The sequence below is a fragment of the Micromonospora sp. C81 genome (assembly GCF_018070425.1).
Lineage (GTDB): Bacteria > Actinomycetota > Actinomycetes > Mycobacteriales > Micromonosporaceae > Micromonospora > Micromonospora zamorensis.
Window position 1 is genome coordinate 114,876 of the sequence record NZ_JAGPXS010000005.1, and the last position, 56,702, is coordinate 171,577.

The window sequence follows — 56,702 nt, forward strand, 5'->3', positions numbered from 1 at the left end:
CGACACACCGACCACCGCGCACCGCCCCTGCGCCACCTCGTCGGCCAGCACCGGCGACTGCCCGAGCAGCGTCTCGACGGTCTGTGCGATGTGGATGTCGACGATGCCGTCGATGTCCTGCACACCCTCGGTCTCGGCCCGGCGCAGGCTGGGCAGCACCGCGTCGACCACCGCCCGCAGGTGCCCCTGAGGTTGGGTGCCGGTCGTGGCGACCTCCCGGGCCGCCTGCACCGCACCGCACGAGTCGTGCCCGAGCACCACCACCAGCGGGGTGCCCAGCACTGTCACCGCGTACTCCACGCTGCCGAGCACCTCGGGGCCGGCGGTGTGGCCGGCCGTGCGGACCACGAACAGGTCGCCCAGCCCGCGGTCGAAGATGATCTCAGCGGCCAGGCGGGAGTCGGAGCAGCCGACGATCACCGCGAACGGGTGCTGCCCGTCGGCCACTGCGGCCCGATGCCCGGCGTCCTGGTTGGGGTGGCGGGGGGCGCCGCCGACGAAGCGCCGGTTGCCGGCGACCAACTCGGCGTACGCGCGGGCCGGCTCGCTCAGCGCCGGGGCGCGGTCGGTGGTCCGCTGCGGGCCCGGCTGTCCGCCGGGCGTTCCGGAATGACTCATCCCCGCACCTCGTCTCGACGCATCTGACCTGGTCAACCGGCTCTTGAGCCGGGCCGGCGGCGGGCGCTGGCTCGGCTTTTACGGTCACACGCACCGTAAGATGCGTCAAGGTATACGTGATATGGATTTCATACGTTGACCTCAGTTCGCCCCTGGGTAACGCACCTCGGGCAGGGCCGACGAGACTCCTCGAGGGCAGGGTCGGCATCCGGAGAGGCGGTCACACGATGACGAAGACGGCGGCGGGCGACACCGGTGGTGGGCGGAACTGGACGTTCCTCACCAACCACGGGCACGTTCTGCTGGCCATCGCCCGCGACCCCACCGCCCGGCTGCGGGATGTCGCCGCCGAGGTCGGCGTGACCGAACGTGCCGCGCAGGCGATCGTCGCCGACCTGGAGGCGGGCGGATACCTGCACCGCACCCGCGTCGGGCGGCGCAACGAGTACACCCTCAACCCGTCCGGTCGGTTCCGTCATCCCGCCGAGGCCGACCGCCAGGTCGGTGCCCTGCTCGCGCTGTTCGCCGATCCGTCCACCGCGGAGGTCGGCCCCCAGACCTGACCGTCGGTCGCCGGGCCGCTGCCCGACCGGACACAGCGGTAATCTCTGCGGGTGCGCGAATGCCCGCCGTTGAGCGCGACCACCCTGTCCCGTCGTCCCGTCACAGCGGTCCTCAGTGGAGCGCTGGCGGCTCTGCTCGGCGCCGGCCTGGTGGCACCCACCCCGGCAGCCGCGGCAGCGCCCTCCTGCGGCCCAGCCAGCGAGGAGAGCCTGACGGAGACGCCATGGGCGTTGCGCCGACTTGAGCCGTCCTCGGCGTGGCCACTGTCCCGGGGCGCCGGCGTCACGGTCGCGGTGATCGACTCCGGGGTCTCCGCGACCCATCCGCTGCTCAATGGTCAGGTGCTCGAAGGCCGCGACTTCAACGATCTGCCGGCCAACCAGGGCCAGTGCGACCTGGTCGGGCACGGCACGATGATCGCCGGCATCATCGCCGGCCGGGAGGGCACGGGCGTCCCGTTCAGCGGCATCGCCCCGGCTGCCCGCATCCTCCCCGTCCGGGTCCTGCCGGACCTCAAGGACACCAACGACCCCGACCTCCCCGGGCAGATCGCCGCGGCCATCGACTGGGCGGTCGAGCAGGGCGCCGACGTCATCAACCTGTCCCTGACCACCGTTCCCGGCCCCGAGCTGACAGCCGCCGTCGAGCGTGCCCTGGCCAAGCGGGTGGTGCTGGTCGCCGCCGCCGGCAACCGGCAGGAGGGCCAGCAGGACAGACCGGGTTACCCGGCCGCGTACCCCGGGGTGATCGCCGTCGGTGGGGTCGACGAGCAGGGCGGTCACGTGGGCAGCTCGATCAGCGGCGACTACGTCGACATCGCCGCACCGGGGTTGAACATCATCGGGCCGGCGCCGCAGGGAGCCGGCTACCGCGGCGAGCCGAACGGCGGCACCAGCTACGCCGCCGCGTACGTCTCGGGGGCGGCCGCGCTGGTCCGGGCCGCATACCCGGACCTCAGTCCACAACAGATCGCCGAACGGCTGGAACGCACGGCCGACAACCCACCGGAAGGCCACAACGCCGACATCGGCTACGGCATGGTGAATCCATACCGTGCGGTGTCGAGCCTGCTGGGCACCCGGACGAACCCGCCCGCCGGCGCCCTCCCGATGCCCCCGGCGCAGGACGACCCGCTGGGCTGGCAACGCCCCGCCGCGATCTGGGCGGCGGCGGTCGGCGGCCTGCTCACCGTGCTGCTGCTGATCGCGCGACCGATCGTCACCCGTGGTCGCCGACGGGGCTGGCGCCCGGGCCGGCGCACCGACTCAGCGGCTGCCGGCTGACCGGCGCCGCCGCACCGAGGCCAGACACAGTGCGGCTCCGGCCCAGATCAACCGGACCGGAGCCACCCCGCCGAATGCCTCAGCCCCACACCTTCGAGTTGCTCATCTCGGTGGTGAGGTAGTTTTCCCGGGCGATGCCGACGGCGCCGCCGATCTCGTTCAGGATGCGGTTGATGTCCTGGACCGCCGCGTCCCACTTGGCCTGGTGCTGCTCGTAGGCAACCCGGTCCTCGCCGTCCCAGTGGAGCTTGGTCAGCATCGACCGCAGCGTGTCGAGCTTCTCCTCGAGGGTCTTCGAGATGGCCTGCATCTGCTGGTTGCTGCTCTCGAGGACCGCATAGTCAACTTTGATCGTCACGATTTCCTCCTCTGCTGGCTGCGGATCACGGGTTGAGAGCAGAGTGGAACTTGTCCAGCATCTGCTGCTGCTCTTCGTCGTTGACCTGGTGCGTCGTACCCGACTTGTCGAGCAGATCGGCGATGTTGTCCATCGCCGTCAGCAGCTTGCTCGTGTCTTCGCTCCAGCGCGTCATCAGCGACTGGAAGCCCGTGGACGCCTGGCCCTTCCATGCCATCGCCAGGTCGTCGACCACGTTCCAGAGCTTCTTCAGCTCGCCGTCAACCTCGCTGCGCGTGGACCGCACGTCACTCGCGGCGGTATGCAGAGTCGCTGCTTCGACCTCGAACGCCATGCCTCACACCCTTCCGTCATGTTGTGGTGGCGGATTCGCCGCACCCCTCCCCCGCGGCAAGGCAGCAACACCCCACCGACGGACACTCCAGTGAAGACCGTAGCGGAAGCGGTCCAGCCCTCGCAGCCCTGACCGGCGACGTCCGATGGATGGTGGTGAATCGGACCTGAGCGGCCGATCACCTCGCACCGGACGGCGGACACCGGTCAGGACGGCTCCGCCCAGGCGGTCTGGATCAGTTGCTGACCATCACGCCGTCGGACGAGGGTGCCGCGACCAGGCGGCTGCGGGCTCGGCCGCAACGTTCCGAAGACCGCGCCCTCCTCCCGGTTGCCGGACATCAGCAGGCCCGGTGAGTCCAGTTCGCGCAACCGTTGCAGCACCGGCTCGTAGAGCGCCCGGGACACCCCGCCGACCCGACGTGTGATGACCAGGTGCAGACCGATGTCGCGTGCCTGCGGCAGCAGCTCCTGCAGGGCACTGAGCGGATTGCTGCCACCGGAGGCGACCAGGTCGTAGTCGTCCACCAGGATGTACAGGTCGGGGCCCTTCCACCAACTGCGGTCGCGCAGCTGGGCGGTGGTCACGTCCGGGCCGGGCAGCCGGTTGGACAACGCGCTGCGGATCGAGCCGAGGCCCTGCGCGAACGCCTGGTTCGACGGGGCGTAGTCCAGCAGATGATCACCCTCGACCGCACCCAGCAGACCACGCCGGTAGTCGGCGATCACCAGGCGGGCCTGCGCCGGCGTGTACCGCTCGGTGATGCCCCGGGCGATCAACCGCAGCAGGTTGGTCTTGCCGCACTCCGCGTCGCCGAAGACCGTCAGGTGCGGCTCGTTGACCAGGTCCAGGTAGACCGGCGCGAGTGCCGACTCGTTGACACCGATCGGCAGGCCGGGTGCCGACCGGTCGATGAGCCGGGCCAGCTCGGCCACCGGAAGCCTGCGCGGCAGCAGCCGCACCTTCGGCGCCGGACGCCCCGGCCAGTTGGCCGCCACGTGCCCCGCCAGGGACAGCGACGCCTCACTCAGGTCGTCGATGTCCCGACGACCGTCGATGCGCGAGATGGCAGTGAGGAAGTGCAGCTTGTCGCGCGTCAGACCGCGACCGGGCGACTTCTCCGGCACGTTCGTCGCCGCCCGACGATCGATCTCGGACTCCGACGCGTCACCGAGGCGCAGCTCCAACTTGGTGCCGAGCAGATCCCGCATGTTGATCCGGATCTCAGCCCAACGCACCGCCGTGAGCACCACGTGCACGCCGAAACCGAGCCCCCGGTTGGCCAGCGTGGTGATCGTCTGCTCCAGCTCCTCGTACTCCTGGCGCAGCGTGTTCCAGCCGTCCACCACCAGGAACACGTCGCCGAACGGGTCGTCCGCGAACTCACCGGCGGCCCGGCGACGACGGTAGCTGGCCACCGAGTCGATGCCGTGCTGGGCGAAACGCGTCTCCCGGTCGTCCAGGACGGCGACCACCTCGGCCACCGTCCGGCGGACCGCCTCGACGTCCCGACGACCGGCCACCCCCGCCATGTGCGGCAACCGGTCGAGACTGCGCAGCGCGCCCCCACCGAAGTCCAGGCAGAAGAACTGCACCTCACGCGGCGTGTGGGTGAGTGCCAACGAGGCGAGCAGCGTACGCAGCATGGTGCTCTTGCCACTCAGCGAGCGGCCGACGATGACCACGTTGCCGCCGGCGCCGGCCAGCTCGACCATCATCGGGTCACGGCGCTGCTCGTACGGGCGGTCCACCACCCCGACCGGTACGGTCAGCCGCCCCCGGCCGGGCCAGGACGCCGTGCACAGCCCGTAGGTCGGGTCGACAGCCAGCGCGCCGAGCAGCTCGCCGAGGCCCGGCGGATCGGCCAGCGGCGGCAGCCACACCTGGTGGGCGGGACGCCCTCGGCCCTTGAGCTGGTCGATCAGCACGTCGAGCATCGCCACGGCCTTGCCGTCGGCCGGTTGCTCCGGCTCGGGCGTGGTGGCCACCGGCACCTGCGGGACCTGGGCCGGAACGAAGTCGAGGCCGTACGGCACGATCCGTCGCTGCACCAACGCCTGCGATGCGGAGGCCTGCTGCCCCGGTGCCCGGTACGCCCCCGACACGTATGCGGCCCGGAACCGCAGCATCGTGCTGGTGTCGGTCTTCAGGTAACCGTGACCGGGCGCGTTCGGCAGCTCGTACGCGTCCGGGACACCGAGCACGATCCGGCTCTCCACAGCGGAGAAGGTACGCAGACCGATCCGGTACGACAGGTGCGTGTCCAGACCGCGGAGCTTGCCCTCTTCGAGTCGCTGGCTGGCCAGCAGCAGATGCACGCCGAGCGACCGGCCCAGTCGGCCGATCATCACGAACAGGTCGATGAAGTCGGGCTTGGCGGCGAGCAGCTCGCTGAACTCGTCACAGATGATCAACAGGCTGGGCATCGGGGCGAGCGGCTCGCCGGCCGCACGGGCCTTCTCGTACTCGAAGCGGGAGACGTAGTTGCCGGCCGCCCGCAGCAGCTCCTGCCGGCGCACCATCTCCCCGGCGAGCGCGTCGCGCATCCGGTCGACCAGCGGCAGCTCGTCGGCCAGGTTGGTGATGACCGCGCTGGTGTGCGGCAGCGCCTCCAACGAGGCGAACGTCGCGCCGCCCTTGAAGTCCACCAGGACGAAGTTCAGCTCCTCCGACGAGTGGGTCACCGCCAACGCGGCCACCACCGTCCGGAGCAGCTCGCTCTTGCCCGACCCGGTCGCACCGATCACCAGACCGTGCGGGCCCATGCCCTCGTGCGCCGACTCCTTGAAGTCCAGCTCGACCACGTTGCCGTCCGGGCCGACACCGAGCGGGATGCGCAGCCGGTCCCGGTGGCCCCGCGGTCGCCAGGTGTTCTGGACGTCGACCGTCGCGGCGTCACCCACACCGAGCAGGTCCGGCAGCTCCATGCTGCGGGCCAGCGGCTCGTCGCTGCTGGTCTGCTGCTGGGAGAGCCGGTACGGGGCGATCTGCCGGGCCAGCCCCTCGGCGGCCTCGGCGCTGAGCTGGTCAGGTCGACCCAGCGGCGACGACGAGCTGCCCCGGACCAGGTCGAGCGAGCTTCCGTCAGCCACGTCGAGGCAGAGCAGCCAGCGGCCCGCGTCGCGCGGCACCGTCCCGGAAAGGTCGATCACGGTGGTGCCGAGCAACCCTGGCCCCACCAGTTGGCAGGTCGGTGAGACCTCCCCACCGTCGATGACCACGACCAGGTGCGCGGCGGTGGTCAGCGGCTTGGCCTCGGGGGCGAACCGGGGTCGCCCCGCCAGCTCACCGGCGAGCGCGGCCTCGGCCTCGGCCAGGCTGGCGAAGACCAACCGGCGCGCGCCGGCGGCGTCCGTACGGGCGCTGTGGTGGGCGTGTGGCAGCCACTTGACCCAGCCCCAGGACGACTGTCGGTCCGGAGCGGCGACCACCGCGACCACCAGGTCGTCCGGTGCGTGGAAGGTGGCCAGCTGCCCGAGCGCCGCCCGGGTCAGGTTGAGCACGGGCTCGCGGTCGCCACGCAGCGCCACCCGGCTGAACGCGCGCACCGACAGGGCGGTCGGCAGCTCGGGCACTGTGGAGTGCGCGCGCACGAACCGGCGGAGCGCGATGGCGCTCATCGGCTCCAGGTCCTCCACCGGCTTCGTCTCCGGCGGGACGATCTCCACGGCCAGCCGCTGCGGGCCGAGGGCGATGCGGGTCTCGCCGAAGTCGTCCTCGGTGATCCGCCGCTCCCAGAGGCGGCGGGACGCCGCGATCGACCAGAGCGCGTCGGGCTCCGGGTGCCGCCAGGCCATCGCGGCCCGCTGCTGCTCAGCGGCCCGCCGGGTGCGCTTGCGCATCTGGGCCAGGTAACGCATGTAGTCGCGGCGGTCGGCGTTCAACTCGGCCTTGTCCTTGCCACCGCTGTTGGCGAGTGAACCGATCGCCATGCCGAGCATCGAGACGCCGAAGAGACCACCGGCGACGTACGTCATCATGCCGCCGCCCTTGCCGGCGTAGAGGAAGGCCATCGCACCGACCCCGCAGAACATCGGCAGGATCATGAGCAGCTGCCCCATGCCGCGGGGCGTCGGCTCCGGCAGCTCGGGAGGCGACTCCAGCAGCACCTCGCCGCGCGGTAGGGCGGGCCCCGGCTGACGCGGGAGCCTGCGGAACACGACAGTGCTCACGGCTGTCTCCTCCCCAGAAGCGGCCCTGATGACGTGCCGCCGCGGACCGGAGCCCGCGGGTGGGCATCGTACGTGCCCGCCATCGTAGGTAATCTGCCGTGGGCGCGGTGGACCCGGACGCAGCATCGCGGCCAGCCGATCACAGACGCACACCTGGAGGCCACTGTGGCGACGAACACGGCGACCGGTGGTCTGAGCCGGATCACCATCGTGGCTCCGCGTACCCGGATGGACCTGGCGCTGCCGTCAGACGTCCCGATGGCGGACCTGCTTCCCACCCTGCTGCGCTACGCGGGTGAGGACATGGCCGACGAGGGCGCGCGGCACGGTGGCTGGGCGCTGTCCAGACTGGGTGGTGCGCCGCTGGACGGTGGGCGTACGGCTGCGCAGCTCAGCGTCCGTGACGGTGAGGTGCTCTACTTCAATCCGCGGTCCGCGGCCGCTCCGGAGATCGTCTTCGACGACGTGGTGGATGCGGTCGCCACCGCGACCAACCAGCGCCCCGGTGCCTGGCAGGTCGGTGCGACCCGATCCTTCGCGGTGGTCTTCGCGGCGGCGGCGCTCGGCGCCGGTGCGTTGGCCGCGCTCTTCGCCGGCCCGCCGCACCTGCCCGGCGCGGTGGCCGCCCTGCTGGTCGCGGTGGCGTTGCTGGTGGGTGCGGCGGTGCTGTCCAGGGCCGTCGGCGACAGTCAGACCGGCGCGGTACTGGCCATCGTCGGCCTGGTGCACGCCGCCGCCGGCGGTCTGCTGCTGCTCGCCGGTGATCGGCCGCTGACCGAGCTGGCCAGCCCGCACGTGCTGCTGGCGTCGACCGCCGCGGTGGTCGCCGGGGCGGTGGCCGTGATGGCGGTCGGTGACCGGTACCCCCTCTTCTTCGCCGCGATCGGGGTGGGGGCCGCGACCGGCCTGGGCGCACTGCTCTGCCTGGTCTTCGGCCTGGACGCGCCGGCGGCCGCGGCGGTGGTGGCCGCTGTGGCGTTCGGCGTCGTGCCGGCGCTGCCGATGATGGCCTACCGGCTGGCGAGACTGCCGGTGCCGTCGATCCCGACCGGCCCGGAGGACCTGAAGACCGACACCGAGTCGGTGGACGGCCGGCAGGTGCTCCAGCGCAGCGAACGCGCCGACCAGTTCATGACCGGTCTGCTGTGGACGGTGTCGCTGCTGGTGCTGGGCGCTCAGTTCGTGCTCGCCCTAGACGGGCGCCTGCCGGCGGTGCTGCTGTGCCTGGTGCTGGCCCTGCTGTCGCTGCTGCGGGCCCGACCGCTCCTGGGCCGCGCGCAGCGCACCCCGGTGCTGCTGGCGGGCACCGTCGGGCTGGGTCTGGCCGCTGCGGCCACCTTCGCCGACGGATCGCTGTCGGTCCGGCTCGGTCTGATCCTCGGCGGGCTGGTGCTGGCCGCCGTGGTCAGCCTGATCTACGGTCTGAGCGTCGCCGGCAAGCGCATCTCGCCGGTCTGGGGCCGCCTCCTCGACATCGCCGAGATCCTGCTGATCATCGCGCTGGTCCCGCTCGCCTTCTGGGTGTGCGGCCTCTACGGCTGGATCGTCAACCTCCGGCCCTGACCGCCCGCGCCGGTCCCTACGCTTGCGGGCGGGTGGAGACGCCCAGCGCGGATGCGACCGGCGCGGTGGCGTAGACGCCCGGACCATGCTGACCGTCCAGGGGTCGGGCGGACATGCCCGTCCGATGGGCGACGTCACGTACCACCTTGACCAGCGCCTCGACGTGGTTGTCCATTGCGGCGACCCGCAGCAGCGGCGCCGCCACCCGGCCGTCCACCGACACGGTCGCGGCAACCGTGTGCGACGGTGCCGAGGTCGCGGTGATCGCGTCGACGAGCGGACCGAGTGGCGCGTCCGAACGACCCCGCAGGGTCATGCACCGGTGGGTCCAACCGCCGCCGCGCAGCCCTCGCCAGGTCTCCGTCGGCGCCTCCGGGCCCAGATCCAGACCGGCGGCCGAGACGACGGCCGCGCGCAGCTCCTCGCGACCCAGCGGCCGATGCGCCAGACCCGCGCTGGTCAACGCCTTGCCGAGCCGACCGATCCCGGCGGCCACGGTCCGGTGTACGCCGGGCAGACCGCCACCCCTGCTCACCGCCTCGACCCGCGCGTCGCTGACGGTGAGCCGCAGCGCCACCCAGACGGTCCGGTGAGCCGCTGGCGGCGCACCGGGCGCCGGGTACCAGACCAGGGTGTGTGCGACGACCTGGGCCCGGGAGACCGGGGCGCTGAAGTCCGTGAGCACGCCCAAAGCCTGATCCACTGTGGAGGCGTGCGCCGAGCCGACCGTCGTACCGCTGGCGGACTGCAACGCGACAGCGGCGAACCACCCCTGAGCGTCCTGCCCGATGCCGAGCCGGGTGCCCCGGTCGGTCAACTCGATGAAACTCAACTCGGGGGCGAGCGCGACCAACCGCGGGTCGGTGGCCGTGCCGCCGGCCAGCGCCGCCGACGCGCGCTCACCGCGACGTCGCATCCGCCGGCGCAGGAGCAGATCCTCGAACCACCAGCGGCCACCCCTGCGGGCGAAGGCCGCCAGGACGACCAGCACCGCCGCGCCGCCCGCCACGGGAAGCACCCAACCGGGCCCGGCCGACGCGGCCCAGACGCCGACCACGCACAACTCCAACAACACGAGCTGCCCGACCAGCACCGGGCCGACCCGTCCACGGCCGGGCCGGTCGGTCGGCGGCGTCGACCGCGCCGCAACGGTGGACGGGTCCGTGGCCGCTCGGGCGGGTCGTGCCTGAACCTGCGTCATCGCTGACTGTCCCTCCTGCACGTACGACTCTGCGCCGGGTCGGTCCGGTGCCGGCCACGAACGGTGGTCCCAAGGAACCCCGGTCGGCCCCTTATCGTAGGGAAGCCCGCGACGGCACCCCGACCTGATCGTCGCGGATCCACCCCGCCGGAGGTAAGTCATGCGGACCCGCCGCGATCAGGTGCAGGCGTACCGCTTCGTCACCCGCCGGATCGTCTCCGCGTTGCTGTCGGGCGATCCGGAGACCACCAACCTGCCGATGCGGCGGCTCGGCATGGCCGTCTTCGGCAGTGTCATCACCGCGGCCGTCGTGCTCGGTGGCGTCGGCGCCTACGGCCAGCTGACCGGGAACACCGCGCCGCTGAACGACCAGACCCTGGTCATCGAACGGGAGACCGGCGCGACGTACGTCTTCATGAGCGGGCAGCTGCATCCGACGCTGAACTACGCGTCGGCCCGCCTGATCCTCGACAAGCCCGACGCCGAGGTGCGGACGATGTCCCAGGCGGCACTGCGGGATCGTTCACGGGGGTTGACCCTTGGCATCGTCGGGGCGCCGGACGCTCTGCCGGACCGCAAGTCGCTGACCGGTCTGCCCTGGTCGGTCTGCGACGTGCCCGATCCGGTCGACCCGCAGCGCTCCCGCACGCGGGTGGTGATCGACCGGGCGCTGCCCGGCGGTGTGCCGCTGGGCGACCGGGCGGTGCTGGTCGTGGTGGACGATCAGAAGTACCTGGTCACCAACAACATCCGACTCCAGGTGCTCGGCGGTGACCGGACGATCACGGCGTTGAAGTTGCCCGGCGCCGCGCAGTTGCGGGTCGGGCAGCAACTGCTCAACGCCGTACCGGCCGGGCCACCGCTGCGCAAGCCGTCGCTGGCCGGCGAGGGCGAGTCCAGCACCCGGACGGTGGCCGGCCGACCGGCCAAGATCGGTCAGGTGTTCAGCGCGGCCGGGCGGCACTACGTGCTCACCCGGGAGGGCCTCGCGTCGATCAGTGAGATCACCGCCCTGCTGATGGTCGGCGGCGGCGGTCAGATCACCGACATCACCCCCAATCAGGCGGGCGAGCTGTATGTCGAGCAGCGGGTCGAGGAGGAGGGGCTGCCGGAGACGATGCCCGCCTTCCACCCGGCCACGTCGGGTCGGACCGCCCTCTGCGCGACGTACCGGGCGAGCAGTTCCGGCGGCCCTCCCACCACGACCCTGGAGGTCTTCGACCGGGTGCCGAACGAGCTGACCGCGACCGATCCGGGCGCGGTGCCGGTGCCACAGACCAGGCGGGACGCCGTACGCACCGCCGAGGCGGTCCTGCTGCCCGGCGGCAAGGGCGTCATCGCGCAGGCCTCGCCGGGTGCCGGGACCAGCGGTTCCGGTGCCGCCGGTTCGACGATCTACCTGATCAGCCCGCAGGGCATCCGCTACCCGCTCGGCTCGGCGGCGACGCTGGGGGTGCTCGGTTACGGCGGAGTCACTCCGCTCGCGGTGCCCGGTTCGCTGCTCGCACTGATCCCGACCGGGCCCACCCTGAAGCGTGAGGACGCGCTCTCGGTCTTCTCGCCCGACGGGTCGGCGGCGGCCGCATCCCCGACGGGACCGGCGCCGTCTCCTCCGACAAAGAGCACTGCGTCGCCGACCGGTGGGGCGGTCGGCGCGACGCCGACGGCCTCGGGATCGACGGGAGCCGACGGCTGAGCAGCCGTGACGGGTCGCCCCGTGTCGCAGTGGTGGACTAACCTGAGTGTCGCTGACGGTTGTCAACCAGAACGACGGGGATGTTTGCCATGACCGGGCGTACGGAAGTCGACCTGCTGTCCCTTGAGGACTTCCACCTGCATCTGGCATCGCGGTTGAGCCAGGTGGAGTCGGTGCTGCGCAAGCTCAACACTGAGATGCAGTGCCGCCCACCCGCGTTGGGTTCGTTCTTCGACGCCACCGACAAGGCGCGCCGCTACAGCGAGGTCCACCAGTCCTATGTCGATCAGGCTGAGCGCGTGCGGCGGGCGGTGCTGGCGGCACAGCAGGCGACGAGCACGATCCTGAGCAACTACCGCACCGCCGAGGCACGAAACGCGGCCAACGCCACCGATGTCACCGCCGCGCTGACCGGGGTCGACCAGGCGTTGCAGCCGAAGGAGGACGGGCGTGTCTGACTCCACCCACCGCTACGAGGGCAGCAGCCACCAGGAGCTCTACGACGGCGTGATGGCCGGCCAGCCGGAGCAGATCGAGGGTGTGGCCGCCCAGTGGGCCGAGCTCAAGGGAATCCTGGACGGTCTCAGCCGGGAGCTGAGCGGCGACCTGGAGAAGCTCGGCAACACCTGGACGGGCTCGGCCGGTCGTGAGTTCCACCGGCGACTCAGCCTGATCGTCGCCCACTCCGACGCGCTGAGCGACGGGATGTCCGGCGTCAAGCAGGGGCTGACCATGATGGCCGACCATCTGCGCACGGCCCGCAAGCAGGCCGAGAGCCCGGAGGAGACCGACGACAACGACAAGGCGTTGTCCGGTGCGGCCAAGGGTGCCATCACCTTCGGTCTGCCGGGCGCCGTGGTCATGGGCCTCGCGGGTCACCAGCAGGACAAGGAAGAGCAGGAGAAGGCCCACCAGCGGATGGTGAAACTGGTGGCCAAACTGGCCGACGGTTACGAGATCTCCGCCTACGACCGCGTGGTCGACCCGCCCCTGCCGGGACCGGACACTCCCGACACGGTCAGCAAGGACCCGACGTCCCCTCGCAGCGTTCCGAGCATCGCCACGGCGACCGCCGGTCCCAGCAGCACCAACGTCACCGCGCACACCGGCAGCGCGACCATCGCGAGGCCCGACCGCGTCGCCGCGCCGCCGGTCACCGGCGGTGGCTCGTTCGCCGAGCAGAGTGTCCCCGGCGCCGGTGGGGCGCCGACCGTCGGCAGCGGCACGATCGGCGTCGGCAGCGATGTCGATGTCCGCGGCACCTCACTCGCCGGGGCGGACCCGCTGGTCGGCGGCGCGTTGGTCGCTGGTGGTGCCGCCGGGCTGGCTGGTCTGTCCGGGCCGACCACCGTGACCGCTGGCGCCGGCACCGGCCCAGGTCTGCTCTACGGCGCGCAGGGTGGGGCACCGGCCGGTGGGGTCCTCCGCACCGCCACGCTCGCCAGTTCGGGCAGCACGTCCACCACGTCGGCCCGTCCGACCGGTGCGGCCGCCCCGGCTGACAGTCGCTCCGCCAGCGGGATCGGGCGCAGCATCGACGGCCAGCGTGGCGGTCGTGCAGGCGCGACCGGCAGCGGCCGCGGAGCGGGCGGCAGCGGTTCCGGCGTGCTCGGAGGACGAGGTCGGCCTCAGGAGGACGACTCCGATGAGCGGCTGACCTGGTTGACGGAGGACGAGATGGTGTGGCGCGACGGCGACAACGCAGCGCCGCCCGTGCTCGGCGCCAGCGACTGACCGTTATCCGCCACGGGCGAGCAGGCGCCCCCGGCGCTGCCGGACGAACGACACAGGGTGCCCCCGACCGGACCAGCTCCGGCCGGGGGCGCCGCCTTTCCCGGGTCTCGATATTCGGCGTCCACAGTGCGCATGGTGGTGGCGGTCACGGCAGAACCGGCGGTCGCCGTGCTGCGGCGCGCCGGGTCGGGCGATAGGTTGGTCGGGTGTCGTCCGCAGCCTGTGTCCGCCCAGCCCGGTGGGCCGTGCTGCGGTCACTGCGCGAGATGACCCGACTGGCGATCACCGCACTGGTGCTCGCGGTCGGCCTCGGTGGCGCTCTCGCTGCGACCTCACCGCCCGCCCCGACGTCTGCGCGACCGAGTGCCGTGAGCAGTCGGGTGGCCACCGTCCGCCCCGATGCCGTGCCGGCCGCCGAGCGCGCGGGCCAGCCTGCCGCCCCGCCCGCCGGCGCGGTCGACACCATCGCCGCACCCGGTCCGGTCACTGCGGTCCCGGGGCACGCGCCGGCCATCGATCCCGGCCGTGGCACCGCGGCGCGGCGCGGCCCGCCCACCCGCTGATCCAGGCCCGGCTGTCCCCGGGGCCCGGTTGCGGGTCATCCGTCGCGGCACCTGAGTTGCCGCTGACGGCACGATCCCACCTCCCGGCCTACCGGCCCCGTCGGGCTCCTCCTGACACCCGTCGATACCCGCCTTCGAGCGCGAGGTGCTGATCATGCAAACCGTCCTCTCCGCCGTCCTGCCCGACCTGTCCCGAGCCGCCGTCATCTGGCTGAGCCTGCTCGGGGTGGTCGCTGTCGCTGTCGCCGCTCTCCTGCTGCGGCCCGGTCGACTTCGCCTCGACCCGGTCGCCCGGATCCGTCGCGCGGCCATGCCGAGCCAACTCGAACACGCGCAGGAGGAACGGGAGCAGAGCCGCTACGCGCAGGAGGTCGCGGTGGCCGCGGAGCGGGCCACCACCACCGCGCAGCGCCGCCGGGCGGAGTGGGTGGCCGCGCAGGAGGCGGTGGAGGCAGCCTGGCAGACGTACGAGGCGGCCGAGGCGGCCGTGCGACGGCTCGCTGCCGCGGCCGCGATGCCGCTGCCGCACACCGCCCGGACCCCGGCGGAGTACGTGGACCGTGAGCGCTACCTGCACCGTGCCGCCCTCGATGCGTACTGGCGGCGGGAGTTGTCGGTGGAGCAGCTCAGTGAGGTCTTCGCGCACCGGGACGGCTGGGACCCGCGGTTGCACCCGGTCGAGCAGGAGCTGGTGCTGCAACGGGCGATCCGCGACAACCTGGCGGCCCGGCACACCGCCGCCCGTGAGCAGGAGCAGGTTGCCTGGCGGGCGGCCGAGTTGGCAGTGGCGGCGGCCCGCAGTCTGCGCGAGGAGGCCCACGCCGCGACCGGACGGCGGGTCGCGGAGTCGGCGTCGGTGTTGCCGCTCAGCGAGGTCGCCCGGCCGGCGGTCGACCAGACCCGGGAGAACAAGGTGATCGCTCGCGGTCGGGCGACGGTGCCCGCGTTCTGAGCCGTACGGCGTCGGGTGGGTTAGCGTGACGGAATGTCCCGACAGGCGTGGGTGCTCGTGGTGGTCGCCGGCATCCTGGCGATCGCCACTCTGGTCGGTGCCGTGGTGCTCGCGGTGCGGGTGGTGCGTACGCGACGAATGTTGACCGGGCTCGGTGCGGGCGGCAAGTTCGCCTTCTACGGGGCGCTGATCTACACGATCTTCCCGGTCGACGTGCTCCCGGACCCGATCTACCTGGATGACATGGGTGTCCTGGCCGCCGCGCTGATCTACCTCACCCGGCTGGTGCACCAACGACGGGCGGCCGGTCGACAACTGCCCGGTCAGCCGGACGCCCTGCCGGATCGGGACCACGCCCACCGTCGCGTGCCATGATCGGGGTCAGTTCGGCGGACAGGGGACGGGCATGGCGGGCGATCATCGACTGGATGTGCGCGATGAGCGCGTTGTCGCCTTCTGCGCGGAACGGCACCTCGCGACGCTGACCACCCTGCGCGCCGACGGCACCCCGCACGTCGTACCGGTAGGGGTCACCCTCGACCCGGCGGCCGGGCTGGCCCGGGTGATCACCTCCGGCGCGTCCCGCAAGGCCCGTCAGGTGGCCGCTGCGGGCCCGGCGGGCGCGGCGGTGGCCGTGTGCCACGTGGAGGGCCGCCGCTGGCTGACCATCGAGGGCCGCGCGGTCCTGCGGTCGGATCCCGCCTCCGTGGCGGAGGCTGAGCGTCGCTATGCCGAGCGGTACCGGACCCCCCGTCCGAATCCGGAGCGGGTCGTCATCGAGATCACCGTGACCCGGCTCCTGGGGAGCCTCTGACCCGACCGTGTGACGGGTCGTCCGGACGGGTCACGGTCAGCGCAGCCCGATTCGCCGGAATCCCTCCCGGCCGGCAGCCGTTGCACCTGATCGCGACGCCCGCAGCCGCCGCCGGCGGAATGCCGGCCGGAGCAGGGCTGTTACGTCCCCGGTACGCCAGTGGCCCAGACCGCCGCTGGTCGTCGCCCCGTGATGAGCCGAGCGCATTCCCGGTGCTGCGCCCTCCGCCTGTCGGAGGCGTCAACCCCCGAACGGAGACTCGACCATGAACCCGATCGTCCAGAAGAGCGGTCTGTCCGTCGTCGGCCTGCTCGTCGCCGGCGGTTGCGCCCTCGGCCCCGCGGTAGCCGCCCAGGCCGCCCCGGCGCCTTCCGCGTCGACCTCGTCGAGCCAGACGCAGCGCTCCGCCGAGCGGGTCCTCGGCATCGACTACCAGGCCCAGCCCAACTTCTACTACTGCGGCCCGGCCGCGACCCGGATCGCGTTGTCCGCCCAGGGCAAGGCGCTCTCCCAGGACGAGGTGGCCAAGCTGCTCGGCACCACCGAGGCCGGCACCCCCTCGGCCCTGGACACCACCCGGGTGCTGAACGAACTGACCGGTGGCAAGTACCGGACCACCGAGATTCGTGACTCCGTGGCCCGGCCCGACCAGGTCGAGCAGTTGCGCCGGGACGTACTGGCCGCGGTGGACGCCGGCCGGCCGGTGGTGGCCAACATCAAGGGCACGACCGTCGACACCGACGGCAACCCGCACTCGTACGAGGGTGGCCACTACCTGACGCTCGTCGGCTACCGCGACGGCGGGGACAGCATCCGGGTCGCCGACCCGGCCGACCCGACGCTGGGCGAGTACTGGATGAGCCTGCCGAAGGTCGCCAACTGGATCGCCGAGCGCGGTTACTCCTCCTGATCTGACGGTGTCACCGGGCCGGTCTCCCCTGCGGGGAGGCCGGCCCGTTCGCCATCCGCAACCGGGCGGCCAGGTGCGCGCGCCGACGAGCTCGCAGGGCCCGCGTCGGCCGGACGCGGTGCAGTTGTCGCCGGACCAGCGGGTGCACTGCCGCCTCACCGGCGCCGGCGGCCCGCCGCACGATCCGGTTGGCGTCGTCGGGTTCACAACCGCACGCCCGGAGCAGGTCGCTGGCCGCGGTACGCAGCCCGGTGACCAGTGACTCGCCGAACGATTTGACCCCACTCGCAGCAGCCCGCCCGGCCAACTCGGCACACTCCTCGATCAACCGGAGAGTGCGTCGTGGGTCGTCGCCGACCCGGCACTCCGTACGCATCTCCGCCACCGCCTGACCCAACCGGGTCATCGCGTCCGGCAGCTGCGGCGGGATCGGCTCGTCGTACTGGAGGGCGGTCGACGACCAGCGGGCCAGGGCGCGGGTGTCCAGCAGCAGCCGTTCGAGGTGATCCGCGCTGCGGGCGTACCGGTGGTACTGCTCGCGGCGGTGCCAGCGGACCGGGGCGAGCGTCACCACCTCCTCCGCCCCGCTCAACGCGTCGTGCAGCCTGCTGACGTCGTCCTCGGTGCCCCGCAGCCGATCGAGGACGCGCAGCGTCCGGTCCCCGTCGCGGTCCCGCAACCCCTGCGCCAGCTCGGCGAGCTGCTCGCAGAGAACCGCGAAGATCGGCGCTGCGGCGCGGTCCAGGACCCGCATCGGGTTCACCGGCAGCAACAGCGCGACCACCACCAGACCGACCGCCCCGCCGACGAGCGCGTCGAAGATCCGGGGTAGCTCCAGGCCACGTTCCATCGGGGCCAGCGTGGCGATCAGCACGGCGGTACCGCCGGCCTGACCCACCAGCGGGCCGCCCCTCCCGGCCACCAGCAACGCGACGGCGATGGCCAGGGCGACCACCACACCGGTCTGCCACGGACCGTTGCCGAGCAGGAAACGCAGCGTGTCGCCGATGATGATGCCCAGGGCCACGCCACCCAGCAGCTCGAACGTGCGTCGGGCCCGCTGGCCGATGGCGGTGGCGATCGTACCGACGGCGGCTGCGGGCGCGAAGACGTGCGATCCCTGCCCGAGCAGCTTCTGGGCGAGCAGGGCGGCGATCGCTGCGGCCAGCCCCGCCTGGATGGAGATCACCAGGGTGACCTCCCACTGGCGGGCGCGGATCCGGCCGGCCTGCCCGCCCCGGTGTCGTGCCCGCTGGACGGCCTGACCGCTCCGCTCGGCAGCCTCGTCGAACCGCGACCGGGCGCGGGCGACGGGTGGGCGGTCGTCGGTCATGGCGGCGCTTACCCCGGCCACGGCGGGGCAGTCGTGCCGATCCGGCGTCACCGCCACCACAGGCCCCACCCGGATCATGCAACGCATCGTCGTCCATGGGTTTGTGCAGCCCCGTGGGGGTACCTGGGCCTCACACCTCCCACCGATCCGCAACCGGTAAGGGGCCGTGACATGAGCAACCCGCAGAACGACGACGACCATGACGTCGTCGACATCCTGGTCGCCGACCATCGTGAGGTCGAGGCCCTCTTCGTCGAGTTGGAGACCGGACAGGGCACCCTCGAACACCGCCGCCAACTCGTCGACGTCGTGATCGCCGAACTCGTCCGCCACTCGGTCGCCGAGGAGGCGTACGTCTATCCGATCGCCCGCAAGGCGCTGCCCGACGGCAATGAGATCGCCGATCGCGAGATCGCGGAGCACACCGACGCCGAACGAACCATGAAGGAGCTGGAGTCCGTCGACCCGTCCGACCCGCGCTTCGACGAGTTGCTCGCCCACCTGGTGAGCACGATCCGCGAGCACGTACGCGAGGAGGAGAACGAACTCTTTCCCCGGCTGCGCGCGGCGACCGCCCGGGAAGAGCTGATCGAGGTCGCCGACAAGGTGACGGCGGTCAAGGAGATCGGCCCGACCCGCCCGCACCCGGGAAAACCGCACCACCCGCCGGCGAACAAGCTGCTCGCACCGGGCATCGGTCTGGTGGACCGGCTGCGCGACGCGTTGAGCGGCCGGCCCACCTCGACGGACGAGTTACGCGAGGAGCAGCAGCGCTGACCGGTGCGTCCACACAGAACGCTCCCGGGTCGCCGACGGCGCGGCGACCCGGGAGGCGTCTGGCGAATCAACGGACCTGGTCACCCTCACCGGTGCGCGCCTGGGCCTGGTCGACACCCTTGTCGATCTTGTCGTCGTACTTGCCGCCGGTGCGCTTGTCGGCCATGTCGCCGGCCTTCTCCATGCCCTGGTCGACCTGCTTGTCGTGCTTGTCCGCGAAGTCCTTGGCCTTGTCCATGAAATCACCCACGGTGCTCCTCCTCAGGTCCGGTTGCTCCTGATTGCGTTCCCTTGGGCGGACAGCGCAAACGCCGTCGTCCCGGACGCGGTTGGCGAACATCCACCCGGGGCACACCGAGCGGCGTACGATCCGCGCGGGCAGCGGCCAGCGTGCAGTTGGAGCGATACGGGTGTCGGCGCAGGACCGGCTGGGTACCGACTCGCCGAGATCGAGGAGGCCGACATGGCGGCAGAGGATCCCGGAGCGACATCGGATCCCGGAGCGACAACGAGCGGCGCCGGCCCGCGCCAGTCGTGGGCGGCGCTGCCCTGGCTGGTCCGAACCGCGGTGTTGTGGAGCGCCTGCCTGGTGGTGATCGTCGCCGGGCTCTACCTGCTGGGCAAGATTGCCGTCCTGCTGGCGCCGCTGGCCATCGCGCTGGCCGCCACCATCTTCCTCACCGCGTTGCTCGACCCGGTGCTGCTCCTGCTGCGTCGGCTGCATCTGCCGTCGGCACTGGCCGCGCTGTGCACCGTACTTCTGCTGCTCGGCATCCTGGTCGGCGTCGGCGCGTTGGTGTGGAACCTGACCGCCAGTCAGTTCGACCAGCTCAGTCAGGAGTTGACGCAGGGCGTCGAGCGCAGTCGGGACTTCGTGACGTCGACGCTGCCGGTGACCGAGGCGCAGCTGGACCGGCTGGTGGACCAGGCCCGGCAGGGGTTGAGCGGCAGCTCGCCGGACCCGGTGGCGGGCGCCCGGACGGCCACCGAGGTGTTCGGTTCCGCACTGCTCGCCCTGGTGCTGCTCTTCTTCCTGCTCAAGGATGGCCGGTCGATGTGGCACTGGCTGGTGTCCCGGATGTCCGGCGCGACCCAGCCCGTGATGGCCGAGGCCGGCCGGGCCGGGTGGCAGACCCTTGGTGCGTACAGCCGGGGCACCATGTTGATCGCCGCGATCGACGCGCTCGGCATCGGGCTGGCTCTGGTGGTGCTGCGGGTGCCGTTGGCCCTGCCACTGGCGCTGATCACCTTCCTCGGCGGGTTCGTGCCGATCATCGGGGCGACGGTGGCCGGTGCGGTGGCGGTGCTGGTGGCGTTGGCCGCGAACGGCCCCACCACCGCTCTGCTCACCCTCGCGGCGGTGATCGCGGTGCAGCAGATCGAGGGCAACCTGCTGGAGCCGCTGGTGATGAAACGGCAGGTACGGCTGCACCCGGCAGTGATCCTGGTGGCGGTCACGGCCGGCACGCTGATCGCCGGGATCGCGGGCGCCTTCGTCAGTGTCCCGATCACCGCCGTCCTCTGGCGCGTCATCGACACCGTCCAACAGCGCCGCGCTACCTCGGCTCTCGTGCCGGCGGAGTGATCACCGGCTGAGATGTGTGGTGAACCAGGTGCCAGCCTGCTCGGCGACCTGCTCCAGGGTGCCGGGCTCCTCGAAGAGGTGGGTGGCACCGGGGATCACCCGCAGCTCGCCGACCTCCCCCAACTCGGCCAGCGCCCGCTCGTTGAGCGTGATCACTTCCTCGTCCAGGCCGCCGACCAGGAGCAACGTGGGCGTACGCACCTGCGCCAGCGCTTCCTCGGCCAGATCCGGTCGGCCGCCCCGGCTGACCACGGCACCCACCCGATCCGCCCGGGACGACGCCGCGACGAGTGCGGCGGCGGCCCCGGTGCTTGCGCCGAACAGCCCGATGGGCACGTCACCGGCGGGGCGTTGAACCGCCAGCCAATCGACGATCCCGGCCAGTCGACTGGCCAGCAGCCCGATGTCGAACCGGAGTTCGGCGGTGCGCGCGTCCACCTCGTCCTCGGTCGGCGTGAGCAGGTCCACCAGCACCGTGCCGAGCCCCCGACCGTTCAGCGCACGGGCCACCGCCACGTTGCGCGGGCTGTGCCGGGAGCTGCCGCTGCCATGTGCGAACAGCACGACACCGACCGGCTGAGCGGGCAGCATCAGATCAGCGGGGAGTTGGGCGTCGCCAACCGGAATGGCCACCGTGCTGCGTTGCTCGTCCATGCCCCACCTCCGTGAGTTCGCCTACGGGCCGGGTACCCCGCCGGCCGCGCCGCACGCACGCCGACGGCCGCGCCGGCGGGCCGCGTTTGCCCAAAGGGGCGCCGGGTACGCGACGAGTGACCGCAGACCGTGTCGGCGCAGCCGCGCCCCGACGGATCGCGAGGATCGCCATGGCCAAGCAGCAGATTTCCGAACAGCAGCAGATGACCGAGCGGGCCCAGCGCGAACAGGACGCCGAGCGCAACCAGGACTTCGGGGACCAGGCCGCTTCGGCCCGGCTGCCCGACGATCCCAAGGCGGCTGCGCCCCGGGACGCGATCGGACGCCCGTCAACCGGCGAGCCGGTGTGACGTAGGTGCTGACCGGCGAGCCGGTCTGACGACTGGTGCGAGGCGGTCGGGGCGGGAGCGAATCCCGCCCCGACCGTCACTGCTCGCGCTCGGGCAGCCGCAGCAGCGGTGACCGGCCCGGTGGCTGCTCAGGCCCGGGGCCGGACGGCTCCGCCGGGGGCACCGGCACCGTCACCGGCTCGTCGCAGGTGACCCGTAGCACCTGGTCATGGTGGCGTAGTTCCACCACGTCGTCCGGGCCGCCGTGGCGGAGCGAGTATGTCGTCTGGTGTGGTCGGACATCCACCCGCAGCGACAGCCCCCGCCACTGCAGGGAGAATTCCAACCGGCTGAGTCGGCTGGAGAGCCGGGGGGCGAAGGACAGCTCGCCATGGTGGTCGCGCAGGCCGCCGAACCCGCTGACCAGGGCGAGCCACGCGCCGGCCAACGACGCCATGTGTACGCCGTCGCGGGTGTTCTCGTTGAGGTCGTGCAGGTCCATCAGCGCGGCTTCGCGCAGGTAGGTGTGCGCCAGCTCCGGGTGGCCCACCTCGGCGGCGAGCACCGCCTGGGTGCAGGCCGACAACGACGAGTCGCGTACGGTGCGGCGCTCGTAGTAGAGGAAGTTGCGCACCTTCTGCTCGGGGGTGAACGCGTCTCCCCGCCAGTGCATCGCGAGGACCAGGTCGGCCTGCTTGACCACCTGTTTGCGGTACAGCTCGAAGTACGGGTAGTGCAACAGCAGCGGATACTTCTCCGCCGGCGTGTGGGTGAAGTCCCATTCCTGGAGCCGGGTGAAGCCCTCCACCTGCTGGTGGACCCCAAGCTCCTCGTCGTACGGAACGTGCATCGAGGTGGCCGCGTCCCGCCAGCTCGCGGCCTCCTCGTCGGTGACTCCGAGGTGGAAGGCGTCATCCCGGTAGCGCATCACCACCTCGGCGGCGGCGAGCAGGTTCCGCTGTGCCATCAGGTTGGTGTAGACGTTGTCGTTCTTCACTGCCGTGTATTCGTCCGGGCCGGTGACGCCGTCGATGTGGAACTGCCCGTGCCGGTCGTGGTGACCGATCGAGCGCCACAGCCGGGCGGTCTCGACCAGGAGTTCCAGCCCGATCTCCCGTTCCATCTGGGTGTCCCCGGTGACCATCACGTAGCGGCGCATGGCATCGGCGATGTCGGCGGCGATGTGGAAGGCCGCCGTGCCGGCCGGCCAGTAGCCCGACGATTCCGGCCCCTCGATGGTCCGCCAGGGGAAGGCGGCACCCTTGAGGTTGAGCGTCTCGGCACGCTCCCTCGCCGAATCCAACGTGCTGTGCCGCCACTGGAGAGCGCTGCGCACCGCGCTGGGCTGGGTGTACGTGAGCACCGGCAGGACGAACATCTCGGTGTCCCAGAACGCGTGCCCGTCGTAACCGGGGCCGGTCAACCCCTTCGCCGAGATCGGCCGCTGCTCGGCGCGGGCGCCGGCCTGGAGCACGTGGAAGAGACCGAACCGGACCGCCTGCTGCACCTCCGGGTCGCCCTCGACCAGCACGTCGGACGCGTCCCAGAACGCGTCGAGGTAGTTGCGCTGCTCGCGGTGCAGGCCGTCCCAGCCGTCCAGCCGGGCCCCGGCCAGCGCCGCGCCGACCTGGTCGCGCAGTGCGGGCAGCGACCGCCGGCTCGACCAGCTGTACGTCAGGTACTTGACCACCCGCAGCTTCTCGCCGGGCTTGAGCACGCAGGCGATGGTGGTGCGGACCCAGTCCTGGTAGCCCTCGGACTCGATGGTGGTGTGGTCCGGGCCGTGGACCTCGTGCTCCATGGCGGCGGCAACCCGCAGCCCGGAGACCTTGGTGCGGTGGATCAGCTGCCCACCGTCCGGGGTGGTCAGCTCTTCCTCGGCCTGCAGGGGTGACTCCAGCACCGCCGCCACCCGGGGGTCCTTGCTCTGCGCGGGCAGCGACTCGTTGGCCACCAACTCGGACTGCACGATCAGCCGCAGCGGACCGTCGACGGCCTCCACCTCGTAGCTGATGGCGGCGACCGACCGCTGGGTGAAGGAGACCAGCCGGGTGCTGCGAACCTTGACCTCCCGGCCGGCCGGCGAGCGCCAGTGCAGCTCCCGGTGCAGGGTGCCGGCTCGTAGGTCGAGGATCCGCTCGTGGGCCAGCAGTTCCCCGTAGCGCACGTCGAGCGGCTCGTCGTCGACGAGCAGTCGGATCAGTTTGCCGTTGGTGACGTTGACGATGGTCTGTCCGGACTCGGGGAAGCCGTAGCCCGCCTCCGCGTACGGCAGTGGTCGCAGCTCGTAGAACGAGTTGAGGTAGGTGCCGGGCAGGCCGTGCGGCTCACCCTCGTCGAGGTTGCCGCGCAGGCCGACGTGCCCGTTGGAGAGCGCGAAGACCGACTCCGACTGGGCCAGCACGTCCATGTCGAGCCGGGTCTCCCGGACGTGCCACGGCTCGACCGGATAGGCCCGCTCCCGGATCACGCGGAGCCTCGTTCATCGGCGGGGTGGGCGGTGGCGGCACGGCCCGGCGCCGACGGGTCGGCGACGGCGAGCAGCTCGGCGAGGTCCTGGACCACGATGTCGGCGCCGTGCGCGAGCAACTCGTCGGCCTGCCCGACCCGGTCGACGCCGACCACGTAGCCGAAGCCACCGGCACGGCCGGCGGCCACCCCGGAGAGCGCGTCCTCGAAGACGGCGGCCCGTGTCGGGTCGACGCCGAGCAGTGTGGCCCCGGCGAGGAAGGTGTCGGGGTGCGGTTTGCCACGCAGCCCCTGGGCGCGGGCGACCAGGCCGTCGACCCGGGCCTCCAGCAGCGGTTCCAGCCCGGCGGCGGCGACCACCTCGCCACCGTTGGCGCTGGCCGTCACCACGGCCCGGCGCAGCCCGGCGGCCCTCGCCGCCTCCAGGTAGTGCACCGAGCCCGGGTAGACCTCGACGCCGGCGGTGCGGAGGCGTTCCAGCAGCAGGACGTTCTTGCGGTTGCCCACGCCGTTGACGGTGTCGGCGTCCGGCGGGTCGTCCGGGGTGCCCTCGGGGAGGACTATGCCGCGGGAGGCGAGGAACGAGCGGACGCCGTCGGCGCGGGGCCGCCCGTCGACGTAGCGGTTGTAGTCCGGGCCCGGGTCGAACGGTTGGAAGGGCTCGCCGGAGATGGTGGCTCGCTGCCGGAGAAACTCGTCGAAGGTCTGCTTCCAGGCGGCGTTGTGCACGCGGGCGGTCTGCGTCAGCACACCGTCCAGATCGAAGAGACAGGCGGTCACGTGAGCAGGTAGGCCCAGCACGGTACGAATCTATCCACCCCGCTGGGCCCGCAAACCCGTTTCGGTCGCCCCGGCGCGCCTCAGTTGGGCCGCAGCGTCCAGATCACGGTCATCGCCGAGGTCGGCTTGCCCTCCTCGGTCGCGATCTCCACCTCGACCGGGAACTCCGGCCGCTGACCGGACTCCAGCTCCTCGATCACCTCGAGCGCCGGCCGCCCGAGCCGCGCGGTGGCCAGCATCGGGCCCATGGCGAGCTTGCGGTAGGCGATGTCGGCCCGGACGGCGAGCGGCACGGCCCGGTCGAGCAGCTGCCCGAAGGCGGCCAGCACGACCGCGCCGGAGGCCGTCTCGCCGAGGGTGAACATGGCACCGGCGTGCGGGCCGCCGATGTGGTTGTGGGTGGCTGGCGAGTCGGGCAGCCGGACGACCGCCCGCACCCCGCCCTTTGCCTCGGGTGCCACCTCGACGAACTCGATACCGAGCGTACGAGCGAAGGGCACCGCTTCCAGGATGCCGGCCGCCACCTGGCGGGAGTCGATGGTCATGTCCTGACGTTACTCGCCGGTAACCAGGCCGGCAACCAGGGTCTTTCCCCGCTCGACCGGTGCTCAGAGGTTGGCGATCGTCCGCAGGATCTCCGCGTAGAAGTTGCCGTCGATGCTGCGGAAGAAGGCGAAATCCTGGCCCGGGTCACCGAAGAACGGGCGCAGCGTCCACGCCAACTGGGTGCCGACGAAACCGAAGAGCAGGATCCAGATGTAGAGCAGGGTCATGCTGGCCGGCCGCTGCGACGGGTCGCCGCGCCGGACGGGCGGGCTGCCCCACGGGCGTTGCCCCACCGGGGCGCCCGGAGGGAACGAGACGCCCGCCGGCTGGCCGGCCCACTGCGCCGGAACGTGCGCCGGAACCGGCGCGGCGGTCGCTGCGCCGTTCGACGTCGACTCGGCAACCGCGGCCCCGACCGGCACGGCCACCGGCTCGGCACCCTGACCGGCGGCCGGGGTCGCTCCGGCGGGCACGGCGGCCGGCACAGCCTGGACCGGGGCCGGGGCGGCCTGGACCGCGACCGGCGCGTTCGCCTGGGCGTTGGCGGCCTCCGGCGCGAGCAGGCCGTGGTCGTTGAGCACCTGCATCCCGCCGGTCAGGAAGCGCAACCCGACCACTGCCGACAGGGTCAGGATCGCCACGTTGAGCAGCTTGAAGAACCCGTAGTCGGGCGCGGTGATCAGGAAGAAGAGGCTGATCGGCGCGAACGCCACGGCGAGCATCGAGGTGACCGTGATCGCCACCATCACCAGCGCCAACGACTGACGCACCGACAGCCGGGCGCCGAAGACCAGGTTGAACAGGTAGAGCGTGGGCAGGCAGATGGCCAGCGTGACCAGGAACAGCAGCGGCAGCTTCAACGCGGAGGTCAGCGCCATCAGCGGGCTGTGGAAGGCGCCCAGCACCGCGCCGTAACAGGCCAACGCGATGGCGGAACTGCTCAGCATGCGAACGGTCAGCGCGTTGAGGTCACGCTCGGCCACGATCTGCTGCCAGATGCTCCCGCGATCGCGCAGGATGCGCTCGATGACGAGCGGGCTGGGACGGTCACCCGACACGGGTGCACCCCTCTCGGAGGTCTTTCACTGTGGACTGGGTGCGCAGACGGTAGGACACCGGACGGTGGGCCCGCCACCCCGCTCCGGCGAGTCGTCAGCGCCAACCCACGTCGATCCGGGCGCCACGCTCGTCGAAGAAGTGCAGCGCGTCCATCCGGACCGAGACGGCGAGCGGATGACCGGCGCTGACTGCCGGGTACGGCGCCAGCCGCACCGCCAGCTCCGCCGGGCGGCGGTGGTGCCGGCCCGGGTCGGGAAGCACGCTGGTCTGGGTGCCGCCGCCACTCGAGGCCTCCTGCGGCTCCACCGGCTTGCCGGTGAGGCGCTGCATCACCGAGCCGAACCGACGCAGGCCGCGCTGACCGACCGGCGGCGATTCGACCGGCGCACCCATCTCGTCGACCACGACCGCTGTCGCACCGATGTCGAGGAACGCCAGCGACTCGTGCCCGTGGTGCTCCAGGTAGCGGATCCGCCCCCGCAGCACGTCGCCGGGGCTGTCCGGGGCGACCGGGGTGAGTGCCTCGGCCCGCATGCCGACCACGATCCGCTCACCGTGGTAGTGCGCCACCGCCCGACTGCGAATGTCGTTCCAGGGCAGGTAGAGCGACTGGTCACCGAGGTTCAGCGTGACGTACCGGTCGAGGTGGACGTAGACCGACGCCTCCAGCAGGTTCATCCGTGGGCTGCCCAGGAAGGCGGCCACGTAGAGCGTCGCCGGCCGGCCGTACACCTGGGTGGGTGTGCCGACGTCCTGGAGCACGCCGCGGCGCATGATGGCGACCCGGTCGGCCATGGTGAGCGCCTCGGCCTGGTCGTGGGTGACGTAGACGGTGGTGACCCCCAGCTCCCGGGTCAGGCCAGAGATCTCCGCGCGCAGCTCGGCGCGCAGGCCGCTGTCCAGATTCGAGAGCGGCTCGTCCATCAGGAACAGGCCGGGCCGCCGGACGATCGCCCGACCCATCGCCACCCGCTGCCGCTGGCCGCCGGAGAGCTGGCCCGGCTTACGGGCCAGCACGTCGCCGATGCCCAGCGCGCTGGCCACGTCGCTGACCCGCTCGTCCCGCGGCTCCTGCTCGATTCCCGCGAGGCGCAGTGGGAAGGCGATGTTGTCGCCGACGCTCATGTGCGGGTAGAGCGCGAAGTCCTGGAAGACCATTGCGATCTTGCGGTCGCGCGGAGGCAGGTCGTTCGCCAACTCCCCGTCGAGCAGCACCGCGCCCTGGGTCGGATCCTCCAACCCGGCGATCATCCGCAGCACCGTCGACTTGCCGCAGCCGGACGGCCCCAGAAGCACCATGAACTCGCCGTCGTTCACATCAAGATTGATGCTGTCGACTGCCAGCGTGCCGTCCCTGAAGACCTTGCTCACGTCCTTGAGCGTGACGGTGCTCACCGTCGTCCCCCCCAGCTCGTCTGCCGAACCCCACAAGACTGTGACCAGGATCATTGGATCCGCACATCGGGTAAACGTCTCATGTTCGACGGATGACGCCGCAATTACACGACAAAGGAGACGGACAGCGCTGTCAGCAGCGCGAAGATCGCCCGCTGGGCTCCCCCAGGAAAACCTCACGCACCACCCGTTCCGCCGCGTGCCCGTCGTCCAATGTGCAGAACCGGCCCCGGAAATGCTCACGGGCCTTGGTCGCCGCGTCGGAGCGCACCGCGTCGGTGCGGAACAGGTCGACCAGGTCGGCGAAGGTGGTGACCACCGCGCCCGGCGGTTCGGCGGTCACGTCGAAGTAGACCCCTCGGGCCAGCCGGTACGCCTCCCAGTCCGGGGTATAGAGCACGATCGGCCGGTCCAGCACCGCATAGTCGAACATCGCGGACGAATAGTCGGTGATCAACACGTCGGCTATCAGGTAGAGATCCTCCACCCGTTGGTGGCCACTCACATCGCGAACCCGTTCCCAGTCCACCGGCCGACCGGGGCGACGGTCACGGTCGTGGAAATAATGGCTGCGCATAAGCAGCCGGCCCGAGTCACCCAGCGCCCGCACGAACCGGTCCGGGTCGAACGGCGGCCGGTAGCCCGGAAGGTGCTCCCGGTGTGTCGGGGCGTACAGCACGACCTGCTCGTCGGGGCCGACGCCGAACTCCGCGCGCAGCCGACGCACCTCGTCCGGACCGACCGTCACCAGGCGGTCGTTGCGCGGGTAACCCACCTCCAGAGTCGTGTACGTGGCCGGGTACGCCCGGTCCCACATCTGGGTGGAGAAGCTGTTCGCGCTGACGCTGTAGTCCCAACGGTCCACCCGGCGCAGCAGCCCGGCGAAGTCCATCCGACCCGCGCCGATCGGGTAGCGCTGCTGGTCCAGCCCCATCACCTTGACCGGAGTGCCGTGGTGGGTCTGCAGGTGCACCTGCTCCGGCCGCTTGCGGACGAAGTCCGGAAAGTTGACGTTGTTGACCAGCCACCGGGCGCGGGCGAGGACCCGGTAGTACGCCGGCGTGCCAGCGACCACGTACTCCACCCCGGTCGGCACGCTGTCCACCCGGTCCCGCCGCACGATCCACACTCCGCGCACCCCCGGCGCCAACGTCCGGGCAGCTTCGTAGATCGCCGCCGGGTTGCAGGAGTAACCCCGGAACCAGTAGGCGGCGTACACCGCGAGCGTCGGGTCGACCGGCCGACGCAACTCGGCCCGGTAGTACTCGCGCAGCAACCCGTCGCGGGTCAGCCGGGCACCGCGGCGCGCGACCGGGCCGACCCGACGCCGGGCGGTGCGGGTCTGCCGACGGGCGGCGTCGCGGGCCCGGCTGGCGGCCCGCAACGCGCTGAAGGTGCGCCAGCGGCCGGACGCGACGAGCCGGTGTTTGATCCCTTCCACCCCGTCCGGCACCGGATAACCGCCGGCCGGCAGCCAGCGCTCGTAGTCGGCGGTGATCTGCGCGAAGAACGCCGGTCGCAGCTCCGGGGCGATCCGCTGGCCGTTGCCCAGCACGGTCAGGTAATGCCAGATCATCCGCTCGAAGACCGCCGGCCGCAGGGCGTCCGTCGCCGAGCCCCACGCGTCCATCAGGTGGAAGACCCGGTGCCACTGTGGGAAGACCTCGAAGTGCCGGTCACCCCGGGTCCGGGTGATCGCGCCGGCGCGGCGTTGCCGGTAGTTGACGCACACCCGATCGAGTACGCCGATCCGCTGCGCCGCCATCAGCACCGGATAGCTGAACGAGACGTCCTCGTACCAGCCCGGCGCGAAGCGCAGCCCCAGGCCGGCCAGGAACTCCCGGCGGACCAGCCGGTTCCACGCGGTGTGCAGCAGGTGCATCGCCTCCGGCCGGTCCCGCAAGCGGAAGGTGTCCGCGCCGGACGACTCCGGGAACACTTCGGCCATCGCGCTGCGGGTCGCGGTGTCGTTCCAGTGGGTGCGGACGTGGTCGACCAGCAGCACGTCGGGGCGGGTCGCCCGCAACCGCTCGGCGACCTCGGTCAGGCACTCCGGTGCCAGCCAGTCGTCGCCGTCGAGGAACCACACGTACTCGCCGACGGCCCGGTCCAACCCGATGTTGCGGGCTGGACCGAGGCCGACGTTCTCCGACAGCCGAACCGAGCGGACCCGCTGGTCGCGGGCCGCGTACTCGTCGATGATCTCGCCGCTGGCGTCCGGCGAGCAGTCGTCGACGGCGATCACCTCGATGTCGGTCTCCGGCTGACCGAGGACCGAGTCCAGACATTCACGCAGGTATCCCTGCACACGGAAGGCCGGCACCACGAAGCTGATCAGGGTCATCCGGCCGTCCCTCCGTCAGTGCGGCGCGGCACCTCCAGCGCCCACCGGCGCGACCGACGCCCGCGCGCTACGGGCCGGTCGCACGAACCAGGCCAGGACGACGCTCACCACGAAAACCACGAGAAGGTACGCACCGAGTGTAGCCAGCCCGATACCCACGATGCCGGCAATCGCCGCGAGGGCCAGCAGCGCCGAGCGCCCCTCCCAGCCCAGCGTGAACGCGTGCAGCGGCGGTGCCGCCTGCCGCTTCTCCAGCCGGGCCGTCAGGTCGTAGTGGTGCACGGTGAGCACGAAGACGTACCCGAAGATCAGCCAACCCGGTGCCTCACCGACCACCCCGACCGCGATGGCGAACAGGTACTCGGCGGCCCGCAAGGCCGCGGGCACCAGCCAGTCCAGCGGACCGTTGTGCGCGGCCCCCGCGCCCAGGCCGCCGACCAGCAGCACCAGCAGCGCCACCGGCACCGCCCAGCGCAGCCCGTCCGGCGAGTCGCCCCACAGCGCCGCGACCAGCAGCACCGCCGGGCCGAGCGCGGCGATCACCGCCAGGGTCAGCGGCCCCATCGGGCGGACCACCGGCAGCCAGCGGGCCAGCGGGCCGTCGTCGCGGTGCAGGGTGGCGTCGACCGTGTCCAGCACCGGCACCCTCATCCAGCGGGCCCGCAACGTCCGCAGCGCCCCGGTGTACGCGAACGCCAGCACACCCCAGACCAGGACGGCGATGAGGCTGACCAGCGGGTTGAACAGCGCCACGGTCAGCGCGATCAGCGCCCACCGCTCGCCGATGGGGAAGACGACGGTCCGCTTCAGCCAGTACGACAGCGACCCGGTGTCCGCCTGCACACGGGTCGACGCCGCGTTGAGCCGGTCACCGATCCCGCCGCTGGCACCCGCCGCCGCTCTCGGTCGACGGGCCGCCTCGTCGTGCAGCACCCCGTACCAGGTGTCGGTCATGTGCCGGACGGTCTGCAACGTCATCGCGGCGATCGCGAGCGCCCAGCCGTTGCCCAGCCCGGCGTGGCTCACCCCGAAGCCCAGCCCGGCGTAGACCAGGTATTCCTTCGCCCGGTCCGCCATCGTGTCCAGCCAGCCACCCCAGGCGCTGAAGTGCCGGGTGTAGCGGGCCAACTGGCCGTCCACGCAGTCCAGCACGAAGCCGAGGTAGAGCAGCACCGCGCCGCCGACCAGCGCGGGTCGCCCACCGACCCCGAACAGCACCGCCGCGGCCAGCGCGAACAGCACCGAGATCGCCGTCACCCCGGTCGGGGTGAGCCGCAGCCGGGCCGCCCACCGGACCACGTACGGGGACCAGGTGCTGACGAAGTAGGTGGAGAAGAAGTCGTCCTTCTCCTTCACCGACAGCCGCAGCTCGGCCCGGTCCTCGTCGACAGCGGTCACCGCCGCCTCGGCAGCGGTCAGCTCGTCCTCGTCCTCGACCCGGCGGGCGACGAGCAGGCGTACCCGCTGGGCGAAGATCAGCGTGCCGAGCGCCGCGAGACCCGCGAAGAGCCGGTCCACGGCGGACCCGGGGCCACCCTCCGCGGCGCGGGCGGCTGCGGCGAGGGTCGGCAGGTCGTCCACGCCGACCCGCAGCGCGCCGCCGAACACGCCGGTGGCGGCCCCGTCGAGGGCGTCCAGGGCGCCGGCGTCGACCACCTGGCCGCGTTCCTCCCGCACGGCAGTGCGCCCGGGCACCGGCGGGTCGCCCAGCACCAGCACCACAGTCGGCCCCACCGGGCTGGTGGCCAGGTGCCGCAGCACGGCGGTGTGCGCCACCAGGTCGGTGCCGGTTACCAGCACGGGGGCGGTGGCGGTGGCGACCAGCGCGGTCAACTCGTCGAGGGTGGCGGCGAAGCGCACCTCGTCGGCACCGGCCCGGCGCAACTGGGCGGCCAGGCGGTCGGCCAGCGGCTCACCGGTCGCGGTGGTCAGGCCCGCTGCCGGCGACCCGGCGGCGAGCACGATCGCGAGCGTCACCGCGGGACCGCGGCCTGGTACGCGTCGAGCGCCTCGGCGATGGTGCCGTCGAGCGTCAACCGGCCCGCGTCGAGGTACAACCCCCGACGACAGAACCGGGTCAGGTCCTTTTCGTTGTGTGACACCAACACCAGCGTGCGCCCCTCCCCGAGCAGACGATCAATCGTCGCGTAACACTTCTTGCGGAACTCCGCGTCCCCGACCGCGGTCACCTCGTCCATCAGCAGGATCGGGTGCGGCAGGTGCGAGATGATCGCGAAGCCGAGTCGCACCTTCATACCCGACGAGTAGTGCCGGACCGACGTGTCGATGGCCCGCTCCACCTGCTCACCGGCGAACTCGACGATCTCGTCGAAGTGCCGCTTCAGGTAGCCCGTCGACAGCCCGTGCAGGCCACCGACCAGGTGCAGGTTCTCCCGCCCGGTCAGGTCGTTGGAGAAACCGGCGGACAACTCGAGCAGCGGTGCCACCGCGCCGTGCACCCGGATGTCGCCCTCGTCGGGGATGAGCACCCCGGCGATCAGCCGCAGCAGGGTGCTCTTGCCGGTGCCGTTGCGGCCGATCACGCCGACCGTCTCGCCGGGTTCGATGGTGAACGACACGTCCCGCAACGGCCAGAACTGGCCGGGCAGGGCACCACGCGCACCCCGGTGGATGAACAGCTCTCGCAGGCGCAGCTGACGGCGACGGTTCCGGACGAACCGGATGCCCAGGCCGTCGGCCTCGATGATCGGCGCGGCCACGTCAGAGTTCCTTGAGCACTGCGGGTTCCAACCGGCGGAACGACCACCAGCCGGCGGCCAGCACCAGCAGGCTGCCGACGACGGTGGTGGCGAGCAGCCGGGCGTTCGGGAACTCGTCCGGGTACCAGATCGCGTGATGCAACTGGAAGATCCCGACCAGGGGGTTCAGCTCGTACACCACCTTCAGCCAGCCGGGCAGGCCGGACTCGCGGACCAGGCTGAGCGGATAGATGATCGGCGTGGCGTAGAAGAGCACCCGGATGATCAGCCGCATCAACCGTTCCACGTCGCGCATCAGCACGTTCCAGGCGGACAGCAGCAGGGCGAGCCCGGTCAACAGGACGGCCTGGACGGCCACCGCGAGCGGCAGGGAGAGCAGCGACCAGCCGGGGTGGATCCGACCGTGCACCGCGTAGATCACCGCGATGGCGATCAGGATCGGCAGCCCGGCCGCGTACTCGGCGAACCGGCCGGTGACCCGGCCGATCGGGAAGATCTGACGCGGCACGTTCATCGTGGTGATCAACCGGGACTGGCCGGTCAGCGCGTTCGTGGCCTCGCTCAGGGCCGAGCTGGCCCACATCCAGGCGAAGATGCCGGTGATCAGGAACAGCGGGTACGACCCCGCCGCCTCGCCGAGATGCCGGCCGGTGTCGCGGGAGTAGAGCACCCCGAACACGAACCAGTAGATGGCGCCCATGCCGAGCGGCTCGATCAACGACCAGAAGTAGCCCAGCACCGACTGCTGGTACTTGACCGCCAGGTCCCGCCTGACCAGGATGCGCAGCGAGTTGCGGTGCGACCACAACGCCGCGACGCCAGAGGTCACCGCGAGCCTCCCGCCTCCTGAAACGGACGACAGGTTAGCAGTCGGTGAACGAATGCCCCGAATCGACCGGACTCAGCACTCGATCACATTGACGGCCAGACCGCCACGCGCCGTCTCCTTGTACTTGACCTTCATGTCGGCGCCCGTCTCCCGCATGGTCTTGATGACCTTGTCCAGCGACACCTTGTGCACACCGTCGCCGCGCAGCGCCAGCCGGGCGGCCGTGATCGCCTTGATGCTAGCCACCGCGTTCCGCTCGATGCAGGGGATCTGCACCAGGCCACCCACCGGATCACAGGTCAACCCGAGGTTGTGCTCCATCCCGATCTCGGCCGCGTTCTCCACCTGCTCCGGGGTGCCACCGAGCACCTCGGCCAGCCCCGCCGCCGCCATCGAGCACGCCGAACCGACCTCACCCTGGCAGCCCACCTCCGCACCGGAGATCGAGGCATTCTCCTTGAACAACACCCCGATCGCGCCGGCCGTCAGCAGGAACCGCACCACACCGTCGTCGGACGCCCCCGGCACGAACCGGGCGTAGTAGTGCAGCACCGCCGGAATGATCCCGGCCGCCCCGTTGGTCGGCGCGGTGACCACCCGGCCACCGGCGGCGTTCTCCTCGTTGACCGCCAGGGCGAACAACGTCACCCAGTCCATCGCGTGCAGCGGGTCGGGCGTCCCGGCGTCCGCCTCCAGGCCGCGCCGCAGCTCCGCCGCGCGCCGCCGGACCTTCAACCCCCCAGGGAGTACGCCGTCGCGCTCACAGCCGCGCTCCACGCACTCCCGCATCACCCGCCAGATCTCCAGCAGGCCCGCCCGGATGTCCGCCTCGCTGCGCCAGGAACGCTCGTTGGCCAGCATCACCTCACTGATCGACAGCCCGGTGCGGGTGGTGACCTCCAACAGTTGCGCCCCGGTCAGGAACGGGTACCGCACCACTGTGCTGTCCGGCTTGATCCGGTCCGCGCCGGCCGCGGCCTCGTCCACCACGAAGCCACCACCGACGGAGTAGTAGGTGCGGCTGCGCAGCTCGGCACCGGCCCCGTCGTACGCCGCGAAGGTCATCCCGTTCGGGTGGTACGGAAGCGACCGGCGGCGGTGCAGCGTCAGATCCCGGTCCGGGTCAAAGTCGATCTCGTGGGCGGCCAGAATGTTGATCCGCCGCTCGGCCCGGATCCGCTCGACCCGAGGACCGACGGTGTCCGTGTCGACAGTCTCCGGCGACTCACCGGACAACCCCAGCAGCACCGCCGGGCCACTGCCGTGCCCGTGCCCCGTGGCACCCAGCGAGCCGAACAGCTCGGCCTGCACCCGTGCGACGTCGCTGAGCAGCCCGTCGGCCTTGAGCCCGCCAACGAACGTACGCGCGGCCCGCATCGGCCCCACCGTGTGCGAGCTGGACGGCCCGATACCAACGCTGAAGAGGTCGAAAACACTGATCATGGCCGCGCTTCCTCGCCGTCGTCCCGGCGTACGGGACCCGGCCGGGTCGTGACCGCCGGTCTGACGGCCCCGCTCGTGACCGCCCGGGGTATGGGTGCCGGTCACCCGGGGTGTGGGTGGCCGATCTGCCAGCCTACCCGCCCAGCTCAACGCCCACCCGGCCGCTGGGAGGCGAGCACCTGACCGCCGTCTCGCGGCCATTGCAAGATCACGTTCGATCCATGTTGCAGTGGTCTGGGCCCTTCCCCGAGGCCACCCCGTGAACGAGCGCGATCTTCACCGGTCCCGCCGTGCGCGGCGCTCGGGCGCGGCGCGGGCGGGTCGCGGGGAGGCATCAGCGAGGGGCTGCCCGGGTAAAGCACCTACGGGTCCACGGGCCACCGCTCATCCTCGGGACCGAGGGCGAGGTGGCCACCCCCTTCTACCGTGGATTGCAGACGCGGCGCACTGCCGCAGAGTGGGAGTACGACGATGAGTCGCAAACTGGTCCGGCCCCGCGAGGGGCGCATGCTCGCCGGTGTCTGCGCCGGCCTCGGTCGGCGGTTCGGCATGTCCGCCGGGATGGTCCGGCTGCTGTTCCTGCTGTCCCTGCTGCTGCCCGGCACCCAGGTGATCGTCTACCTGGTCCTCTGGGTTCTCATGCCGAACGAGGATCGCTACCTGGCCTCCACCCAGCACTGACCCCCACCCCTCAAGCGCGCCGCGCGTCCGGGAGGCCACTACAACCCTGTTGTAGTGGCCTCCCGCACGTCCAGGGCCCCCATTTCCAGGAACTTGCGGGCAGAAGCGCTCGCCAACTCCATCCGGAACCGCCGCTCCAACCAAGCCCCACCCCACCCCCACCCCACCCCCGCCTCGCCTCAGCCCAGGCAGCAACTTCACCGATGTTGCTGCCTCAGGAGCACCCGAGGCACCAACTTCCCCGAAGTTGCTGCCCACCTCGCCGTTGATCCACTCGGGTTTGCTGATTCCGCCGGGTCCAGGTGCCGGTAATACCCCGAATTCAGCAAACCCGAGTGGATCATGGAGCGCTCACGCCGCTCGGCAGAGCGCGGGCCTGCCCCCAGAGCACGAACGCGCCACGAGAGGCGGCAGACGGACGAACGGCAGGGTTCAGCACTCAGACGCGCTGCAGACCGCCGGCAAAACGGCAGGCGAATGCCGACCGCGTGAACGACGCGACCACCGACAGTGAACGCCGACGCCGAATGCACGAGAGCGACTACCGACAGCGAATGCCAGCGGCGACTAACAACGGCTGCCGACGGCGACTCACACAGCGGGCTGACAGCAAGGGCTGCCACCGGCGACCGCCAGCTGCGACCGCCGACGGCGAATGCCAGCTGCGACCGCCGACGGCGAATGCCAGCTGCGACTGCCAGCGTGGGCTACCAGCCGCGAATGCGAGCGGTCCTGATGGAGAAGCGCCCGCTCCGACGGACGTCGGGGCGGGCGCTTCCGCGGTACGGGCTGTCGCCGGTCAGGGAGCCGTGTAGGTGACCGTGATCTGTTGGTAGCCGAGGGAGCGCAGCAGCCCCTCCAGCATCTTGCGGGTGTTTTCCTCGGCTCGGGCGGAGAGACCGCTGTCGCGGGCGGCGGCGGTGATCCGCTCCTCGGCGAGCTGGTAGACCTGCTGCTGCCGGTTGGGATCGTTGCCGACCAGGTCACCGAGCCGGTTGAGCAGACCGCGCTGCTCCGCGAAGACGTAGCTCTTCTCCATGTCGAGGTTGGTCTCGCCGAGCTGCGGGGCGGGCAGTTTGATCTCGACGGACTTGCCGTCGGCGGACTGGACGACGGCACCCTCACCGATCTTGGTGAAGTCGACGTACGCCTCGATGCTGCCGGCCCCGACGAACAGGGTGCGCTCGTTGAGCAGGAAGTCGGGAACGTTGCGCCGGTCGTTCTGGGTGTCGACCACGACCTGGAAGTTGCCTTCGGCCGCCACGTAGCGGCTGAGGTCCTGGATCGACTTCAGCAGTGGTGGCTGGCTGCGGTCGGTCTGCTCCTTGGCGAACGGGTTGCGGAAATCCGGCAGGATGCCGGTCGCCTGGATGCCGAGCAGCACCACCACGGCCAGCGCGGCGGCGCCGAGCAGCAGGAGCAGGCCACGGGCCCCGCCACCACCACCCGTCGGGCCACCGCTGCCGCCCATCGGGCCACCCATCGGGCCACCGGGGCCGCCCGGTGTGTCCATGGTCGGCTCGGGTGTCGCGGCCGACCGCTCCTTGAGATCGTCACCGGTCGGGTAACCGGGAAACTCCCTCGTGGGCTCGTTGATGCCAGCGTCGCGGGCCATCACGCTCACCGTCCTCGTCAGACACGTCGTCTGTCAATGACGGTACGGCCCCCGTACGACAGCCGCGCGTCGAGCGGCCGGAAAGCACAAACGGGCAGGTCACGCGCGGGCAGGTCAGCACGCGGGCAGGTCAGCACGCGGGCAGGTCAAGCCGGACAGGTCACGCGAGCGCAGGTCACGCACACGGGCAGGTCACGCGAACGCGGAGATCCCGGTGAGTCGCTGCCCGACGACCAGCTGGTGGATTTCGGAGGTGCCCTCGTACGTCAGCACGCTCTCCAGGTTGTTGGCGTGCCGCATGATCGGGTATTCGCCGGAGACACCGTTGGCACCGAGGATGGTGCGGCACTGCCGGGCGATGGCCAGGGCCTCCCGCACGTTGTTCAGCTTGCCCACGCTGACCTGCTCGGGTCGCAACCGGTCGGCGTCGGCGAGCCGGCCGAGGTGCAGCGCGAGCAGTTGCCCCTTCACCAGCTCGACGGCCATGTCGGCGAGTTTCGCCTGGGTGAGCTGGAAGCCGGCCAGCGGGCGACCGAACTGGGTGCGGGTGGTGGCGTACGCCAGGGTGGTTTCCAGGCAGTCACGGGCGGCGCCCACCGCGCCCCAGACGATGCCGTACCGGGCCTCGGTGAGACAGCTCAGCGGCGCCTTGAGCCCGATCGCCTCGGGCAGTTGGGCGTCCGCCGGGAGCCGGACGTCGTCGAGCGCGATCTCGCCGGTCACCGACGCGCGCAGCGACATCTTGCGGCGGATCTCCCGGGCCGTGACACCGGGCGTGTCCATGGGTACGAGGAAACCCCGCACGCCCTCGTCGGTGCGCGCCCAGATCACCGCGGCGTCGGCGATCGGCGCGTTGGTGATCCACATCTTGGCGCCGGTGAGCACCCAGTCGTCGCCGTCGCGGCGGGCGCGGGTGGTCATCGAGGCGGGGTCGGAGCCGTGGTCCGGCTCGGTCAGGCCGAAGCAGCCGATCGCCTCGCCGGTGGCCATCGACGGCAGCCAGCGTTGCTTCTGCTCCTCGCTGCCGTAGCGCCAGATGGCGTACATGGCGAGCGAGCCCTGCACCGAGACCAGGGATCGGAGGCCGGAGTCGCCGGCCTCCAGCTCCTGGCAGGCCAGGCCGTACGCGACGGCGGAGGCGCCAGCGCAGCCGTAGCCGGTGAGGTGCATGCCGAGCAGGCCGAGCTTGCCGAACTCCCGGGCCAGCTCGCGGGCCGGCACCTGGCCCTGTTCGTACCAGTCGGCGACGTGCGGACGCACCCGGTCGTCGACGAGTTGGCGGACGACGTCGCGGATCTGTCGCTCTTCGTCGGTGAGCGACGGGTCCAGATCGAGCAGGTCCAGCGCAGCGGTCATGGACGCCACCCTAACGAAGGTTCAGCGAGCGACAGAAGGGCTCGTCACTCGATCGGCTCGGAGAGCACCAGCACCCGGGCGTGGATCTGGTTGCGCTGCTGCAGGGCGGCGCGCAACGCGCGGTGCAGCCCGTCCTCAAGGTAGAGCCCACCGTTCCACTGCACGACGTGCGGGAAGAGGTCACCGTAGAAGGTGGAGTCCTCGGCGAGCAGCTTGTCGAGCGCCAGCTCACGCTTGGTGGTGATCATCTGGTCCAGGCGCAGTGGCCGGGGCGGAATCTCCGCCCACTGCTTGAGCGTCAGATTGTGTTCCGGATAGGGACGCCCGTCCCGGACCGCTCTGAAGATCACGACGGCACGCTCCCCTCCCCGTGGCCGGGCCGACCGACGGCGCCGAGCCGGGCCGCGGCGGGCACCGCGCGGCGCGGCACCGATGACCGTGCCAGCCTAGCCGCCCCGCGCACGACGCGTTTCGCTCCCTGATGTCAGTTTCGCTACCGGTCGTCCGATCCTCAAGCGGACAAACGGGACGGGGTGCTCAACTCCACCGGCCGCGCCGCACCACCTCGTCCATCGGACGACGCCCCCGGCGCAGCGACGGTGACCGATGGTCCGCTGCCCGGTAACCGATTGTGACGGCACCGACGGGCTGGTATTCCTCCGGCACACCGAACGCGTCGCGGTAGGGGGCGAGTTGCTGCGGCGGAATGCCGAAGAAACAGGCCCCCAGCCCTTCGTCCACGGCCGTCAGCAACATCAGCAGGGCCGCGAAGCCGGTGTCCACGTGCCAGTACGGCACCGGCCAGCGGTCGGTGGATTGGTCCGTCCACCCCTTGTCCGGCTCCGCGTACCGCCGCAGGTAGGCCGACGCGTTGGCGTGCGGCACCACGATCAGTGGTGCCCGGCGCATCCCGGCCAGCCAACGCTCCCGCCCACCGCCGTCCGGTGTGGTGGCCGCCCAGAACCGCTCCCGGTCGGCCGGCTCCTCCAGGACCAGGAAACCCCAGCCCTGAGCGAACCCGGCCGACGGTGCGCGGACCGCGTGGTCGAGCAGCCGGTCCACCACGTCGGGCGGGACGGGGCGGTCCGGGTCGTAGTTGCGCACCATCCGCCGACGCCGGACGACCTCGGCGAACTCCATCAGGCCCCGGGCCGGATGCCCCAGGCACCCCGCCAGGTCGTAGCAGGCTTGAGCGTGAGCACGTCCCGGCCCGAGCGGAACGCGTCCGGCGGGCAGGTCATCGGCTCGATCGCCACCGAGCGGCGGTGCCGGTCACCGGTGAGCGCGTCCCCGGTGAACACCTGCCACCAGCCGAACTCCGCGTCCGCCCAGATGCTCACCCCCGCCGAACCGTCCGGCGCGGACAGGCTCACCGACGAGCCGCCGTCAGCGTCGCGGATCACCTCGCCGAAGCAGAGATCCAGCTCGGCGGCGCCGATCCGGCGCGGGCTGGTCCAGTCGTACTCGGTCCCGGCCACCGGGGTCGCGCCGACCGGCAGCAGCCGACCGTCCACCAACAACCGGGTACGGGTCGGAAGCCGCATGACCAGGTCGTCGACCGCGATGCCCGGCAGCTGCAGGTAGGGGTGCACGGAGAAGCCGAACGGCGCGGCCTCCCCGCCGATGTTGGTCACCTCGTGCTCGGCGCGCAGCCCGTCCGCGCTGACGCTCCACCGGCTGAGCAGCCGCAACGGCCACGGGTAGCCGGGCTGCGGCGGCAGGTCGTAGCCGAGGGTCACCGCGGCCTCCGACTGCTCCAACAGACGCCACGGCACCCAGTTGACCAGCCCGTGGATGGCCACGTGCCGCTCCGGCTCGGTCAGCGGGAGCTGGAGCGCCCGCTCCCCGAACGCGTAGCGACCATCGCGGATCCGGTTCGGCCAGGGTGCCAGCACCTGCCCGGCGCACCCGGGGCACACCTCGTCGGTCTGGTACCCGTCGACCAGGTCGACACCGTCGTGCCGGTACGTCCGGAGCCCACCGCCCACCTCCACGATGACGGCCTCGTGACCGGCGGCGGAGATGGTCCACTGGGCGCCGGAGAAGGGGCGCTGATCGGGGCTTTCCATGCCGGCGACCCTAACCGGTCAGGCCCGGTCGTTGCTCGACGCGGTAGTGGCCCGGTAGCGCAGCAGTGCCGGGAACGCCACCGCGAGCACGACCACGAGCACCGCCGAGGCGAGCCCGCCGGCCACCCAGGCCACCCCGCCGCCGAACCCGGCGGCCATGGTGCCGGCCCGGAGGTCGCCCAGGCGTGGGCCACCCGCCACCACGACCGTGTTGACGCCCTGGAGCCGACCGCGCATCCGGTCCGGTGCGTAGACCAGCAGCATCGACTGGCGCAGCACCGCGCTGATCAGGTCGGCGGCCCCGGCAACGGCGAGCAGCGCGACCATCAGCCAGAGCTGCTGGGCCAACCCGGCCGCGGCGATCGCCAGGCCCCAACCCACCACCGCGAGCACCAGGCCGAGCCCCTGCCGGCGGAGCCGGCCGATCCAGCCGGAGGTCAGCCCACCGATCATCGAGCCGATCGCGATGGCGCTGTAGAGCAGGCCGACCGACCCACCACCGCCGAACCGTTCGTGGGCGATCTCCGGGAAGAGCGCCCGCGGCATGGCGAGGATCATCGCGATCAGGTCCACCCCGAAGGACAGCAGGAGTACGGGTGTGGTGGCCAGGTAGCGGAATCCGTCGATGACACTGGCCAGGCCGGCTCGCCGGGCCTGACCGTCGGCGCTCGGCTCGGGCGGCAGCGAGGGCAGGCGCAGCGCCGCCCAGAGCATCGCGGTGAACAGCAGCGCGTCCACCCCGTACGCGATCGGCAGGACCACAGCGGTGTCCGGCGACGCGGCGAGGATCAGGCCCGCGGCCAGCGGGCCGGCCACCGAGGCGGCGGTGAAGGTCGTGTAGTTCAGGGTGGCGGCGGCCGGGACGAGGTCGTCCGGGACCAGTCGGGGCAGCATGGCACTGCGGGCCGGCGAGCTGATCGCGAACGCCACCGACTGCAACGCCATCAGCGCCAACAGGAGCACCGGGCTACCCACGTTCAGCAGTGCCTGGACCAGCAGCCCGAGGGTGGATGCCCAGAGCAACAATGAGCCGCCGAGCAGCACCGCGCGGCGGTCGCGGGCGTCGGCGACCGCGCCACCCCAGAGCCCGAAGACCAGCAACGGTACGAAGGCCGCCACGCCCAGCAAGCCGACCCAGAGGGAGTCCCTGGTCAGGGCGTACATCTCCACCGGCACCGCGACGGCCGTGAACTGGAAGCCGAACATCGCCACGGTGTTGCCGAGCCAGAGCCGTCGGTACGCGGGCACGCGCAGCGGGCGTACGTCGAGGGCCCAGCGGCGCGCTCCGCGCGGCCGAGCCTCCTGCACATCTGTCACGGCGCCAACCGCTCGACGATCCAACCGCCCTCGTCGAGACGACGGAAGCGGAGCCGATCGTGCAACCGGCCGGCCCGACCCTGCCAGAACTCCACCGACTCGGGGTGGACCCGCAACCCGCCCCAGTGCGACGGCGTCGGGATCACGTCCTCGTCGGCGAACCGCTCGGCCACCTCCCGGTAGCTCTCCTCCAGCTCGGCCCGGCCCGACACCACCTGCGACTGCGGGCTGGCCCAGGCGCCCAGCTGGGAGCCGCGCGGCCGGCTGGTGAAGTACGCCTCGCTCGTCGCGCGGTCGACCGGCGCGACCCGCCCGGCGACCACCACCTGACGCTGCATGGGAAACCACGGAAAGACCAGGCTGGCGTACGGGTTGGCGGTCGCCTCGACGCCCTTGCGCGACAGGTGGTTGGTGAAGAAGACGAACCCCTCGGGGTCGTACCCCTTCAGCAGCACCGTCCGACCGCTCGGCCGACCGGCCGGGTCCGCGGTGCCCACCACCATCGCGTTCGGTTCGGGTAGCCCGAAGGCCACCGCGTCGGCGAACCAGCTGGCGAACTGGGTGTGCCAGTCGGCGGCCAGGTCAGCCTCGGTCAGGCCCAGGTCCGCGGCGTACTCGTTACGCATCGCAGCCGGGGCGGGTGTGTCACCCGTCACGTGCCCACTCCTTCTCGGCGGCCCCGCCAACGCCCTCCCGCGCTGGCCAGCACGCAGTGCCCAGTCTCACCGAGTCCAGCGGAGATTGCGCGCCCGGGGATGTCGCGTGCAGCACAGTCGCAGCGGGTCGCGTATCCCTTACTCAGCAGGCAAGATGTTGCGAACACATCCCTGAGGGTCGCCTAAGGCGCCCGGCCGACCGGCCGGATGAGCTGTTCGGGCGCACCGACCAGATCCAGGAGAGCGACATGGCTGATTTCAAACCCGGGCTGGAGGGCGTCGTCGCCTTCGAGACCGAGATCGCCGAACCTGACCGTGAGGGCGGCGCGCTGCGCTATCGCGGGGTCGACATCGAGGATCTGATCGGGCAGGTGTCGTTCGGAAACGTCTGGGCGCTGCTGGTGGACGGCCGCTTCGGACCGGGCCTGCCGCCGGCGGAGCCGTTCCCGGTGCCGGTGCACTCCGGCGACATCCGCGTCGACGTGCAGTCCGCGGTCGCCATGCTGGCCCCGTACTGGGGGCTCGACCAACTGCTGGACATCTCCGACGAGCAGGCCCGCGAAGACCTCGCCCGGGTGTCGGTGACTGCGCTCTCCTTCGTCGCCCAGTCCGCCCGGGGCCTCGGCCTCCCGGCGGTGCCGCAGAAGGAGATCGACAAGGCGCAGACCATCGTCGAGCGGTTCATGAAGCGTTGGCGCGGCGAACCCGACCCGCGGCACGTCAAGGCCGTCGACGCGTACTTCATCTCGGCCGCCGAGCACGGCCTGAACGCGTCCACCTTCACCGCCCGCATCGTCGCCTCCACCGGGGCGGACGCGGCTGCCTGCATCTCGTCGGGCATCGGCGCCCTCTCCGGCCCGCTGCACGGCGGCGCACCGTCCCGCGTGCTCAGCATGCTGGAGGCGGTGGAGCGCAGCGGCGACGCCGAGGGTTACGTCAAGGGCGTCCTCGACCGCGGTGAGCGGTTGATGGGCTTCGGCCACCGCGTCTACCGGGCCGAGGACCCGCGCGCCCGCGTGCTGCGGCGCACGGCCAAGGAGCTGGGCGCGCCGCGCTTCGAGATCGCCGAGGCACTGGAGAAGGCCGCCCTCGCCGAGTTGCAGGCCCGCCGCCCGGACCGGGTGCTGGCCACCAACGTCGAGTTCTGGTCGGCCGTGGTGCTGGACTTCGCCGAGGTGCCGGCGCACATGTTCACCTCGATGTTCACCTGCGCGCGGATGGGCGGCTGGAGCGCGCACATCCTGGAGCAGAAGCGCCTTCAGCGGCTGGTACGCCCGTCCGCCCGCTACGTCGGCCCGGAGACCCGCAAGCCGTCCGACGTCGAGGGCTGGGCCGCCATCCCGCACGGCGTCTGATTTGACACGAAGGGGCCCCTTCTCGACGCCTGCCGTCGAGGAGGGGCCCCCTTTCGTACCTCTGGGCGCGCTGAGGACGCCCGGTGTGGCGAAGGCCTCAGACCTGCCCTCGGGGGCCCGGCTTCCACCGATGGGTCCGGGTGCGAGGATGAGGGCCGGCAGTGTCGCCGGGCCCGCCCTCGCCCTTGCGGAAGGATCTTCAAGACCGTGGCTGACGCACCGACCATCCGGATTCCGGATGACATCAAGCCCGCCGACGGACGTTTCGGCTGTGGCCCGTCCAAGGTCCGCCCAGCGGCGGTGTCCGCCCTTGCCGAGGTCGCGACGAGCTACCTGGGCACCTCGCACCGGCAGAAGACGGTCCGCGACCAGGTGGCGCGACTGCGCTCCGGCATCGCCGAGTTCTTCTCGCTGCCCGAGGGCTACGAGGTCGTGATCGGCAACGGTGGCACCACCGCATTCTGGGAGGTCGCCACCTTCGGCCTGATTCGCGACCGCGCCCAGTTCGCCAGCTTCGGCGAGTTCGGCGCCAAGTTCGCCAAGTCGGTCAAGGACGCGCCGTTCCTGGGCGAGCCGACCGTCCGCAAGGCCGACGCGGGCAGCGCGCCGACGCTGGTCGCCGAGTCCGGCGTGGACGCGTACGCGACGCCGCAGAACGAGACCTCGACCGGCGTGGCGGTCCCGATCAGCCGGGTGGCCGGCGCGGACGAGGGCGCGTTGCTGCTGGTCGACGCGACCTCCGGCGCGGGTGGCCTGGAGGTCAACGTCGGCGAGACCGACGTCTACTACTTCGCCCCGCAGAAGTGCTTCGGCTCCGACGGCGGCCTCTGGCTGGCCCTGATGTCACCGGCCGCGCTGGACCGGGCCGCCGAGATCAAGGCGTCCGGGCGCTACATCCCCGCCTTCCTCGACCTGGTCACCGCGATCGACAACTCGCGGCTGGAGCAGACCTACAACACTCCGGCGCTGGCCACCATCTTCCTGGCCGCCGAGCAGACCGACTGGATGAACGCGCAGGGTGGCCTGGCCTGGGCGGCCAAGCGCACCGCCGAGAGCGCCGCCACGGTGTACGGCTGGGCGGAGCGTTCCAGCGTGGCCTCACCGTTCGTCGGCGACCCTGCACTGCGCTCCAACGTGGTCGCCACGATCGACTTTGCCGACGAGGTGGACGCCACCGCGATCGCGAAGGCGCTGCGCGCCAACGGCATCGTGGACACCGAGCCGTACCGCAAGCTCGGCCGCAACCAGCTCCGGATGGCGCTGTTCCCGGCCATCGAGCCGGCCGATGTCGAGGCGCTGACCGCGTCCATCGACTACGTGGTCGAGCGACTCTGACGTTCGTCACGGTCGGTGTCGGTGGAGGCCTCCACCCACACCCACCGTGATCATTGCCGCAGCTCAGTCACGACATGCGGGGTGTCGCTTCCCCCACCCCGAGACAGATGCGCGTACGGTGGTCCGAGACGCCTGGGTGGCCGACTCGTGGCGTGCGGCCAGCGAAGCGGGACGGAGGCAACGCTATGCGCCCAGTACGCTTCGTCGCCCTCTCCGAGGACGGCCATGCTCTGGTTCTCGCCGACGAGGTCGGGCGGTTGCTCGCCCTGCCGATCGACGAACGGATCTCCGGTGCGCTGCACGCGGAGCCCGGTTCGCCGCCGCTCGCGGCGGCGCCGACCGCAGCCGATCCGATTCCCTCACTGTCCCCGCGGGACATCCAGGCCCGCATCCGCTCCGGTGAATCCGCCGAGGATGTCGCCCGGATCGCCGGTGTGCCGGTCGACCGGGTGCTGCGCTATGCCGGCCCGGTCCTCCAGGAGCGGGCGATGCTCGCGCAGCATGCCCGCCGCACCCGCCTCAAGGGAGCGGAAAAGCCCACCCCGCTCGCCGAGGTGGTCAACGGTCGGCTGAGCCAGCACGGCATCGACACCGAGAAGATTTCCTGGGACGCATACCGGCGTGATGACGGCACCTGGCGGATCATCGCCACCTGGCCGTCCGGCAAGGCCACCGCGCAGGCCATCTGGGATCTCGACAAGACCCGGCAGTCGGTCGCCCCGCACGACGACATGGCGCAGTATCTGTGCGCCGAGCGGCCCACGCCGATCCTCGGTCAGGAGCCCGCACCGGAGCGGGGCGGGCATGCCCTGCCCGGTCCGTCGCGCGGTGAGCCGAGCCGAGGTGGGCACGGGTTGCCGGCGGCATCCGAGCACCCGCGTCCCGGTCGGGATCCGATCCGCGCTGGCCGCGATGCGTTGCTCGCCTCACTGGACCGCCCACTCGGCGCCTCGTCGGGCCGTGGTCTGGAACCGCGTACCCCGGCTGCTCTCGCCGGCTCGGACGCGCCCCGGCAGCGGCCGGTCGGCGGGGGTGCCGCCGCGTTGCTCGGCGGCGGCCAGGGGTCGGCCTTCGACGACGACTCGGATGCGCCCAAGGAGGTGCCGGCCGTGCCGTCGCTGGCGGTGCTGCGGCCTCGCCGGACGGGCGCTGCGGCAGCCGCTGGCGGCGAGTCCACCGATGCCAACGGCAAGCCGCGTAAGCGGCTGCCGAGCTGGGACGACGTCCTCTTCGGCAGCGGCCCGGCCGCCCGCGAGTCCTCCTGACGCTTCGCGTTGACGGGTGGCGGTTCGCCACCCGTCAACGCGAAACACGTAAGCCTCATCGACGGTCTTCGGCGTCCCCGCGGTCGAGGCCGGCGACCTCGCGTACGGCCTCGGCGACGGCCGGGAAGTCCTTCTTGAGGATCGCACCGTGGTTGCTGGCGACCTTCGCCCCGATCCGGATGTGCGGGTTCCGGACGGTCACCGCGTCGAGGCTGGCGCGGATCTGTTCCTGCTCGTCACCGCGGCTCCCCAGGGACGTCCCCGAGGCGACCACGTACCGCACCGGCACGGTGATGGTGTCCAGCACGGGGCCCAACTCGCGCTCGCGGGAGAGCCTGCCGAGTTCGATGTTGCTGTCGGCCATCTGGTCGGCGTCCATCCGAGGGGTCAGGCCGGTCGGGCGCAGCAGCGGCATGAAGAGGTTCATCCGTCGGAACATCTTGCGGATCCGTTGCGCCATGGCCTCGTCGAGCCAGTCGTGCGGGAACGCGCCGTCGACCAGGACCGCGCCCAGGGCACGCTCCGGGTTGCGGCTGACCCAGTGCGCCCCGACAACAGCTCCGTAGGACCAGCCCACCACGAGCGCGCGGTGCACGCCCCGAGCGGCGAGGACGGCATCGACATCCCGGACGGCCGCCTCGAAGGAATAGTCCGCTGAGCGCTTCGACTTCCTGCCGCGAGCCCGCTCGTCGTAGGTGATGTGCCGCCACCCGGTGCCCAGTTCGGCGATGACCCGCCGCCAGTATCCCTGGGTGGCGAACTGGCCGTTGAGGTAGACCACGGGGACCCCGGGACCGCCGGTGTCGGTGACGGCCAGGGCCGTGTCGTCGACCGGCACCATGCCGGTCCAGGACGAACTCGGGGCGGAAGCGTTGTTCATTGGCATGTCTGCACTCCTGGTCGCGTCGGGGTTTCGGTCGGGGTCAGAGGCTGCGGGCGGTGATGTCGCCGTGGGAGGTGGTGGCGCGGATGTCGAGTGCGGTGGTGCCGTCGTTCCTGAGGGCGTTGCTAACCCGGCCGTGGCCGGTGCCGGCGTCCAGCGCGGCGGACACGCCTGCGGCGGCGCCGACCGAGATGTCGCCGGACTGAGTGGTCAGCACGACGGCGCCGTGCACGGCTTCGGCGATCCGGATGTCGCCCCTCGCGGTGCTGATCTCCGCAGGGCCGGTGAGCCGGCCGACCTCCACGTCGCCGTCGATCGCGGTGAGGCGCACGCTCGCCGCCTCGTCGATCTTGATCTGGCGGTACGCGCCGTCGAAGGTGACGTCGCCGAGACGCCCGACACCACGCAGCTCGGCGCTGGCGGCCTTGGCGTCGACGCGGGAGTCGGCAGGCAACCGGACGGTGACCTGTACGGATCCGGAGGAACCGACGAGCGGGTTGCCGGGTGTCGCGGCCGTGATCCGCAGGACGCCGTCGGCGTACGCGACTGTGGTCTGCTCGGCGGCCCTGGTGTCGCGGCTCTTGGAGGGGTCGGTCGGCAGCACCTCGACCGTCGTGTCGACGCGGTCTGCGGCGATGAGCTGGATGCGCCCGGCGGGGATGTTCAGGACGGCGGAGATCGGGGCGGGGGTGTCGAACGTCTTCATCATGCTCTCCCGTGCTCGTACAGCGTTTCTGATATCGGAAACGCTACGTTGCTTTCCGTAGAGCGGCAACGGGTCTGTTGCGATGAAGAGGCGTCGTCCCAGCTAGATCCGTCGTGGTTGTTGCAACGAGCCAGAAGATAACGCAACGCCTCCGGCCGTTCGCGTTGCAATAGAGCAGAAGTGAACGCTATGGTGGAGTCGCCACGGGCCGCCCACGAAGGATCACCAGGGAGATCACGATGCCGGGAGGCAGACTCACCCAGCAGGAGCGCCAGCAGATCGCGCTGGGGCTGGTCGACGACCTCCCCTACGCGGAGATCGCCCGACGACTCGACCGTCCCACCTCGACGGTCACCCGCGAGGTGATGCGCAATGGCGGCCCTCTGGCCTACCGCGCCGACCTGGCCCACCGCGCCACCGAACGCCGCGCCCACCGACGCAGGTCGGCCTCCTCCCGCACGACGGAGTCAGTCCCCCAGCCCCACGGCCGTGACGCCGAGGCCGTGGCCGAATACGAGGAAACGTTCACCACCGTCCTCATGGCGTCGGGTCTGAGCAAGATGGCGGCCCGTGTGTTGACCTGTCTGTTCACCACCGACTCGGGCAGCCTCACCGCGTCCGAGCTCGCTGGGCGCCTCCAGGTCAGCCCGGCGTCCATCTCCAAGGCGATCACCTTCCTGGAGGGGCAGAGCCTGGTCCGCCGCGAACGCGACGAACGCCGCCGTGACAGATACGTCGTCGATGACGAGCTCTTCTACCAGGCCACGATCGCCAGCGCCCGAGCCAACGACCAGCTCGTCGAGACCGCACGACAGGGCGTGGCCCTCCTCGGTCCGCACACCCCGGCCGCCGCCCGCCTGGAGAACATCGCCCGCTTCCTCGACTTCATCAGCGAGAGCATCGTCCGCGCCGCCGAACAGGCCCGCGAGGTCCTCCACAGCAGACCCGAGGCGGTCACTGCCCAGCCGAGTCCGGACCAGGATCAGTCGGGGGTCGCCGTGACGAGGGTGCCGGGTCAGAGCGGCCAGGCGGCGAGCCGGTCGTAGCGCGATGGTTGCGGGTCGAGGTGGCTGCGAATCAGCAGCAGCTCGGTCGCCGGCCACTCCGGTCCCTGGTAGTCGTCCAGGTCGGCCTGGTCCGCCTCGATGTCGGCCAGGTCCATCCGATCGCCCGGCCGGGCCACGGTCAGGTGCGGGCGGAACGGCCAGGCGTCGTCGCACGGCAGCCGGGCCTGCCGCAACCGGGACCGGACCAGCCCGGCGAGCACGTGCAGTGCCTCGACCTCACCTCGCAGGCCCACCCAGAGCACAGTGGACCGGCCCTGACCGAACCGACCACCGCCACCGAGGCTGAACCGGGGCAGGGCGTTCCGGCCGTCGTGGAACCCCTCGGCGGCCAGCCCGAGTGCGCTCTCCACCTCGACCAGCCGGGCCGCCTCGACGTCGCCGAGGAAGGCCAGGGTGACGTGCAGATGGGCCGGATCGGCGAGCCGGACGTTGATGCCGGCGGCAGCCGCCGCGCCGACCCGTAATCGCGCGACCTGCACGCCGAGGTGGCCGACCGGCTCGGGGGGCGGGTAGACCGCGACGAAGAGCCGCAACCGTCGCTCAGCGGTGCCGTTGCCGATGGCCGGCCCGAGCCGCTGGCAGGGTCAGCCCGGCGGCGTTCAGCACACCCTCCACCCGGACCCGCTCGATCTCCTGGTCGACGCCCTCCAATTCACCAAGGTGCTCGGTGATGCCGAGGGCGCGGCAGGCGAGGCGAAGCCGGTCGTCGTACGCCTGGAGCAGCGCGCCGTGCCAGACCATCGAGCGGCCGGTGCCGCCGAGCCGCTGACCGCCGAGGCGACGCAGGTCGGCGGCGAGTTGCTCCAGGGGCCGACGGTCGGTGCGGTCGAACTCGCTGAGGTCGATGTCCCGGGTCAGCGCGTCGGCCTCGATGGCCCGGTCGAGACGTGCGATCGTCCGTTTCTCCCGCCGGCGATCACGCCACTCGGACCAGCCGCAGACCACCCGGTCGAGGATCTCGTCATAGCAGAAGAGCAGGGCGAGTGCCGCTGGAAGACTGGCCACGGCGAGGAACGCCAGGGCCAGCATCAGCGCGCGTCCGACTCCCACGTATCGACGCTAAGCCCCATCGTGCCGCCCCGCCAGCGATTTGCCCGCATCCGCGTCATCCGCTCAAGACGGCGCGTGCGGATCGGACCGCGGATGCGGCAGTGCCCGGAAGGGCCCCTTGTCATGCGAAGTCCGATGACGAGGGGGCCCTTCCGGACAGATCAGCAGTCGGTGGACGTGACGTAGAAGCGGGGCATCGGCAGCACCCGGAAGCGCAGCCGGGCGCCGGAGTGCCGCAGCTGCCAGGTGAGGGCGATCAACGCGGCGGCCAGCGAGATCAGCCCGCCCATCCAGATGCTGGCACCGGCACCGAAGCGCTCCGCGACCCAGCCGATCAACGGCGCGCCGACCGGGTTGGTGCCCAGGAAGACCAGCACCCACAGCGCCATCACCCGGCCCCGGAAGGCCGCGTCCACGCCCAACTGGACCCGCTGGTTGGCGGCCTGGGCGAAGAAGACCATGAAGAAGCCGGTCGGCACCAGCAGTGCCACGACCAGCCAGTACGTCGAGGCGAGACCGACCAGGGTGCCGAAGCTGGCGCAGGCGATCGCCGCGCCGAGCACCAGCCAGACCGACGGCCGGCTCCGCCGACCGGTGCCGCTGAGAGCGCCGCCGAGCGCGCCCACGGCCAGCGCCGTGCTGAACAGGCCGAAGGAGGCGGCACCGGTGTGGAAGACCGTCTTCGCCAGCGCGGCCAGGGTCAGCTGGAAGTTGAACAGCGACATGCCGATCACCGACATGACCGCCATCGGCAGCAGCAGGTCGGGGCGGCGCGACACGTACCGCAGCCCGTCGATGACCCGTGCGGACGCCCGCTCGTCGCGCGGCAGCAGGGCGTCGCGGTGCAGGTCGGCCGTACGCATCCGGACCACGTTGACCAGGGGCGCGACGGAGCTGAGGGCGGTGAAGAGGAAGACCGGGCCCACGTCGAAGGCGGCGATCGCCAGGCCGGCGACGGCCGGGCCGACGATCCGCGCCGAGTTGAACACGGCGGCGTTCAGCGACAAGGCGTTGGGCAGCAGCGGCGTGCCGACGAGTTCGGAGACGAACGCCTGACGGACCGGGGTCTCCACTGCGTTGGCCGTGCCGAGCAGCGCGGCGAAGGCGAAGACGTGCCAGAGCTGCACCAGGTCGGTGAGGACCAGCACGGACATGCCGAGCGCCAGCACGGTCCAGAAGGCGTTGGCGACGAAGAGCAGCACCCGCTTGTCGTACCGGTCGGCAAGTCGGCCGGAGAGCAGGGTGAGCAGGAGCACCGGGGTGAACTGACAGGCGGTGACCACGCCGAGCGCGGTGGCCGAGTTGTTGGAGAGCTCAAGGACGAGCCAGTCCTGGGCGATGAACATCATCCAGACGCCGATCAACTTGATCAGCTGCCCGGATGCGAAGAGGCGGTAGTTACGGACCTGCAGGGACTGGAACATCGTGCTCAACTTGGCCTGCACTCTTCGTGCGCCTCCTTAAGAACGTACGCGTCATCGACAGGTGACGGCACGGACCCGGTGGCGCGGGCGCGGCTCAGGCGCGAGCGAGCTGCTGAAGAATCTGGGCAGCCCTCTGCAGGGTCTCCCGTTCGTCCTCGTCGAGTGCGGCCAGCCGGTGGGCCAGCCACTCGTCGCGGGCCCGCTCGAACTGGTCGAGCACGGCCTGCCCTCCTTCGGTCGCCGCGAGGATGACCTGCCGGCCGTCGGTCGGGTGGGGTGTCCGCCGCACGAGGCCGCGGTCCTCCAACTTCCCGATGATCTTGGTCATCGTCGGCGGCTGCACCCGCTCCACGTCGGCCAGTTCCCTGGGCGTCAGCGCGCCGGCCAGCCGCAGGCTGGTGAGCGCGGAAACCTGGGTGACCGTGAGGTCGCCGACCGGTCGGGCCTGGCGGACCCGCCGGTTGAGTCGGGTGATCGCATCACGCAACTGGGGAGCCAGTTGCGCCGGTGGCACGCGTTCCGCCGTCACCGTCCGCTCCATCACGTTAGTTAGCTTAACTAATGAGCCTGGCTAACGACATCCGTTATGACCAGGCTCACGAGGACGTTGGTGCTGTTCCGGGCGGGGAATCCCGTTCGGTTCCCCGCCCGGAACGTACGTCAGAGCACCAGGGACTCGATCGGCCCGCGCAGGAAGTACAGCACGAACAGCACAGCCACCCCGTACAGCAACGGGTGGACCTCCCGGGCCTTACCCCGGGCCAGCTTCACCACCACGAAGGTGATCAGGCCAGCGCCGATCCCGTTCGAGATCGAATAGGTGAACGGCATCAGCACGATGGTGAGGAACGCCGGGATGGCGATCTCGTAGTCGGACCAGTCGATCGTCCGCACCGCTGTCATCATCAGGAAACCGACCACCACCAGGGCCGTCGAGGCCGCCTCGAACGGCACGATCACCACCAGCGGCGCCAGGAACATCGCCAGCAGGAAGAGCACGCCGGTGACCAGGCTGGCCACGCCGGTCCGGGCACCCTCCCCGACACCGGCGGCACTCTCGATGTACGACGTGTTGCTGGAGGTGCTGGCCGCACCACCGGCCGCCGCGGCGATCGAGTCGACCAGCAGGATCTCCTTGGCCCGTGGCGGGGTGCCCTGCTCGTCGAGCAGGTCGCCCTCCTGGCCGACCGCCACCATCGTGCCCATGGTGTCGAAGAAGTCCGTGATCAGCAGCGTGAAGACGAACATCAGCACGACCAGCCAACCGGCCCGACCCCACGAGTCGAGCACGTTGAACTTGCCGAGCAGCGACAGGTCCGGCAGGTCTACCACCGTCTTCGGCAGCTCCGGCACGTTCAGCGACCAACCCTTGGGGTTGGGCTGACCGTTGACGAACGACGGGCCGATGTTGCCGATCGCCTCCACGATCACCGCCAGCACGGTCGAGGCGAGGATGCCGATCAGGATCGCACCCCGTACCCGGCGTACCACCAGCACGAGGGTGATCAGGAGGCCCACCACGAAGACCAGCATCGGCCAGCTCACCAGCTTGCCGCCGATGCCCAGACCGACCGGGACCGTGGTGTTGGCGTCGTCCGGGATCCGTCGGACGAAACCGGCGTCCACCAGACCGATGATGGTCAGGAACAGACCGATCCCGACCCCGATCGCGGTCTTCATCTGGGTCGGCACCGCGCGGAACACAGCGGTCCGCAGACCGGTCAACACCAGCACAGCGATGATCACACCCTCGATCACCACCAGGCCCATCGCGTCGGCCCAGGTCATCTCGGGGGCGATCTCGTACGCCACCAGCGCGTTGACACCCAGACCGGCGGCGAGCGCCAGCGGGAACCGGCCCACCACGCCCATCAGGATGGTCATCAGGCCGGCGACCAGCGCGGTCCCGGCAGCCAGCGCGGGAATGGGGAGGGTCTTGCCGTCACCGTCGACGGCACCACCCAGGATCAGCGGGTTGAGCACCACGATGTACGCCATCGTGAAGAAGGTCGCCAGGCCACCGCGTACCTCGCGGCTCATCGTCGAGCCCCGGGCGGAAATCTCGAAGAACCGGTCGAATCCGTTACGCGGGTGAGCGGGGTTGGGAGGGGTGCCGTTCTCGGGCGGCGCTACTGCCATCAGGTCCTCGCAGGTGATCTTCCGGTTGTCGCGCGCATCGTCCCAGATCACCGACGGGCAGGGGAAGTAGGTCGCGTACGCTTGCCGAATGCCGAACGAGCAGCCACCGCGGCCCGCACCACTGGACCCGCCGATGGTGCCGTTCGCCCTCGCCGGGCTGGCCGCCTGGGCGATTGCCGGGCTGGTCCTGCTGATCTTCTTTCGGGGTTGGCTGACCGACCACGGTCACCAGAACTGGCTCTGGACCTGCCTCGCCGGGTTCCTGTGGGGCTTCCCGGGCCTCGCCGTGATGATGCGGCACGACGCCAACCGACGACGTCGCCGCGCGCGCTGACCCGGCCACGCACCGGGCCACCCCCGGTGCGAACGATCAGGAGTGCCCGTACGGCTCCGCCGGCTCGGCGGCTTCCACCGAGCCCGGGGCGCGGCTGACCGACATGGCCTCCACCGCGCTGTCGTCGTACACAGTGGGTAGCTCTTCGACCGCGGTCTCGGCCGCCTCGATCAGCGTCTCGGAGTGGGCACCGCAACCGTGGTCGGCGCTCACCACCCGGCCGTCGTCGGGGGCGTAGAAGTTGCCGCACGCCCCGAACGCCTGCCGCATCGCACCGGCCAGCGGCAGGTAGAAACCGCAGGTGCCACAGCGGGCGGCGGCCGGCGCGGCAGCGGAGATGGGCGCGGCGGGGCCGTGGTCGCCGTCATACCAGCGCTGCGCCGCCTCCATGCGGCCCTCGAGGGAGAGCACGCGCGCCCGACCGAGGCCCAGCTCCCACGCCGTCTCCTCGACCGCCGGGTCGTCGGAGAGCAGGTAGCCGGGGACCAGCCGGTCGTCGTCCGGTGAGGTCGGCAGCAGATCGCCCGGACCCAGGTCGCCCGGCTTGAGCCGCTCCTGCCAGGGCAGCCAGCCGGGCGCGAGCAGCGCGTCGGAACCGGGCAGCAGCACCGTCTCGCAGATGGTCACGGTCTTGCTGCGCGACACCCGGGTGACGGTGACCGCCCACCGCCAACCGCGGTAGCCGGCGAGGAGGCATTCGAAGTAGTGGGTGACCAGCCGTTCACCCTCGGCCACAACCTGCAGGTGATCGCCGACATCGTCGGCGTCGACCTCGGTGATGCCAGCGCGGGCCACCTCGACGGCGGCGGCGCAGACCTGGTCGAGACGGGCGGCACGGGTGGAGACAGGCCTGGTCACCTAACCATTGTTCCCTATGCGCCTCGCAGGGGTGACAGGGACTCCCGGGGAACCTTTCCCCGCAGTGGTGCGGCGTACCCGGATCGGATGGGCGAGGATGGTGGACATGCCGTCGTACTCCCGCTCCGGGCGATCCGTCCTCGGGCGGACCGTCGGCACCGGCATTCGCGCCGTTCGTCTGCTGCTGCGTGGTTCGCTGGGCAGCGGCCGCTGGGTGACCCGTCGGGCCGGCAGCGCCCGGGCCCGGGGCGCCGGTGGCGAGGTCGGCATGGTTCGCCTGTTCGACCTGCACGCGCTCTCCTGCGCCGGTGACACCCTGATCGCCATCGGCCTGGCCGGCACGATCTTCTTCAACGTGCCGCTGGGCGAGGCCCGCAGCAAGGTCGCCCTCTACCTGCTGGTGACCATGGTGCCGTTCGCCATGCTCGCCCCCGTGGTGGGCCCGCTGCTGGACCACTTCCGGCACGGCCGGCGGTACGCGCTGGCCGCGACGATGCTGGGCCGCGCCTTCCTGGCCTGGTTGATCTCCGACTACATCCACGGCTTCGGGCTCTATCCGGCCGCGTTCGGGGTGCTCGCGCTGTCCCGGGCGTACGGCGTGGCCCGGTCCGCGGCCGTGCCCCGGTTGTTGCCGGAAGGGCTCGGCCTGTCCCAGGTGGGCGCCCGGGCCAGCGTCTACGGCACGGTCGCGGGTGCGCTGGTCGCGCCGATCGGGTTGGCCGCGTTCTGGTTCGGGCCGCAGTGGCCGCTGCGCGTCGCGTCGGTGATCTTCCTGGTCGGCATGGTGATCTCCCTGCGTCTGCCGCCGAAGGCCGATTCGGAACCACCGGAGCGGGTCCCCCGGCCACTGCGCGCGTTGGGCCGCCGCCGTGGCGATCGGCCGCTGGGCCGAGGCCGACCCGCCGGCCGCCTGGTGATCGCGTCGCTGATCGGCGCCGCGACGCTCCGCGCGGTGTACGGCTTCCTGCTGCTCTTCCTCGCCTTCGCGATCAAGAAGGGCGACCTGACCACTGTCGCGTTCGGCCGGGATCTGGGCGCCGAGTGGGCGCTGGGGCTGGTCGGCGGGGCCCTCGCGGTCGGCACCTTCCTGGCCACCGCCATCGGCACCCGGCTGCGCATCCACCGGCCGACCGCCATCCAGTCCAGCAGCATGATCATCGTGGCCGGGGTGGCGGTGCTCGCCGTCATCCAGTTCTCGCTGGTGATGGTCGCCCTGCTCTGCCTGGTCGCCGCGCTGGTCAGCGGGATATCGAAGCTGGCCGTGGACGCCTCGATCCAGGAGCGCATCCCGGAGCGGCTGCGCGCGAGTTCCTTCGCCCATTCGGAGACGGTGCTGATGCTCGCCTTCGTCGCCGGTGGAGGGTTGGGGCTGGTCCCGTTCGACGGTCGGATGGGCATCGCCGTGGCCGCCGGGGTGGGCGTCCTGGCCGCGGTCCGGGGTGTGCTGGTCGCCGCCCGGCTGCGCGGCGAGAAGCTGGCCGGCAGGCCGCTCGGCGACGACGAACTGACCGAGGACGAGCCGGCCGACGAGCCCGGGGACGCCGCGCCCACCTCGCCGGCACCGGCC

The 56,702-nt window shown here is 71.4% G+C and carries 54 protein-coding genes (2 of these 54 cut by a window edge); 21 read left to right on the forward strand and 33 right to left on the reverse strand.

Annotated features, from left to right (window positions below; genetic code table 11):
• On the reverse strand, window positions 1–618 hold the 5' portion of the coding sequence (locus tag KBX46_RS11415) for a carbonic anhydrase (RefSeq protein ID WP_099850111.1). 111 nt of this gene lie to the left of the window's left edge; the window shows 618 of its 729 coding nt (coding positions 1–618); the start codon lies at window positions 616–618; the stop codon falls past the left edge of the window.
• Window positions 619–845: 227 nt separating this feature from the next.
• Between KBX46_RS11415 and KBX46_RS11420 the strand changes: the two genes are divergently transcribed.
• A complete protein-coding gene (locus KBX46_RS11420; protein ID WP_210792480.1) occupies window positions 846–1,181 on the forward strand; it encodes a MarR family winged helix-turn-helix transcriptional regulator in 336 nt (111 codons plus the stop codon).
• Window positions 1,182–1,232: 51 nt separating this feature from the next.
• Window positions 1,233–2,465: a type VII secretion-associated serine protease mycosin gene (gene mycP / locus KBX46_RS11425; protein ID WP_307871400.1), complete on the forward strand. Its 1,233-nt coding sequence runs from the start codon at window positions 1,233–1,235 to the stop codon at window positions 2,463–2,465.
• A gap of 79 nt (window positions 2,466–2,544) precedes the next feature.
• On the opposite strand, the gene KBX46_RS11430 is transcribed toward mycP, so the two are convergent.
• From KBX46_RS11430 to eccCa, 3 genes are all read right to left on the reverse strand, one after another.
• Window positions 2,545–2,823, reverse strand: coding sequence for a WXG100 family type VII secretion target (locus KBX46_RS11430; protein ID WP_088951261.1), 279 nt, complete (start codon window positions 2,821–2,823; stop codon window positions 2,545–2,547).
• Window positions 2,824–2,848: 25 nt separating this feature from the next.
• Window positions 2,849–3,157 (reverse strand): WXG100 family type VII secretion target, encoded by a 309-nt coding sequence (locus KBX46_RS11435; RefSeq protein WP_088951260.1) that lies wholly within the window; start codon window positions 3,155–3,157, stop codon window positions 2,849–2,851.
• Between the two features lie 206 nt (window positions 3,158–3,363).
• The gene (gene eccCa / locus KBX46_RS11440) at window positions 3,364–7,329 is read right to left on the reverse strand and encodes a type VII secretion protein EccCa (RefSeq protein ID WP_210792481.1); all 3,966 of its coding nucleotides are present in this window, start codon (window positions 7,327–7,329) and stop codon (window positions 3,364–3,366) included.
• 165 nt (window positions 7,330–7,494) lie between these two features.
• On the opposite strand from eccCa, the gene eccD reads away from it, so the two are divergent.
• Complete coding sequence (gene eccD / locus KBX46_RS11445) at window positions 7,495–8,892, forward strand: type VII secretion integral membrane protein EccD (RefSeq protein WP_210792482.1); 1,398 nt, start codon at window positions 7,495–7,497, stop codon at window positions 8,890–8,892.
• Between the two features lie 16 nt (window positions 8,893–8,908).
• Here the strand turns inward: eccD and KBX46_RS11450 are convergent, their stop codons facing one another.
• Window positions 8,909–10,093, reverse strand: coding sequence for a type VII secretion protein EccE (locus tag KBX46_RS11450; protein WP_210792483.1), 1,185 nt, complete (start codon window positions 10,091–10,093; stop codon window positions 8,909–8,911).
• 160 nt (window positions 10,094–10,253) lie between these two features.
• Here KBX46_RS11450 and eccB point away from each other — a divergent pair, with 160 nt between their 5' ends.
• The 8 genes from eccB (at window position 10,254) to KBX46_RS11490 (ending at window position 16,762) form a co-directional block, all read left to right on the forward strand.
• A complete protein-coding gene (gene eccB / locus KBX46_RS11455; RefSeq protein ID WP_210792484.1) occupies window positions 10,254–11,789 on the forward strand; it encodes a type VII secretion protein EccB in 1,536 nt (511 codons plus the stop codon).
• Between the two features lie 89 nt (window positions 11,790–11,878).
• Window positions 11,879–12,247 (forward strand): hypothetical protein, encoded by a 369-nt coding sequence (locus KBX46_RS11460; protein ID WP_088951255.1) that lies wholly within the window; start codon window positions 11,879–11,881, stop codon window positions 12,245–12,247.
• Window positions 12,240–13,523 (forward strand): WXG100 family type VII secretion target, encoded by a 1,284-nt coding sequence (locus KBX46_RS11465; RefSeq protein WP_210792485.1) that lies wholly within the window; start codon window positions 12,240–12,242, stop codon window positions 13,521–13,523. Before KBX46_RS11460 ends, KBX46_RS11465 begins: the two co-directional genes overlap by 8 nt.
• 206 nt (window positions 13,524–13,729) lie before the next feature.
• Window positions 13,730–14,086: a hypothetical protein gene (locus tag KBX46_RS11470; protein WP_210792486.1), complete on the forward strand. Its 357-nt coding sequence runs from the start codon at window positions 13,730–13,732 to the stop codon at window positions 14,084–14,086.
• Window positions 14,087–14,240: 154 nt separating this feature from the next.
• Window positions 14,241–15,038, forward strand: coding sequence for a hypothetical protein (locus KBX46_RS11475; RefSeq protein WP_210792487.1), 798 nt, complete (start codon window positions 14,241–14,243; stop codon window positions 15,036–15,038).
• Window positions 15,039–15,071: 33 nt separating this feature from the next.
• Window positions 15,072–15,413 (forward strand): YkvA family protein, encoded by a 342-nt coding sequence (locus KBX46_RS11480; protein WP_088951252.1) that lies wholly within the window; start codon window positions 15,072–15,074, stop codon window positions 15,411–15,413.
• Between the two features lie 31 nt (window positions 15,414–15,444).
• Window positions 15,445–15,852, forward strand: a complete 408-nt coding sequence (locus KBX46_RS11485) for a pyridoxamine 5'-phosphate oxidase family protein (protein ID WP_210792488.1) — start codon at window positions 15,445–15,447, stop codon at window positions 15,850–15,852.
• Window positions 15,853–16,117: 265 nt separating this feature from the next.
• Window positions 16,118–16,762, forward strand: a complete 645-nt coding sequence (locus tag KBX46_RS11490; RefSeq protein WP_099850094.1) for a C39 family peptidase — start codon at window positions 16,118–16,120, stop codon at window positions 16,760–16,762.
• Between the two features lie 10 nt (window positions 16,763–16,772).
• Here KBX46_RS11490 and KBX46_RS11495 read toward each other — a convergent pair whose 3' ends face one another.
• The gene (locus tag KBX46_RS11495; protein WP_247667358.1) at window positions 16,773–18,173 is read right to left on the reverse strand and encodes an FUSC family protein; all 1,401 of its coding nucleotides are present in this window, start codon (window positions 18,171–18,173) and stop codon (window positions 16,773–16,775) included.
• Window positions 18,174–18,266: 93 nt separating this feature from the next.
• Here KBX46_RS11495 and KBX46_RS11500 point away from each other — a divergent pair, with 93 nt between their 5' ends.
• A complete protein-coding gene (locus tag KBX46_RS11500; protein ID WP_210792489.1) occupies window positions 18,267–18,872 on the forward strand; it encodes a hemerythrin domain-containing protein in 606 nt (201 codons plus the stop codon).
• A 67-nt stretch (window positions 18,873–18,939) separates the two neighbouring features.
• On the opposite strand, the gene KBX46_RS11505 is transcribed toward KBX46_RS11500, so the two are convergent.
• Entirely contained in the window at window positions 18,940–19,110 is a 171-nt protein-coding gene (locus tag KBX46_RS11505) for an antitoxin (protein WP_218908168.1), read from the reverse strand.
• Window positions 19,111–19,335: 225 nt separating this feature from the next.
• Between KBX46_RS11505 and KBX46_RS11510 the strand changes: the two genes are divergently transcribed.
• Window positions 19,336–20,457: an AI-2E family transporter gene (locus KBX46_RS11510; RefSeq protein ID WP_210792490.1), complete on the forward strand. Its 1,122-nt coding sequence runs from the start codon at window positions 19,336–19,338 to the stop codon at window positions 20,455–20,457.
• Here the strand turns inward: KBX46_RS11510 and KBX46_RS11515 are convergent, their stop codons facing one another.
• Window positions 20,458–21,111, reverse strand: coding sequence for a dienelactone hydrolase family protein (locus KBX46_RS11515; RefSeq protein WP_210792491.1), 654 nt, complete (start codon window positions 21,109–21,111; stop codon window positions 20,458–20,460).
• Between the two features lie 170 nt (window positions 21,112–21,281).
• Between KBX46_RS11515 and KBX46_RS11520 the strand changes: the two genes are divergently transcribed.
• Window positions 21,282–21,461, forward strand: coding sequence for a hypothetical protein (locus KBX46_RS11520; RefSeq protein ID WP_088951245.1), 180 nt, complete (start codon window positions 21,282–21,284; stop codon window positions 21,459–21,461).
• Window positions 21,462–21,537: 76 nt separating this feature from the next.
• Here KBX46_RS11520 and KBX46_RS11525 read toward each other — a convergent pair whose 3' ends face one another.
• From KBX46_RS11525 to KBX46_RS11570, 10 genes are all read right to left on the reverse strand, one after another.
• Window positions 21,538–23,910, reverse strand: coding sequence for a glycoside hydrolase family 65 protein (locus tag KBX46_RS11525; RefSeq protein WP_210792492.1), 2,373 nt, complete (start codon window positions 23,908–23,910; stop codon window positions 21,538–21,540).
• Complete coding sequence (locus KBX46_RS11530) at window positions 23,907–24,710, reverse strand: beta-phosphoglucomutase family hydrolase (RefSeq protein WP_210792493.1); 804 nt, start codon at window positions 24,708–24,710, stop codon at window positions 23,907–23,909. Before KBX46_RS11530 ends, KBX46_RS11525 begins: the two co-directional genes overlap by 4 nt.
• A gap of 59 nt (window positions 24,711–24,769) precedes the next feature.
• Complete coding sequence (locus KBX46_RS11535; RefSeq protein ID WP_210792494.1) at window positions 24,770–25,234, reverse strand: DUF4442 domain-containing protein; 465 nt, start codon at window positions 25,232–25,234, stop codon at window positions 24,770–24,772.
• A 63-nt stretch (window positions 25,235–25,297) separates the two neighbouring features.
• Entirely contained in the window at window positions 25,298–26,293 is a 996-nt protein-coding gene (locus tag KBX46_RS11540; protein ID WP_210792495.1) for a hypothetical protein, read from the reverse strand.
• A 94-nt stretch (window positions 26,294–26,387) separates the two neighbouring features.
• Window positions 26,388–27,689, reverse strand: a complete 1,302-nt coding sequence (locus tag KBX46_RS11545) for an ABC transporter ATP-binding protein (protein ID WP_088952167.1) — start codon at window positions 27,687–27,689, stop codon at window positions 26,388–26,390.
• 133 nt (window positions 27,690–27,822) lie between these two features.
• A complete protein-coding gene (locus KBX46_RS11550) occupies window positions 27,823–30,033 on the reverse strand; it encodes a bifunctional glycosyltransferase family 2 protein/CDP-glycerol:glycerophosphate glycerophosphotransferase (RefSeq protein WP_210792496.1) in 2,211 nt (736 codons plus the stop codon).
• A 15-nt stretch (window positions 30,034–30,048) separates the two neighbouring features.
• Window positions 30,049–32,010: a DUF5941 domain-containing protein gene (locus KBX46_RS11555; RefSeq protein ID WP_210792497.1), complete on the reverse strand. Its 1,962-nt coding sequence runs from the start codon at window positions 32,008–32,010 to the stop codon at window positions 30,049–30,051.
• A complete protein-coding gene (locus tag KBX46_RS11560; RefSeq protein WP_210792498.1) occupies window positions 32,007–32,753 on the reverse strand; it encodes an ABC transporter ATP-binding protein in 747 nt (248 codons plus the stop codon). The genes KBX46_RS11555 and KBX46_RS11560 overlap by 4 nt, the downstream gene beginning before the upstream one ends.
• Before the next feature lies 1 nt (window position 32,754).
• Window positions 32,755–33,582: an ABC transporter permease gene (locus KBX46_RS11565; RefSeq protein WP_088951238.1), complete on the reverse strand. Its 828-nt coding sequence runs from the start codon at window positions 33,580–33,582 to the stop codon at window positions 32,755–32,757.
• 72 nt (window positions 33,583–33,654) lie between these two features.
• Window positions 33,655–35,025: an L-serine ammonia-lyase gene (locus KBX46_RS11570; RefSeq protein WP_210792499.1), complete on the reverse strand. Its 1,371-nt coding sequence runs from the start codon at window positions 35,023–35,025 to the stop codon at window positions 33,655–33,657.
• A 471-nt stretch (window positions 35,026–35,496) separates the two neighbouring features.
• On the opposite strand from KBX46_RS11570, the gene KBX46_RS11575 reads away from it, so the two are divergent.
• The gene (locus tag KBX46_RS11575) at window positions 35,497–35,706 is read left to right on the forward strand and encodes a PspC domain-containing protein (protein ID WP_088951236.1); all 210 of its coding nucleotides are present in this window, start codon (window positions 35,497–35,499) and stop codon (window positions 35,704–35,706) included.
• 799 nt (window positions 35,707–36,505) lie between these two features.
• Here the strand turns inward: KBX46_RS11575 and KBX46_RS11580 are convergent.
• The 7 genes from KBX46_RS11580 to pdxH all read right to left on the reverse strand — a co-directional run bounded on the left by KBX46_RS11580 (window position 36,506) and on the right by pdxH (window position 42,689).
• Complete coding sequence (locus KBX46_RS11580) at window positions 36,506–37,321, reverse strand: DUF4230 domain-containing protein (RefSeq protein WP_210792500.1); 816 nt, start codon at window positions 37,319–37,321, stop codon at window positions 36,506–36,508.
• A gap of 192 nt (window positions 37,322–37,513) precedes the next feature.
• Window positions 37,514–38,677, reverse strand: a complete 1,164-nt coding sequence (locus KBX46_RS11585; RefSeq protein ID WP_210792501.1) for an acyl-CoA dehydrogenase family protein — start codon at window positions 38,675–38,677, stop codon at window positions 37,514–37,516.
• Window positions 38,678–38,721: 44 nt separating this feature from the next.
• The gene (locus KBX46_RS11590) at window positions 38,722–39,027 is read right to left on the reverse strand and encodes a type II toxin-antitoxin system VapB family antitoxin (RefSeq protein ID WP_030329612.1); all 306 of its coding nucleotides are present in this window, start codon (window positions 39,025–39,027) and stop codon (window positions 38,722–38,724) included.
• Window positions 39,028–39,214: 187 nt separating this feature from the next.
• Window positions 39,215–39,817 (reverse strand): nitroreductase family protein, encoded by a 603-nt coding sequence (locus tag KBX46_RS11595; RefSeq protein ID WP_210792502.1) that lies wholly within the window; start codon window positions 39,815–39,817, stop codon window positions 39,215–39,217.
• Window positions 39,817–40,746 carry an aldose 1-epimerase family protein gene (locus KBX46_RS11600; protein ID WP_210792503.1) on the reverse strand — a complete coding sequence of 310 codons (930 nt, stop codon included), beginning with the start codon at window positions 40,744–40,746 and terminating at the stop codon, window positions 39,817–39,819. The genes KBX46_RS11595 and KBX46_RS11600 overlap by 1 nt, the downstream gene beginning before the upstream one ends.
• Window positions 40,747–40,764: 18 nt before the next feature.
• Window positions 40,765–42,063, reverse strand: coding sequence for an MFS transporter (locus tag KBX46_RS11605; RefSeq protein ID WP_088951232.1), 1,299 nt, complete (start codon window positions 42,061–42,063; stop codon window positions 40,765–40,767).
• On the reverse strand, window positions 42,060–42,689 hold the full coding sequence (gene pdxH / locus KBX46_RS11610) for a pyridoxamine 5'-phosphate oxidase (RefSeq protein ID WP_210792615.1): 630 nt from the start codon (window positions 42,687–42,689) through the stop codon (window positions 42,060–42,062). Before pdxH ends, KBX46_RS11605 begins: the two co-directional genes overlap by 4 nt.
• 278 nt (window positions 42,690–42,967) lie before the next feature.
• On the opposite strand from pdxH, the gene KBX46_RS11615 reads away from it, so the two are divergent.
• The 3 genes from KBX46_RS11615 to sepH all read left to right on the forward strand — a co-directional run bounded on the left by KBX46_RS11615 (window position 42,968) and on the right by sepH (window position 46,674).
• Window positions 42,968–44,074: a citrate synthase 2 gene (locus tag KBX46_RS11615; protein ID WP_210792504.1), complete on the forward strand. Its 1,107-nt coding sequence runs from the start codon at window positions 42,968–42,970 to the stop codon at window positions 44,072–44,074.
• A gap of 207 nt (window positions 44,075–44,281) precedes the next feature.
• Window positions 44,282–45,409, forward strand: a complete 1,128-nt coding sequence (serC, locus tag KBX46_RS11620) for a phosphoserine transaminase (RefSeq protein ID WP_088951231.1) — start codon at window positions 44,282–44,284, stop codon at window positions 45,407–45,409.
• 185 nt (window positions 45,410–45,594) lie between these two features.
• Window positions 45,595–46,674, forward strand: a complete 1,080-nt coding sequence (gene sepH, locus KBX46_RS11625; protein WP_088951230.1) for a septation protein SepH — start codon at window positions 45,595–45,597, stop codon at window positions 46,672–46,674.
• 55 nt (window positions 46,675–46,729) lie between these two features.
• Here sepH and KBX46_RS11630 read toward each other — a convergent pair whose 3' ends face one another.
• Both KBX46_RS11630 and KBX46_RS11635 read right to left on the reverse strand, forming a co-directional pair.
• A complete protein-coding gene (locus tag KBX46_RS11630) occupies window positions 46,730–47,560 on the reverse strand; it encodes an alpha/beta fold hydrolase (RefSeq protein ID WP_210792505.1) in 831 nt (276 codons plus the stop codon).
• 37 nt (window positions 47,561–47,597) lie between these two features.
• Entirely contained in the window at window positions 47,598–48,263 is a 666-nt protein-coding gene (locus KBX46_RS11635; RefSeq protein ID WP_210792506.1) for a DUF4097 family beta strand repeat-containing protein, read from the reverse strand.
• A gap of 239 nt (window positions 48,264–48,502) precedes the next feature.
• On the opposite strand from KBX46_RS11635, the gene KBX46_RS11640 reads away from it, so the two are divergent.
• The gene (locus KBX46_RS11640) at window positions 48,503–49,309 is read left to right on the forward strand and encodes a helix-turn-helix domain-containing protein (protein WP_210792507.1); all 807 of its coding nucleotides are present in this window, start codon (window positions 48,503–48,505) and stop codon (window positions 49,307–49,309) included.
• Here the strand turns inward: KBX46_RS11640 and thpR are convergent.
• From thpR to KBX46_RS11665, 5 genes are all read right to left on the reverse strand, one after another.
• The gene (gene thpR, locus KBX46_RS11645; protein ID WP_210792508.1) at window positions 49,279–49,863 is read right to left on the reverse strand and encodes an RNA 2',3'-cyclic phosphodiesterase; all 585 of its coding nucleotides are present in this window, start codon (window positions 49,861–49,863) and stop codon (window positions 49,279–49,281) included. The two genes, KBX46_RS11640 and thpR, sit on opposite strands and share 31 nt — an antisense overlap.
• Window positions 49,864–49,870: 7 nt before the next feature.
• Window positions 49,871–50,380, reverse strand: coding sequence for a hypothetical protein (locus tag KBX46_RS11650; protein ID WP_210792509.1), 510 nt, complete (start codon window positions 50,378–50,380; stop codon window positions 49,871–49,873).
• A 161-nt stretch (window positions 50,381–50,541) separates the two neighbouring features.
• Complete coding sequence (locus KBX46_RS11655; RefSeq protein WP_088951225.1) at window positions 50,542–51,825, reverse strand: MFS transporter; 1,284 nt, start codon at window positions 51,823–51,825, stop codon at window positions 50,542–50,544.
• A gap of 73 nt (window positions 51,826–51,898) precedes the next feature.
• On the reverse strand, window positions 51,899–52,348 hold the full coding sequence (locus KBX46_RS11660) for a MarR family winged helix-turn-helix transcriptional regulator (RefSeq protein ID WP_199177009.1): 450 nt from the start codon (window positions 52,346–52,348) through the stop codon (window positions 51,899–51,901).
• A gap of 116 nt (window positions 52,349–52,464) precedes the next feature.
• Window positions 52,465–53,943 carry an NCS2 family permease gene (locus KBX46_RS11665; RefSeq protein WP_088952161.1) on the reverse strand — a complete coding sequence of 493 codons (1,479 nt, stop codon included), beginning with the start codon at window positions 53,941–53,943 and terminating at the stop codon, window positions 52,465–52,467.
• A gap of 88 nt (window positions 53,944–54,031) precedes the next feature.
• On the opposite strand from KBX46_RS11665, the gene KBX46_RS11670 reads away from it, so the two are divergent.
• Window positions 54,032–54,277, forward strand: coding sequence for a DUF2530 domain-containing protein (locus KBX46_RS11670; RefSeq protein ID WP_088951224.1), 246 nt, complete (start codon window positions 54,032–54,034; stop codon window positions 54,275–54,277).
• Between the two features lie 36 nt (window positions 54,278–54,313).
• Here KBX46_RS11670 and KBX46_RS11675 read toward each other — a convergent pair whose 3' ends face one another.
• A complete protein-coding gene (locus tag KBX46_RS11675; protein ID WP_088951223.1) occupies window positions 54,314–55,135 on the reverse strand; it encodes a DUF3027 domain-containing protein in 822 nt (273 codons plus the stop codon).
• A gap of 106 nt (window positions 55,136–55,241) precedes the next feature.
• On the opposite strand from KBX46_RS11675, the gene KBX46_RS11680 reads away from it, so the two are divergent.
• On the forward strand, window positions 55,242–56,702 hold the 5' portion of the coding sequence (locus tag KBX46_RS11680; RefSeq protein ID WP_210792510.1) for an MFS transporter. Its footprint extends 141 nt past the window's final position; only the first 1,461 of its 1,602 coding nucleotides appear in the window; its start codon is at window positions 55,242–55,244; its stop codon lies off the right edge, out of view.

What these genes read in the sequence shown, in the direction of transcription:
- KBX46_RS11600 (WP_210792503.1), bottom strand. Translation starts at nt 40,746, where the DNA reads ATGGAAAGCCCCGATCAGCGCCCCTTCTCCGGCGCCCAGTGGACCATC.
- KBX46_RS11535 (WP_210792494.1), bottom strand. Translation starts at nt 25,234, where the DNA reads ATGACCATCGACTCCCGCCAGGTGGCGGCCGGCATCCTGGAAGCGGTG.
- KBX46_RS11575 (WP_088951236.1), top strand. Translation starts at nt 35,497, where the DNA reads ATGAGTCGCAAACTGGTCCGGCCCCGCGAGGGGCGCATGCTCGCCGGT.
- KBX46_RS11595 (WP_210792502.1), bottom strand. Translation starts at nt 39,817, where the DNA reads ATGGAGTTCGCCGAGGTCGTCCGGCGTCGGCGGATGGTGCGCAACTAC.
- KBX46_RS11505 (WP_218908168.1), bottom strand. Translation starts at nt 19,110, where the DNA reads ATGGACAAGGCCAAGGACTTCGCGGACAAGCACGACAAGCAGGTCGAC.
- KBX46_RS11420 (WP_210792480.1), top strand. Translation starts at nt 846, where the DNA reads ATGACGAAGACGGCGGCGGGCGACACCGGTGGTGGGCGGAACTGGACG.
- KBX46_RS11515 (WP_210792491.1), bottom strand. Translation starts at nt 21,111, where the DNA reads ATGGACGAGCAACGCAGCACGGTGGCCATTCCGGTTGGCGACGCCCAA.
- KBX46_RS11500 (WP_210792489.1), top strand. Translation starts at nt 18,267, where the DNA reads ATGAGCAACCCGCAGAACGACGACGACCATGACGTCGTCGACATCCTG.
- KBX46_RS11490 (WP_099850094.1), top strand. Translation starts at nt 16,118, where the DNA reads ATGAACCCGATCGTCCAGAAGAGCGGTCTGTCCGTCGTCGGCCTGCTC.
- KBX46_RS11485 (WP_210792488.1), top strand. Translation starts at nt 15,445, where the DNA reads ATGGCGGGCGATCATCGACTGGATGTGCGCGATGAGCGCGTTGTCGCC.
- KBX46_RS11450 (WP_210792483.1), bottom strand. Translation starts at nt 10,093, where the DNA reads ATGACGCAGGTTCAGGCACGACCCGCCCGAGCGGCCACGGACCCGTCC.
- KBX46_RS11570 (WP_210792499.1), bottom strand. Translation starts at nt 35,025, where the DNA reads ATGATCAGTGTTTTCGACCTCTTCAGCGTTGGTATCGGGCCGTCCAGC.
- KBX46_RS11670 (WP_088951224.1), top strand. Translation starts at nt 54,032, where the DNA reads ATGCCGAACGAGCAGCCACCGCGGCCCGCACCACTGGACCCGCCGATG.
- eccB (WP_210792484.1), top strand. Translation starts at nt 10,254, where the DNA reads ATGCGGACCCGCCGCGATCAGGTGCAGGCGTACCGCTTCGTCACCCGC.
- sepH (WP_088951230.1), top strand. Translation starts at nt 45,595, where the DNA reads ATGCGCCCAGTACGCTTCGTCGCCCTCTCCGAGGACGGCCATGCTCTG.
- KBX46_RS11635 (WP_210792506.1), bottom strand. Translation starts at nt 48,263, where the DNA reads ATGAAGACGTTCGACACCCCCGCCCCGATCTCCGCCGTCCTGAACATC.
- KBX46_RS11475 (WP_210792487.1), top strand. Translation starts at nt 14,241, where the DNA reads ATGCAAACCGTCCTCTCCGCCGTCCTGCCCGACCTGTCCCGAGCCGCC.
- KBX46_RS11460 (WP_088951255.1), top strand. Translation starts at nt 11,879, where the DNA reads ATGACCGGGCGTACGGAAGTCGACCTGCTGTCCCTTGAGGACTTCCAC.
- KBX46_RS11480 (WP_088951252.1), top strand. Translation starts at nt 15,072, where the DNA reads ATGTCCCGACAGGCGTGGGTGCTCGTGGTGGTCGCCGGCATCCTGGCG.
- KBX46_RS11585 (WP_210792501.1), bottom strand. Translation starts at nt 38,677, where the DNA reads ATGACCGCTGCGCTGGACCTGCTCGATCTGGACCCGTCGCTCACCGAC.
- KBX46_RS11520 (WP_088951245.1), top strand. Translation starts at nt 21,282, where the DNA reads ATGGCCAAGCAGCAGATTTCCGAACAGCAGCAGATGACCGAGCGGGCC.
- KBX46_RS11495 (WP_247667358.1), bottom strand. Translation starts at nt 18,173, where the DNA reads ATGATCCGGGTGGGGCCTGTGGTGGCGGTGACGCCGGATCGGCACGAC.
- KBX46_RS11510 (WP_210792490.1), top strand. Translation starts at nt 19,336, where the DNA reads ATGGCGGCAGAGGATCCCGGAGCGACATCGGATCCCGGAGCGACAACG.
- KBX46_RS11640 (WP_210792507.1), top strand. Translation starts at nt 48,503, where the DNA reads ATGCCGGGAGGCAGACTCACCCAGCAGGAGCGCCAGCAGATCGCGCTG.
- KBX46_RS11615 (WP_210792504.1), top strand. Translation starts at nt 42,968, where the DNA reads ATGGCTGATTTCAAACCCGGGCTGGAGGGCGTCGTCGCCTTCGAGACC.
- KBX46_RS11550 (WP_210792496.1), bottom strand. Translation starts at nt 30,033, where the DNA reads ATGACCCTGATCAGCTTCGTGGTGCCGGCCTTCCGTGTGCAGGGATAC.
- KBX46_RS11630 (WP_210792505.1), bottom strand. Translation starts at nt 47,560, where the DNA reads ATGCCAATGAACAACGCTTCCGCCCCGAGTTCGTCCTGGACCGGCATG.
- pdxH (WP_210792615.1), bottom strand. Translation starts at nt 42,689, where the DNA reads ATGCGTAACGAGTACGCCGCGGACCTGGGCCTGACCGAGGCTGACCTG.
- KBX46_RS11665 (WP_088952161.1), bottom strand. Translation starts at nt 53,943, where the DNA reads ATGGCAGTAGCGCCGCCCGAGAACGGCACCCCTCCCAACCCCGCTCAC.
- KBX46_RS11580 (WP_210792500.1), bottom strand. Translation starts at nt 37,321, where the DNA reads ATGGCCCGCGACGCTGGCATCAACGAGCCCACGAGGGAGTTTCCCGGT.
- KBX46_RS11435 (WP_088951260.1), bottom strand. Translation starts at nt 3,157, where the DNA reads ATGGCGTTCGAGGTCGAAGCAGCGACTCTGCATACCGCCGCGAGTGAC.